The sequence below is a fragment of the Corynebacterium sp. HMSC065H09 genome (assembly GCF_001812845.1).
Taxonomy (GTDB): Bacteria; Actinomycetota; Actinomycetes; order Mycobacteriales; family Mycobacteriaceae; genus Corynebacterium; species Corynebacterium jeikeium_D.
This window is the reverse complement of the sequence record NZ_KV810602.1, coordinates 37710-95145: the sequence shown is the minus strand read 5'-3', so window position 1 is coordinate 95145 and position 57436 is coordinate 37710. Positions and strand designations below refer to the sequence as shown.

54 protein-coding genes (1 of these 54 running past the window's edge) are annotated in these 57436 nt (G+C 58.7%); 20 read left to right on the top strand and 34 right to left on the bottom strand.

The window, feature by feature from the left end; genetic code table 11:
• From HMPREF2878_RS09805 to HMPREF2878_RS09795, 3 genes are all read right to left on the bottom strand, one after another.
• On the bottom strand, nt 1-559 hold the 5' portion of the coding sequence (locus HMPREF2878_RS09805) for a 5-oxoprolinase subunit B family protein (protein ID WP_049172678.1). Its footprint begins 95 nt before the window's first position; only the first 559 of its 654 coding nucleotides appear in the window; its start codon is at nt 557-559; its stop codon lies beyond the left edge, outside the window.
• A gap of 71 nt (nt 560-630) precedes the next feature.
• Nucleotides 631-1404 (bottom strand): LamB/YcsF family protein, encoded by a 774-nt coding sequence (locus tag HMPREF2878_RS09800; protein ID WP_049193632.1) that lies wholly within the window; start codon nt 1402-1404, stop codon nt 631-633.
• Nucleotides 1405-1495: 91 nt separating this feature from the next.
• On the bottom strand, nt 1496-2707 hold the full coding sequence (locus HMPREF2878_RS09795) for an NRAMP family divalent metal transporter (protein ID WP_049193630.1): 1212 nt from the start codon (nt 2705-2707) through the stop codon (nt 1496-1498).
• 148 nt (nt 2708-2855) lie between these two features.
• On the opposite strand from HMPREF2878_RS09795, the gene HMPREF2878_RS09790 reads away from it, so the two are divergent.
• The gene (locus HMPREF2878_RS09790; protein ID WP_049189356.1) at nt 2856-3542 is read left to right on the top strand and encodes a GntR family transcriptional regulator; all 687 of its coding nucleotides are present in this window, start codon (nt 2856-2858) and stop codon (nt 3540-3542) included.
• A 30-nt stretch (nt 3543-3572) separates the two neighbouring features.
• Nucleotides 3573-4538 (top strand): NADP-dependent oxidoreductase, encoded by a 966-nt coding sequence (locus HMPREF2878_RS09785; RefSeq protein WP_224784254.1) that lies wholly within the window; start codon nt 3573-3575, stop codon nt 4536-4538.
• A gap of 13 nt (nt 4539-4551) precedes the next feature.
• Here HMPREF2878_RS09785 and HMPREF2878_RS09780 read toward each other — a convergent pair whose 3' ends face one another.
• The 7 genes from HMPREF2878_RS09780 to HMPREF2878_RS09750 form a co-directional block, all read right to left on the bottom strand.
• A complete protein-coding gene (locus HMPREF2878_RS09780; RefSeq protein ID WP_049193626.1) occupies nt 4552-5073 on the bottom strand; it encodes a hypothetical protein in 522 nt (173 codons plus the stop codon).
• Nucleotides 5070-5387 (bottom strand): hypothetical protein, encoded by a 318-nt coding sequence (locus HMPREF2878_RS09775; RefSeq protein WP_126107947.1) that lies wholly within the window; start codon nt 5385-5387, stop codon nt 5070-5072. Before HMPREF2878_RS09775 ends, HMPREF2878_RS09780 begins: the two co-directional genes overlap by 4 nt.
• Before the next feature lie 92 nt (nt 5388-5479).
• A complete protein-coding gene (locus HMPREF2878_RS09770; RefSeq protein ID WP_049172669.1) occupies nt 5480-6172 on the bottom strand; it encodes a metal-dependent transcriptional regulator in 693 nt (230 codons plus the stop codon).
• 3 nt (nt 6173-6175) lie between these two features.
• Nucleotides 6176-6994, bottom strand: a complete 819-nt coding sequence (locus tag HMPREF2878_RS09765) for a metal ABC transporter permease (protein WP_016422354.1) — start codon at nt 6992-6994, stop codon at nt 6176-6178.
• Nucleotides 6987-7817: a metal ABC transporter permease gene (locus HMPREF2878_RS09760; RefSeq protein ID WP_016422353.1), complete on the bottom strand. Its 831-nt coding sequence runs from the start codon at nt 7815-7817 to the stop codon at nt 6987-6989. Before HMPREF2878_RS09760 ends, HMPREF2878_RS09765 begins: the two co-directional genes overlap by 8 nt.
• A complete protein-coding gene (locus HMPREF2878_RS09755) occupies nt 7807-8475 on the bottom strand; it encodes a metal ABC transporter ATP-binding protein (RefSeq protein ID WP_042388536.1) in 669 nt (222 codons plus the stop codon). Before HMPREF2878_RS09755 ends, HMPREF2878_RS09760 begins: the two co-directional genes overlap by 11 nt.
• 23 nt (nt 8476-8498) lie before the next feature.
• Nucleotides 8499-9629 (bottom strand): metal ABC transporter substrate-binding protein, encoded by a 1131-nt coding sequence (locus HMPREF2878_RS09750; protein ID WP_016422351.1) that lies wholly within the window; start codon nt 9627-9629, stop codon nt 8499-8501.
• Nucleotides 9630-9903: 274 nt separating this feature from the next.
• Between HMPREF2878_RS09750 and arsC the strand changes: the two genes are divergently transcribed.
• From arsC to HMPREF2878_RS09710, 8 genes are all read left to right on the top strand, one after another.
• On the top strand, nt 9904-10248 hold the full coding sequence (gene arsC / locus HMPREF2878_RS09745; RefSeq protein ID WP_070653432.1) for an arsenate reductase (glutaredoxin): 345 nt from the start codon (nt 9904-9906) through the stop codon (nt 10246-10248).
• A gap of 197 nt (nt 10249-10445) precedes the next feature.
• Nucleotides 10446-11843, top strand: a complete 1398-nt coding sequence (locus tag HMPREF2878_RS09740) for an MFS transporter (RefSeq protein ID WP_049172657.1) — start codon at nt 10446-10448, stop codon at nt 11841-11843.
• 153 nt (nt 11844-11996) lie between these two features.
• Nucleotides 11997-12164 (top strand): antitoxin, encoded by a 168-nt coding sequence (locus HMPREF2878_RS09735; RefSeq protein WP_016422348.1) that lies wholly within the window; start codon nt 11997-11999, stop codon nt 12162-12164.
• Between the two features lie 250 nt (nt 12165-12414).
• Nucleotides 12415-13404 carry a FecCD family ABC transporter permease gene (locus HMPREF2878_RS09730; RefSeq protein ID WP_231367182.1) on the top strand — a complete coding sequence of 330 codons (990 nt, stop codon included), beginning with the start codon at nt 12415-12417 and terminating at the stop codon, nt 13402-13404.
• Nucleotides 13401-14261: an ABC transporter ATP-binding protein gene (locus HMPREF2878_RS09725; protein ID WP_016422346.1), complete on the top strand. Its 861-nt coding sequence runs from the start codon at nt 13401-13403 to the stop codon at nt 14259-14261. The genes HMPREF2878_RS09730 and HMPREF2878_RS09725 overlap by 4 nt, the downstream gene beginning before the upstream one ends.
• Before the next feature lie 111 nt (nt 14262-14372).
• A complete protein-coding gene (locus HMPREF2878_RS09720) occupies nt 14373-15398 on the top strand; it encodes an ABC transporter substrate-binding protein (RefSeq protein WP_070439421.1) in 1026 nt (341 codons plus the stop codon).
• A gap of 117 nt (nt 15399-15515) precedes the next feature.
• Nucleotides 15516-17234, top strand: coding sequence for an ATP-binding cassette domain-containing protein (locus HMPREF2878_RS09715; protein ID WP_242451373.1), 1719 nt, complete (start codon nt 15516-15518; stop codon nt 17232-17234).
• A gap of 1 nt (nt 17235) precedes the next feature.
• Nucleotides 17236-19062: an amino acid ABC transporter ATP-binding/permease protein gene (locus HMPREF2878_RS09710; protein WP_070429479.1), complete on the top strand. Its 1827-nt coding sequence runs from the start codon at nt 17236-17238 to the stop codon at nt 19060-19062.
• Between the two features lie 7 nt (nt 19063-19069).
• On the opposite strand, the gene HMPREF2878_RS09705 is transcribed toward HMPREF2878_RS09710, so the two are convergent.
• The 3 genes from HMPREF2878_RS09705 to HMPREF2878_RS09695 form a co-directional block, all read right to left on the bottom strand.
• Nucleotides 19070-19714 (bottom strand): class I SAM-dependent methyltransferase, encoded by a 645-nt coding sequence (locus tag HMPREF2878_RS09705; RefSeq protein ID WP_070653430.1) that lies wholly within the window; start codon nt 19712-19714, stop codon nt 19070-19072.
• A 104-nt stretch (nt 19715-19818) separates the two neighbouring features.
• The gene (locus HMPREF2878_RS09700; protein WP_069359607.1) at nt 19819-21114 is read right to left on the bottom strand and encodes an alpha/beta fold hydrolase; all 1296 of its coding nucleotides are present in this window, start codon (nt 21112-21114) and stop codon (nt 19819-19821) included.
• A gap of 15 nt (nt 21115-21129) precedes the next feature.
• On the bottom strand, nt 21130-22224 hold the full coding sequence (locus tag HMPREF2878_RS09695; RefSeq protein ID WP_016422340.1) for a trimeric intracellular cation channel family protein: 1095 nt from the start codon (nt 22222-22224) through the stop codon (nt 21130-21132).
• A gap of 57 nt (nt 22225-22281) precedes the next feature.
• On the opposite strand from HMPREF2878_RS09695, the gene HMPREF2878_RS09690 reads away from it, so the two are divergent.
• Together HMPREF2878_RS09690 and HMPREF2878_RS09685 are read left to right on the top strand one after the other, a co-directional pair.
• Entirely contained in the window at nt 22282-22878 is a 597-nt protein-coding gene (locus HMPREF2878_RS09690; protein WP_016422339.1) for an HD domain-containing protein, read from the top strand.
• Nucleotides 22879-22937: 59 nt separating this feature from the next.
• Nucleotides 22938-23972: an NADP-dependent oxidoreductase gene (locus tag HMPREF2878_RS09685; protein ID WP_187400067.1), complete on the top strand. Its 1035-nt coding sequence runs from the start codon at nt 22938-22940 to the stop codon at nt 23970-23972.
• A 4-nt stretch (nt 23973-23976) separates the two neighbouring features.
• On the opposite strand, the gene HMPREF2878_RS09680 is transcribed toward HMPREF2878_RS09685, so the two are convergent.
• On the bottom strand, nt 23977-25296 hold the full coding sequence (locus HMPREF2878_RS09680) for an MFS transporter (RefSeq protein WP_224784251.1): 1320 nt from the start codon (nt 25294-25296) through the stop codon (nt 23977-23979).
• A gap of 142 nt (nt 25297-25438) precedes the next feature.
• On the opposite strand from HMPREF2878_RS09680, the gene HMPREF2878_RS09675 reads away from it, so the two are divergent.
• From HMPREF2878_RS09675 to nagB, 4 genes are all read left to right on the top strand, one after another.
• Complete coding sequence (locus HMPREF2878_RS09675) at nt 25439-27193, top strand: ABC-ATPase domain-containing protein (protein ID WP_070653429.1); 1755 nt, start codon at nt 25439-25441, stop codon at nt 27191-27193.
• A 111-nt stretch (nt 27194-27304) separates the two neighbouring features.
• Nucleotides 27305-28093, top strand: coding sequence for a MerR family transcriptional regulator (locus tag HMPREF2878_RS09670; RefSeq protein WP_070653428.1), 789 nt, complete (start codon nt 27305-27307; stop codon nt 28091-28093).
• Nucleotides 28094-28194: 101 nt separating this feature from the next.
• Nucleotides 28195-28506, top strand: coding sequence for a hypothetical protein (locus HMPREF2878_RS09665; protein WP_070653427.1), 312 nt, complete (start codon nt 28195-28197; stop codon nt 28504-28506).
• Between the two features lie 161 nt (nt 28507-28667).
• Nucleotides 28668-29453 (top strand): glucosamine-6-phosphate deaminase, encoded by a 786-nt coding sequence (nagB, locus tag HMPREF2878_RS09660; protein WP_070653426.1) that lies wholly within the window; start codon nt 28668-28670, stop codon nt 29451-29453.
• A gap of 63 nt (nt 29454-29516) precedes the next feature.
• On the opposite strand, the gene HMPREF2878_RS09655 is transcribed toward nagB, so the two are convergent.
• Nucleotides 29517-30140: a cation efflux transmembrane domain-containing protein gene (locus HMPREF2878_RS09655; RefSeq protein WP_070653436.1), complete on the bottom strand. Its 624-nt coding sequence runs from the start codon at nt 30138-30140 to the stop codon at nt 29517-29519.
• Nucleotides 30141-30172: 32 nt separating this feature from the next.
• On the opposite strand from HMPREF2878_RS09655, the gene HMPREF2878_RS09650 reads away from it, so the two are divergent.
• Complete coding sequence (locus tag HMPREF2878_RS09650; protein WP_070653425.1) at nt 30173-31258, top strand: lipoate--protein ligase family protein; 1086 nt, start codon at nt 30173-30175, stop codon at nt 31256-31258.
• Nucleotides 31259-31537: 279 nt separating this feature from the next.
• Here the strand turns inward: HMPREF2878_RS09650 and HMPREF2878_RS09645 are convergent, their stop codons facing one another.
• The 4 genes from HMPREF2878_RS09645 to lepA form a co-directional block, all read right to left on the bottom strand.
• On the bottom strand, nt 31538-32110 hold the full coding sequence (locus HMPREF2878_RS09645; RefSeq protein ID WP_049172631.1) for a histidine phosphatase family protein: 573 nt from the start codon (nt 32108-32110) through the stop codon (nt 31538-31540).
• A gap of 77 nt (nt 32111-32187) precedes the next feature.
• The gene (locus tag HMPREF2878_RS09640) at nt 32188-33771 is read right to left on the bottom strand and encodes a cation:proton antiporter family protein (protein WP_070595784.1); all 1584 of its coding nucleotides are present in this window, start codon (nt 33769-33771) and stop codon (nt 32188-32190) included.
• 91 nt (nt 33772-33862) lie between these two features.
• A complete protein-coding gene (locus HMPREF2878_RS09635; RefSeq protein ID WP_070653424.1) occupies nt 33863-34879 on the bottom strand; it encodes an ankyrin repeat domain-containing protein in 1017 nt (338 codons plus the stop codon).
• Nucleotides 34880-34891: 12 nt separating this feature from the next.
• Nucleotides 34892-36739, bottom strand: a complete 1848-nt coding sequence (gene lepA, locus HMPREF2878_RS09630; protein WP_070595786.1) for a translation elongation factor 4 — start codon at nt 36737-36739, stop codon at nt 34892-34894.
• 162 nt (nt 36740-36901) lie between these two features.
• On the opposite strand from lepA, the gene HMPREF2878_RS09625 reads away from it, so the two are divergent.
• The 3 genes from HMPREF2878_RS09625 to HMPREF2878_RS09615 all read left to right on the top strand — a co-directional run bounded on the left by HMPREF2878_RS09625 (nt 36902) and on the right by HMPREF2878_RS09615 (nt 39068).
• Nucleotides 36902-37516, top strand: coding sequence for a type II toxin-antitoxin system PemK/MazF family toxin (locus HMPREF2878_RS09625; protein ID WP_069359618.1), 615 nt, complete (start codon nt 36902-36904; stop codon nt 37514-37516).
• Between the two features lie 272 nt (nt 37517-37788).
• Nucleotides 37789-38055, top strand: a complete 267-nt coding sequence (gene rpsT / locus HMPREF2878_RS09620; protein WP_016422323.1) for a 30S ribosomal protein S20 — start codon at nt 37789-37791, stop codon at nt 38053-38055.
• A gap of 578 nt (nt 38056-38633) precedes the next feature.
• Complete coding sequence (locus HMPREF2878_RS09615) at nt 38634-39068, top strand: OsmC family protein (protein ID WP_049190829.1); 435 nt, start codon at nt 38634-38636, stop codon at nt 39066-39068.
• Nucleotides 39069-39105: 37 nt separating this feature from the next.
• On the opposite strand, the gene holA is transcribed toward HMPREF2878_RS09615, so the two are convergent.
• The 15 genes from holA to HMPREF2878_RS09545 form a co-directional block, all read right to left on the bottom strand.
• Nucleotides 39106-40164: a DNA polymerase III subunit delta gene (holA, locus tag HMPREF2878_RS09610; RefSeq protein WP_005511539.1), complete on the bottom strand. Its 1059-nt coding sequence runs from the start codon at nt 40162-40164 to the stop codon at nt 39106-39108.
• Nucleotides 40161-42137, bottom strand: a complete 1977-nt coding sequence (locus HMPREF2878_RS09605) for a ComEC/Rec2 family competence protein (protein ID WP_070653423.1) — start codon at nt 42135-42137, stop codon at nt 40161-40163. The genes holA and HMPREF2878_RS09605 overlap by 4 nt, the downstream gene beginning before the upstream one ends.
• Nucleotides 42121-42891 (bottom strand): ComEA family DNA-binding protein, encoded by a 771-nt coding sequence (locus HMPREF2878_RS09600; RefSeq protein WP_241482456.1) that lies wholly within the window; start codon nt 42889-42891, stop codon nt 42121-42123. Before HMPREF2878_RS09600 ends, HMPREF2878_RS09605 begins: the two co-directional genes overlap by 17 nt.
• Before the next feature lie 126 nt (nt 42892-43017).
• Nucleotides 43018-44361 (bottom strand): DegV family protein, encoded by a 1344-nt coding sequence (locus tag HMPREF2878_RS09595; protein WP_070653422.1) that lies wholly within the window; start codon nt 44359-44361, stop codon nt 43018-43020.
• Entirely contained in the window at nt 44351-45058 is a 708-nt protein-coding gene (locus tag HMPREF2878_RS09590) for a histidine phosphatase family protein (RefSeq protein ID WP_070653421.1), read from the bottom strand. The genes HMPREF2878_RS09595 and HMPREF2878_RS09590 overlap by 11 nt, the downstream gene beginning before the upstream one ends.
• Before the next feature lie 2 nt (nt 45059-45060).
• Nucleotides 45061-45519: a ribosome silencing factor gene (gene rsfS, locus HMPREF2878_RS09585; RefSeq protein ID WP_048735108.1), complete on the bottom strand. Its 459-nt coding sequence runs from the start codon at nt 45517-45519 to the stop codon at nt 45061-45063.
• An 88-nt stretch (nt 45520-45607) separates the two neighbouring features.
• Nucleotides 45608-46378, bottom strand: coding sequence for a nicotinate-nucleotide adenylyltransferase (gene nadD, locus HMPREF2878_RS09580; RefSeq protein WP_049182052.1), 771 nt, complete (start codon nt 46376-46378; stop codon nt 45608-45610).
• 21 nt (nt 46379-46399) lie between these two features.
• Nucleotides 46400-47743 carry a glutamate-5-semialdehyde dehydrogenase gene (locus tag HMPREF2878_RS09575; RefSeq protein ID WP_246821956.1) on the bottom strand — a complete coding sequence of 448 codons (1344 nt, stop codon included), beginning with the start codon at nt 47741-47743 and terminating at the stop codon, nt 46400-46402.
• Nucleotides 47744-47757: 14 nt separating this feature from the next.
• Nucleotides 47758-47910, bottom strand: a complete 153-nt coding sequence (locus HMPREF2878_RS11345) for a hypothetical protein (protein ID WP_005511511.1) — start codon at nt 47908-47910, stop codon at nt 47758-47760.
• Entirely contained in the window at nt 47911-48624 is a 714-nt protein-coding gene (locus HMPREF2878_RS09570) for a class E sortase (RefSeq protein WP_070653419.1), read from the bottom strand. It abuts the gene before it with no gap.
• Between the two features lie 189 nt (nt 48625-48813).
• Nucleotides 48814-50163: a glutamate 5-kinase gene (gene proB / locus HMPREF2878_RS09565; RefSeq protein ID WP_070653418.1), complete on the bottom strand. Its 1350-nt coding sequence runs from the start codon at nt 50161-50163 to the stop codon at nt 48814-48816.
• 98 nt (nt 50164-50261) lie between these two features.
• Complete coding sequence (obgE, locus tag HMPREF2878_RS09560; protein ID WP_069359626.1) at nt 50262-51776, bottom strand: GTPase ObgE; 1515 nt, start codon at nt 51774-51776, stop codon at nt 50262-50264.
• A 257-nt stretch (nt 51777-52033) separates the two neighbouring features.
• On the bottom strand, nt 52034-52291 hold the full coding sequence (gene rpmA / locus HMPREF2878_RS09555) for a 50S ribosomal protein L27 (RefSeq protein ID WP_016422312.1): 258 nt from the start codon (nt 52289-52291) through the stop codon (nt 52034-52036).
• A gap of 40 nt (nt 52292-52331) precedes the next feature.
• Nucleotides 52332-52640 (bottom strand): 50S ribosomal protein L21, encoded by a 309-nt coding sequence (rplU, locus tag HMPREF2878_RS09550; protein WP_005511541.1) that lies wholly within the window; start codon nt 52638-52640, stop codon nt 52332-52334.
• 383 nt (nt 52641-53023) lie between these two features.
• A complete protein-coding gene (locus HMPREF2878_RS09545) occupies nt 53024-57070 on the bottom strand; it encodes a translation initiation factor IF-2 N-terminal domain-containing protein (protein ID WP_070653416.1) in 4047 nt (1348 codons plus the stop codon).
• Nucleotides 57071-57436 lie beyond the last annotated feature (366 nt).

The window sequence follows — 57436 nt, the reverse complement described above, 5'->3', positions numbered from 1 at the left end:
CATCTGTATGTCCCAAGAGCTGCCAGCCACCGGGCGAATCGATGGGATATACACCTGCGAATTGGCCCGCAAGTCCGACGGAGCCCTTGGGAACTCGAGTGCGCGGCGTCGTAAGGCGGGGAATATCAAGCGGCTCTGGCCACCCCTGACCGCTCCCGCGCACCATGTAATAAAAGCCCGGCGCGAATCCACCGAACGCGGCCGTCCAAGGGCGTTCGCAGTGCCAATCGATTAACGCTTGAGGGCTCATCCCAAGGCTTTGTGCCAAGGACTCAAGGTCCGCGCCGTCATAGTGAACGGGAATCGTCATTGTTTTTCGCTTGTCGACGGTCTGCCTCTGCGCATTGTTGCCCCGCAGCGCGGTTTCTACTGCGCCGAGGTAACGACGAGCCGGTCCGCGAAAGCGAAGAAGGAGCGTTTGGGCTGCAGGTACCCTGTCAACGAGTCCCTCAATCTCAGCCGCAGCAGAGTGTGCACGAAGTACCTTCGCCAACGGATTGGCCGATGATGAATAGTCGATAAGCAGCGCATTTGTTCCCATAGGGCGAATCTCGGCCATGGCGGTGCTGATCCTTTCTTTCTTGCGGGGTTGAAAAACTGCGGTTGATAAGACCGGTGTGCGAGTCCGCGCTATACGTGGGCAGCGACGGTGACTCCGGCGTCGACGAGCCCTTGGCGAATCATACGGGAGAGTTCGACCGCACCAGGGGTGTCTCCGTGCAAACAAATAGAGTCAGCCTGCACGGTCAACGGTGAACCGTCGTAGGCGACGATTGGTTCCCCGCTAGCCATTGCAATGACGCGTTTGACGACGGCATCGGGTTCTACAATGACCGACCCCTCGAGTACTCGGGACACCAGAGTTCCATCGGAGTTGTAAGCGCGATCTGCAAAAGCTTCCCTAATCACAGGGAGGTCCGCGTCGAGGCTGAGCCGTTCGATGACCGACCCCGGCTGCGCCATAATGGCAAGCTCATCTCCGCAGGTGGAGCGAGCGAGCAGGAGCGCCTCCACCACTGCAGCGGCCTGATTTTCATCCACTGCGATGCGGTTGTAGAGGGCACCGTGGGGCTTGACGTAGGAAACTTCGGTACCCACCGCCCGTGCACATGCCGAAAGTGCACCAATCTGGTAGACGGTTTCGGCTCGCAATTCTCGATGTGAGTAATCCATGCGTCGTCGTCCGAATCCGGCGAGATCGCGGTAGGCGACGTGCGCGCCGATGCGAATTCCGCGCACGGCAGCTGCCTCACAGGTCTCCATCATGACGCTAGCGTCACCCGCGTGATACCCGCAGGCAATATTGGCACTGGTCGCAATGTTCAGCAGAGCGATATCATCACCCATCTTCCACGAGCCGAACGCTTCCCCAAGGTCAGAGTTGAGATCGATAGTGGCGCCCATAAACGTCACCGCTCCTTCCAAGTAATAATGCTGGTCTTTGTACCGTTGTTATGTTGGTTCTCATCTGAGCTGTGCGAGAAACCGGGGGGGATTAGCCGAGCATTTCAAACACACCGCCGAATGAGCGCCACGCCAAGAACCAGGCGACTGCGACACCCAAGATTCCGATAGCCGCCAACCACTTCGGGTACTTGTAACCATTCATGAGATCCGCACGGAACAGCGCGATGTAAATCAGCACAGTAACGCCAATTGGAAGAACCAAACCATTGAAGGCTCCGGCGAAAACCAACAGCGTCGCTGGAGCCGTACCGATGACACCGAAGAGCAGCGTGGAGATTGCAATTAGGACAATGGTGATCGTGTTTTGAGTCTTGGCTCCAGCACCCGAGGAACGAGTCAGAAATGTTGCTGAGGTGTAGCTGGCACCCACAATCGACGAGATTCCCGCAGCCCACAGGACAACGCCAAAGAAGCGCATACCCCAATCTCCTGCCGCAGCTTGGAATGCCTCTGCAGCGGGGTTTCCATCCGTATTGAGGACCACGCCACCCGCAACCACTCCCAAGACAGCTAGGAAAAGGAGGAAACGCATGATGGCTGTGACGATGATGCTCGTAACAGATGAGCGAGTGGTCTGTGCGAGGTTCTCTACACCGCCGGCGCCAGCATCAAGCATGCGGTGAGCGCCAGCGTAAGTAATGTACCCGCCAACAGTGCCACCGACGAGCGTGATGATTGCCAACAAGTCAATCGTGTCGGGCATGACCGTGTTCTTCAGTGCTTCCCCTACTGGCGGGTTAGAACTGAACGCCACAATTCCAGTGACCAGAATCATCACGACACCGAGCACAACGAGTGCCTTGTCCAGCGCCATACCCGCCCGACGGGAGAGGAAGAAGCCAATGGCGAGGATTGCAGTAACAATGCCGCCAATCTTTGCGTCCACGCCCAACATCGCGTTCGCACCAAGTCCAGCACCGCCGACGTTGCCAATATTGAAGACCACACCACCGATGACAATGAGAATTGACATTAACCAGCCCAGCCCCGGAAGCACGGCGTTGCCGAGCTCCTGCGCGCGGCGTCCAGAGACAGCAATCACTCGCCACACGTTGAGCTGAATCGCGATATCAAGAAGCACCGAGATCACAATGGCAAAGGCGAAAGCCGCGCCAAGCTTGGCCGTAAAGGTTGCGGTCTGGGTGAGGAAGCCCGGCCCGATAGCACTGGTCGCCATCAGGAATACGGCGCCGAGGAGTGCCGTTCGCCGCGCCTTATGGGCAGATGTTGAAGCGTCCATAGCGTAAGGCCTTTCCCTACAAGTCTGACGATTCCCACGTTGAAGGATTCCCACGTTGAAGATCGCCTGCACAGAGATTGTTGAACAATGTCTCGTATGTTAATTGGTGATGGCCGCCACACAAAAGTGCTTTAGTAGTCTGTATTACATGACTACCCCCGGAAGCATCCTCGACGATCAGCCCCACACGTCCTCTGGGGAAAAACAACAAGACGTTTCAGTAGCGGATGTCACCGCAACTGTCCTGCGCCGAGAGATTCTCGCCGGAAAGCACTACAGTGGCGAGCAGCTCCGTGAAACCCAACTTGCTGCGCGACTGCAGGTCAGTCGCAACACCATCCGACAGGTCTACCGCAAGCTGGAATCTGAGGGGCTACTTACTCACATCCCTCATCACGGCGTGTTTATCGCTTCCTTCGACAAACAACGCATCCGCGAACTGTATGCCTTTCGCCATGTCGTCGAATGCGGAACACTGCGATCGCTAAGCAAGAGCCAGGCAAAGCTCCTCGGCGAAGAGATTCTTTCTATTTGTGGTTCACAGTCATCATTGAACCTTCCCGAACGGAATAATGCCTTTCACCTCGCCATCGTCAGAGCTTCCGGGTCCCCCGACCTGTTAGCCACCGCCGAATCAATTCAGGCCCAACTCCGTCTTTGCTTCCTCTCCTACCCCCAAAGCATCGAACTCCATGCCCGATACGCCGATCGCCACATCAGTATCGCCAAAGTTCTCATCGAGGACACCCCAAACCACGCCGCCGACCTCCTCAGCGCCTACCTCAATGAGTCGTTCAGTGCCGTCACCGCTGCCCTCCCGCTTGCCGACCGTTGATAATTAGCTGCTAGGACTAAAGTGATGGACATGGCAGCAAATTCAGGCAACGCATACGCAATGACCATTCCGGAGTTCGGCCCCGCTGACATTTTCACCAGGACACTTATCGATCATGCTCAGCCCGGTCCCGGCGAAATCCTGGTCAAAACCACAGCCATCGGCGCGAATCCGCTGGATTACAAGATGCGCGATGGCTCTTCCGGTCTGTGCGCAAAGTTCACCCCTCCCGCCGTCCTCGGACGCGAAGCCGCTGGCGAAGTCGTTGCCGTCGGCGAAGGTGTGGACAACTTCCACCCCGGCGACCGAGTCTTCGGCATGCGCGGCTTCGATGACTTCCGCGGCACCTACGCAACGCACAACGTCTTCCCCGCCGACGGTGTGGTTCGAACACCCGATTCGCTTGACGACGTAACCGCTGCGGGCCTTGCCCTAGTGGGAATCACGGCGACCGTGGCTGTCGATCAGCTAGCGAAGGTAAAAAGCGGTGACACCGTACTCATTCATGGTGCCGGCGGCGGCGTTGGCCAGCTGATGACGCAGCTGGCAGTTGCCCGTGGCGCAACTGTGTTGGCCAGTGCGTCGTCACGCCATCATGAAAAACTAGTGGGCTTTGGCGCGCAGCATCTTGATTACACAGCGGAAGATGTATTCGAGGTTGTGCGTCGACGGTTCCCCGAGGGCGTAGATGTTGTGCTCGATGGCGTGTACTTCGACACCTTCCTGCCCTCGCTGGATGTGTTGCCATCGGATGGTCGGATCGTGGCGCTACCTTCACTGGCCGATCTGGCACCGGCGAAGGAACGTGGCATTGAGGCGCACATTCCGGCTATTTCGAATGACACGACTATTTACGCCGACCTGGCCGACCGCGTGGTTGCCGGTGAGATTTCACTTCCTATCGGACTGACTAAGAATCTCACCGAGGTCGCGGAGGTCCACCGAGTATTGGAAGACGGGCACGCTGACGGCAAGATTGTGATGACCGTCGAGTAAACCAGGTGCGTTACTACAGCTCGCGACGAGCGTTCTGATACGTCTTCGTCAGCGAGCACCACAGCGCGTCGGCATCAGAGATGGCTTCCACCAGCTCCCGGTTGGTCATAGTTTCACGCTGCTCGCGCAGTCGGTTGTTTAGCTTCCGAGCACGAGAGAGCTCACCGCGTAGCTCGATGAGCTCCGGCGTAGCCTCACCGGAGGCAAATACATCTTTGTAGATGGTGCCGACACCCATTGTGGTGTTCACGTTGTCCCAGGCAGAGAGGATTGCGGTGAGCTGGTACTCGGTGTCCATGGCAATCTGTTGCAGCTCAGCGTGATTACGCTCGGCGAGCTCGTGCGCCTCAGCGCTGCGGCGCACACCGACCCACGCCTGGTATGCAATGAGAATCGCAAGCACCAAGCCCGCAACTGGCAATGCATATTGCAGAATCCACAGCGTGACACCGAAGAGCTGAACAATCAGGCCGAAGAAGAAAAATACGACAATGACCGTCGCGCACCCGTTGTCGGAGCCTGAGCGTTTACTCATCGCGGCGTCACCTCCGCCGCAGCATTCAAAATCGCATCGGCCCCCAGGTGGCTGGCGTAGCCAAGTCCAATGGCTGCTGCCAGAAGGAGTATTGCCAGCAGCGTATAGACGATTGCCTCTTTGACAGTGCTAGTAACCGCAATGCGCTGCTCTTCGTAGTCAACCAGGGCACGCATGTCTTTGGTCGAGGCATTCAATCGACGTTCGAGGTCAACCATGTGTTCCTGCTGCTCGGCGCGTGAGATAGCGATGGCATTCAACGGCACATCAACACTCTCGACACTGGCATATGCCTGCCGACGAGCACTCTTCACGCTGTCGAACGACACTGACGGTGCGGGTGGCACTTTCGTCGGCCCAGTGAGATTCCGCGACACCTTATAGTAAGAGCGCGCTGCGGCTCTCGTCAGTTGGTTGTTGGAGTCGCCTTGATTGCCCATAGTGCCGAGTCTGCCACATGAATTTTCTTTGGCTCGTTATCGCCCACCTCATCGATGATGGCGAAGACATGCATACCTGCATATGGTGCGGCTTCGGCTCGGAGCACGGTCCCCGGGCCTACCCCTGATGTAGCCAAATAGCGCAGCAATTCAGGATCGGAGTCGTTAATACGATCGACTACCACCATCGCGCCAGCTTCGATATCCGTCAGGTCAGTGCGCACTGCGCTGGCGATGGTACCGCTGGCGCTGGGAATTGGATCGCCATGCGGATCGCGCTCAGGGAATCCCAGCATTGCATCAATGCGACTAATGAAATCATCCGAGACCGCATGCTCAAGCTTTTCAGCTTCCTCGTGAACCTCATCCCAGGTGTATCCCAGAGTCGAGACCAAGAAGCTTTCAATAAGCCGGTGGCGACGCACCATGATCAGCGCAATATCCCGCCCACGGTCCGACAGGCTAATGCCCCGGTACGGCTCGTGGTTGACAAGTCCACGTGCAGCTAGCTTCTTCACAGCTTCGCTGGCGGTGGGCTTCTTTTCACCCATCCGCTCAGCGACGTCGCCTAGTGCCACTTTTTCACCGGTGCGCTCGTGCAAATCCCAAATGACCTTGAGGTAGTCCTGGGTCTTTGCTGGTAAATCCTCCACGTGCATTCTTTAAACTCTAGCGTTATTGCGTGTTGCCGCAATCTTGAGGGGGACATAGAAACAACCGGCGCACACGCCAATACAGCCACCAACTGACAAGTTCGCCGCCACCGCAATGAATAGCCCCACCAGGCCAATCGCGATACCCATCAATGGTGCTAACACGAATAGCAAACGGGTATCGTTCACTACCCCAACCAGCGCAGCTGCCGGGGCAGCCAACAGCGCGATGGATAAAATCGTGCCGACAGCCGGAATCAGCGCCACCAGAGTCAACACAATCAGCCCGCTGATGACCAACTGTGCTCTTCTCCTCGAATGCGCGACCCCGAAAGACTCCGGATCGAATGTGAAGTAAATCAGCTGGCGCCACCGAGCCACCAGCACCAACGCCACCAGCAGCAAGAGGCCACCGGACAGCACAATATCAATCTTGTTCACGTTAAGTACGCTGCCGACCAGGAAGCTTTCTACCTTCACCGGCAACGGGGCGAACCACTTGTTCAGGAAGTAGCCCAGTGCGAACCCAAATGTCAGCACAATTCCTGCCGCCGAGGACGTCGTTCCCACCTTTGACAGACCGAACAGTGCCCCAATCGGAATACACATCAGAAATGCTCCGATAAAGAGGAACACCGAAATCCACGAGTGGCTCAGGCCGAGCGCTGCCGCAATAACAACGCCCACAACCGCGCCGGGAAAAGTCGCATGTGTAATCGCTTCTGCGAAGAACACTTGTTTTCCCAGCACCGCGAGCACCCCAACTACTCCAGCCAGGGCTCCTACCAGTATCAGTTCGATAATGGGCAAAATCAGGATGCTAGACACGGTCTCCTCCCAGCACGACGCGCAGCCCCAGTGCCATGAAATACAGTCCCACCGAGGTCAGCGCGACGACTGCCTGAGGCGACACCGGCCCCAAAGGCACCAGTGCCAAACCAACGATTCCGCTGAGGCAGCCCACTGCAATCGCAATCGGCACCATCACATGAACTCGGCGAGTCAGCAGTCTCGCCGCCGCTCCCGGCACGACCAGATATCCGACTACCAGAAGCACGCCCACAGCGCTTGCCGACGACACCACGACCGCAGCAATCGCCGCGTTAATGGTGAGGTCGATGCCCCACACATTGACGCCTGCGGCTTTGGCACCGAAGCGATCAAAGGCAACAAACACCTGCCGGCGCCAGGTCACTGCGATAAGAACCAAGGCGATGGCACAGACAATCAGGGCGCTGGTGAGACGGGAGTCAGTGACTTCCAGCAGTCGCCCGAACATGAGCGCTTCCAGCTGTCCTGACTGGTCACCTTTCTTCAGCGAGAGAATCACACCGATGGAAAAGAAGCTGGTCAGTACAACTGCCACTCCGGCTTCCGACATGTGCGAGCGCGATACCAAGGTCAGTGCTACTGCCACTACCACCGCAAATGCTGCAGCCACCGGGATAATCATGTCGATGCCGCCGAATACGGCACCGGCCACAATTCCGGGAAAAATCGAATGCACCATGGCCTCGGCATTGAACTCGAGGCCACGCAGGTTCACGATGACACCGACCAGGCCAGAGACCGCCCCGAGGGCAATCAGCAGCACTAGTGGCCTGAACATGAAAGGCGCTACCCCAAGCTCATTCGCAAGCTCAGTCCACATAGGCTGGCACCAACTTCGAGGTCGCACCAAAAGCCGGCTGCTCCGCCACAATTAATGTGTTTTCGCAGGTCTCCTCAGCAAGAACAAGATCATGGGTGGCCGCGATAATTGCCGTGCCATTTTCCTTCAGTTCGTTGAGGAGATTCAGCAGCATCGCCCGATTTTCAGTGTCGAGGCCGTTGAACGGCTCGTCGAGAAGCACGAGTTGCGGACGTGCGACGATGGCACGCGCCAACAGAACGCGTTGCTGCTGACCACCGGAGAGGTTGCCGAAACGTTCACTGGTGCGGTCGGCAAGCCCGACTTTGGCTAGCGCTGCGTGGATGCGTTCTTTGCGGTGTCCAAGCGGTTGGAAGGGGCGCAGTTCGTGCAGCACCCCCATGGCGACGACATCGAACGCCGTGACCGGAAAAGTGCGATCGAGGTCTGCCGACTGCGGGACGTAGGACACAATCTTCGCGTTGTTGTGCATCTCACCAGCGAGAAGACGAGTCCCACCTAGGATTCCGCGCAGCACAGTCGTTTTTCCAGAGCCATTGGCGCCGATGAGTGCAAGCCCGGTACCCGGCGCGACATTGGCGGTGATGTGATTGACGATGGGTACCGCCGTGTAGCCGAATGAGGCATCGCGGAGCGTGACTATGGGGTCAGCAGACATGGGGTTAGCTAAGCGGTTACGGCTCACTTGATGCCCTCTGGCAGCGGCGCGACAGTTCCGTCCCATGCCGTCACAACCTGAGTGACGTTGTGGATGATGGAACCGATGTAGGTCTCGCCGGCACTGCCAGCCGGACCAAGGGAGTCGCCGTAGAGTGCGTCCTCACCAACGATGGCCTTGACACCTGCGGCCTTGGCGATCGCCTCAATTGATTTCGAGTTGTTCGAGTTCTCCGCAAACAGCGCGGTTGCACCCGAGTCCTTCACGGTCTTTGCCGCCTCGGCGATATGCGCGGCCGTGGCATCCTGCTGCTCGTTGAAATCAGACAGCGCTGCGCCGATGAAGTTGATATTGAACTCGTGGGAGAAGTATCCAAAGGCATCGTGGCTGGTAAACAGCACAGGGTCCGACACGGTGGCGATGGACTTATTTGCCCACTCATCCAGCTGATTCAGCTTCTCCTGGTAGGCCGCAACGTGGTCGGCGATGGTGGACTTCAGCTCATTGTCGCCACGTTCCTCAGCGACCTGTTCCAGGGCATAGCCGATATTGGCAACCTGGATCTTGGCGTTCTTCGGTGAGGTCCATACATGCGGATCGAAGCGGAATTCCGCCTCCTCACCGGGTTCTTCCGGCGGGAATGGCCATGGGGCGACATCAATCTTTTCCACCCCTCGGTCGATGGTGTAGTTACCATTCTTCGCCTTCTCTGGTGGCAGTGGCTTTGTTTTGTCCGTGTCCTTGGCTGCCTTCATGGCATCTACGTCACCTGCAGTGAGAACGCCACTGGTTACTGCCATCGTTCCGGAAAAGCCCGAGGACTCAATCGCCTGATCCAGGAAGTGCTCCAGGTCAACGCCGTTGACGAACAAGAGATCGGCGTTACCAGTCTTGGTCAGCTGCTCGTGGGTCATTTCCAGCTCATGTGCTGTTGCATTCGGCGCCAACAGGCAGGTCAAATCAACTGCATCGATGTCCAGTTGCTTCACGTAATCACAAATCTGCGTCGTGGAAGCCACGACGTTGATTGGGTTCTCGCCGCTGGCTCCCTCACTGCCATCGCCACACGCTGCAAGGCCGGCGCCCGCTAGCAAGATCGAAAGGCCCGCACACATGGACTTAGCTGATCGCGAAAGTTTTCCGGAAATTGTCATGTTGGTGTCCGCTCTTGATTATTTGTTATTGCTTTGCGACGGCTACGCTGACCGGCCGCTTCAGTAAATCTGGTCACCTTAGGGGCGGTTGGGGCGCACTTCGCCGTTCATCTATCACGTGTGAGAGTAAACCTAACGACAACTATTTTCAACCTATTGAACTTAAGTGTTTTTGGCGTTACATTTTTAAAGATAAACAGTGAACAGGATCTAACCGCAGGCGGTTTCACCACAGCGCTAACCTTCACACCACAACATCAGCCATGATGGAGGCATGGAAGCGAAGATTTATCACAACCCCCGCTGCTCAAAGTCCCGCCAGGCTCTCGCCGTACTGCGCGAAGCCGGAATCGAACCGGAAATCATCAAATACCTGGACACTCCCCCAACTAAGGCCGAGCTGCGCTCACTAATTAAGGCGGCCAGCCTGAATGTCATCGATGCTGTGCGTACGAAGGAAGCGGAGTTCAAGGAACTAGGGCTTTCCAGGGATTCCAGTGACGATGAACTCCTGGACGCAATGGTCGCGCACCCACGCCTGATTGAGCGCCCGTTTGTTGTCACTGACAAGGGGGTACGGATGGCGCGCCCCACCGAGGCTATTAACGACATTCTCTAACCAATGACATGCGTTAATCGCCTTTACACCAACCCCCTCCACAGGCCTCCAAGACCGGGAAGTTAACAACCCGTTAATAGGGGATAAAGTCGCTGTAAACTCACCGCTGAAACGATAAAGCTATCCGCCTGCCACCCTAGCCACCCACACAGGTTGCACCAGAGGCAACGGCGGCCTTCAGCGAAAGGACTCTCATCATGAGCAGTCAGAGGCTCGGCTGGCTCAGCGCCCCCGGCCCAGCAGCTCCCCTTCCCGAGGAAAAGATTGCCCCGACCTACCGGACCTGGCGGTTCAACGTCTTCATGGGCATCTTCATCGGCTACGCGGGCTTCTACCTCATCAGAAATAACATCCCCCTGGTGTCCGCTGTGCTGGAAAAGCACGACCTACTGGGTGCAGCCGGAATTGGCATCGTAGCCAATGCGGTTCTCTTCTCCTACGGCCTATCCAAGTTCTTCATGGCCATGCTCTCCGACAGGGCCAATGCCAGGTACTTCCTCCCGCTTGGCCTAGCACTGTCCGCGGTCGTAAACCTCTTTGTTGCGTTCGTCCCAGCGATCAGTGCCTCTGTTGCGATTTTCGCGACAGTCATGTTCATCAATGGCTGGTTCCAAGGCATGGGCTGGCCTCCTTCTGGACGCGTTGTCGTCCACTGGTTCTCGACATCCGAGCGCGGCACTTTGATGTCGATCTGGAACACTGCCCACAATGTCGGTGCCGCCGTCGGTGGTGCTCTGGCAGCCTGGGGCTTGCATTCGTTCGCCACTTCCGATGCCGACTGGACTCCCGCATTCTGGCTACCGGCGATTGTCGCGCTCGTGATTGCTGCCATCGCATTCCTGCTGATTCGAGACAACCCGCAATCCATGGGACTGCCTCCGGTAGAGGAATACCGTAACGACCCAGACAAGGTCGAAGGAACTAATGACGAGGCACAAGAACCCTGGTTCGCAATCGTCAAGAACCATGTTCTTACCAATCCGGTTATCGTCATGTTGGCGCTGGCCAATGTGTTCGTCTACGCACTTCGTTACGGCGTTCTCAACTGGATTCCGATTTACCTGACAAACGAATTGCACAAGACCAACGTCACGGGCGGAATCATCGGATTCATGCTCTACGAGGGCGCAGCAATTGTGGGCACCCTGCTGTGCGGATGGGTCTCCGACAAGGTCTTCAAGGGTTGGCGCTCAGGCGCCGGCATGCTCTTCCTGATCGGCACCGGCATCACCATTTTCGCATACTGGCAGCTACCCGCTACGGCACCATTGTGGATGTTCTATGTGCTCATCTCCCTGATCGGCGCACTCATTTACGGCCCAATCATGCTCATCGGACTGCAGGCCATCGACCTCTCGCCTAAGTATGTTGCGGGAACCGCAGCTGGTTTCACTGGATTGTTCGGATACCTTCTCGGCGCAACACTCGCCTCCACTGGTGTCGGTCTCTTGATCGACTTCGCAGGCTGGAATGTCACATTCGCAACCCTCATTGGAGTTGTCGCTATTGCGTTTGTCCTCATGATCTTCGTCGGCAAGTACGAGCGCGAAGTCATGCACAAGGCAGATGAAGCCCGCACCAAGACAGCTCAATAGCCACTCAATAGCCGTCAGTCACGGTGTTGCCAGTCGAATCCCGGATTCGCTCCGTGAGTCCAAAACGGTCGCAACGTCGCCAATTCATCGGTACACTCTATGCCGCAAACGAAAAAACGCGAATAGACATTAAAAATGGAAGGAGTCTTCACCATGGGACTTATGGACAAGGCCAAGGAAGCACTGAGCAACGAAGAGAACACCGACAAGGTTCTGGACAAGGCTGAGCAGCTGGGCAAGGACAAGCTCGGCGAGGACAAGGCCGACCAGATCAAGAAGGTTCGCGACATGGCAGACGAGCGCCTGGGCGACAAGAAGTAAGCTACAGAGCTTCTTCACCCCGCATTAGCACCCTGTTTTCACAAGGGAGCTGGTGCGGGGTTTTGCTGTTCTTAGGGGACCCCACAGCCCCACCGACACGCCTTTATTGACAATTATTTTCAAATTGTCCATCATTAACCAAGTGAAAACTATTGTCGATAGAGCTTCTCTTCCGCGCACTCGAAAACAAAAACTTCGAGCCCGGCTCTTCGGCTTTCTACTTTTCCTGGCCGTCCCCGCCACAATCCTCTTGGCGATCTCCATAGGCCCCGCGGGAACAGGTTTCAGCAACGGCATCGTCGCGCTGCTCACCCCGCTCATCAAGACGCTTTCCGACGACCTCCCGGCTCTCAACCACCTTCTGCCAGAGATATCCCCTGCCACGCAATCACTTGTCTGGAGCATCCGGCTGCCCCGTGTCCTCCTTGCTGGACTGGTCGGTGCCTCGCTCGCTGTCGCAGGTGCAACCATGCAGGCAGTTTTTCGCAATCCGCTGGCCGAACCCGGTGTTACCGGTGTCTCCTCCGGTGCAGCAGTGGTAGCCGTCATTCTCATCGTCACTGGCGTGGCCGCGAAAGCACCGTGGGTTCTTTCGGCTGGCGCATTCATAGGCGCGTTGCTGGCTGTCATATTTGTCCAAATCGTCGCCGGTCTCAATGGCGGCAGTGGAGCAACCCTGTTGCTCGTCGGTATTGCACTCAACGCGTTCCTCGGCGCAGTCATCTCCGCCACCATCGCGAACGCGCCACACAGCGATGACGCTCAACAGGCCATGTTCTGGCTCAACGGCGATTTAACTGCTTCGAATTGGCAGGACATTGCACTGGCAGTCGGCCCCATTACCGTCGGCACGGTTATCTTGATGATGCTCATTCCCGAACTCAACCTGTTCCTCCTCGGCGAAGAACAGGCCGCTGCCACTGGTATGCGCACAGTGTGGATCCGGCAACTGCTGCTCGCCCTGGCTGCGTTAGTCACGGCAGCGGGCGTCGCTGTCACTGGCGTTATTTCCTTTGTCGGATTGGTCGTCCCGCACCTGATTCGCCTTGCCATCGGCCCCGATCACCGCAGCCTGCTGCCCATTTCTATGTGCCTCGGCGCAGTGTTTCTCATTCTCGCCGACCTCGTCGCCCGCAGTCTCTTTTCCCCAGTTGCTCTGCAAACTGGCACAGTCACCGCGTTCCTTGGCGCACCGGCGCTACTCGCGTTGATTCTTCGGCAAGGTGGCCGCCAGTCATGAGTCAGCAGACACAAAACCTCAGCGACCACGTCACTAAGCCAGACGCCGATAGCACCGCGCTGCTGCGGGCTACCGACCTCAGTGTCGGTTACCGCAATCGGACCGTCGTAAGTGGCGTGAACCTCGCTATTCGACCTGGCGAGGTCCACGGCATCATCGGTTCCAATGGCACCGGAAAATCCTCCTTGCTCCGTGCTATGGCGGGCATTGTGACACCGAGTTCGGGGCAGGTTGAGCTCCTCGGTGCGCCGCTGACGAAGCTTCGTGCCCACGAACGCGCCACCCGGTTGGCGTACCTGCCGCAGCACACACCGGCCGATGCCGCTATTGACGTTCGAACTGTCGTGGCACTCGGCAGGTACGCGCACCACCGTCGGCGTGACCGTTTCCGCAGTTCACTGAACTCCACGGACCACGACATCGTCGCCTATGCCCTCGACCGCGTTGGTGTCACCGCACTCGCCGACCGTCCCATCACGGCTCTGTCCGGCGGGCAGCGGCAATTGGTGTTCATCGCAAAGCTATTGGCACAACAGGCCAAGGTCATGCTTTTCGACGAACCCACTGCGGCCTTGGACATCGGGTTTCAGCTGGAAATCCTCGAGCTCCTCGGCGAGCTTGCCGACGAGGGCCACGGTATCGGAGTCGTCCTTCATGACCTCAACCTCGCGGCCCGCAGCTGCCACCGGCTCAGTGTGATTCACAACGGCGGATTGGAAGTCACTGGTTCCGCCGAAGAAGTGCTGACGCCTCCCCGAATAGATGCGATTTATCGCATCTCCAGCGCTGTCGATACCGATCCACATACCGGTTCGGTGCGAGTGACGGCGTTGGCTCGGGCTCGCCCGGCTGACTGATTGCAGTTGGCTGTTTCAGACTGTCTGACTCACACTGTCTGATTCCAGCTAGCACCAACGCAACCGAAAACTCCCCAACAATCAAAACTCAACACTCAAGGAAGTACTTTCGTGTTTTCACCAACTTCTCCTATCTCTGCCTTGAAGCGAAACTCTAAAAAGGCCGTCACTCTGCCGTTGATTGCAGCACTCCCCCTCGCTGCGGTGGTCGCTTGTTCTTCCTCGGAGGAGACGGCGCAGCAGTCGTCGTCAAGCGAAACTTCGACAAACCAGCAGGCGCAGTGGCCGCGTACTGTGACCGTCGGTGACCACGACGTTACGGTGCAGAGTCAGCCGAAGCGCATCGTTGCACTGTCGACCGAGGTTGCGGATCTGGCGTTGGAACTGGTTGGGCCAGAGCGTGTCGTAGCCGTGACGAAGAATGCGCTCGATGAGAGCTCGGGTAATCAGGTTGAGCTGGCGCGTCAGGTGCCTAACGCGATTGCCAACTCCACGAAGCCGGATCCGGAGCAGATTCTGTCCTATGAGCCGGACATGGTGTTGATGACCAGCCGCCATGATCAGGAGCAGTCGGCAAGTGAGCTGCTGGGTGCCAGCGATGTTCCGACCGCGGCGTTTGCCAGCAGTGATTTCGCCTCGCCGAAGGCGCTGGCAGAGTCGGTGACCAAACTCGGCAAGTTGCTCGGAGCCGAAGATAAGGCGGCCGAGATGGTTGCCAAGATTGAATCGGAAACCGAAGAGATTCTCTCGGAAATTGACTCCACAACTAAGCCAAAGACGCTGGTCCTGTTTGCCCGCGGTGGTCAGAAGATGATTATGGGCATGCAGTCGGCGACGACGAATCTCGTTGAGCTGGCCGGTGGCGAGCCGATTTCGCCAAAGGGTAAGCGCCCGGGTGCCGTTCCCGCTGATCCGGAAACAATTGTGCAGCTGAATCCGGATGTCATTTTGATTCAGGATTTCCACGGCCAGGGCAAGGCTCCATTCCAGGAGTTGCTGGATAATCCGGCGCTTGCCGACGTCGCTGCGGTCAAGAATGATCGAGTGCAACTAATTGATGCGAAGACGACCTCTGGCACCGCCGGAATGCACATGCCCGATGGACTGCGTGAGATCGCTGACGCACTGGCTAAATAGAAAATAGGTTTTCACGTCGCTATGTGGATTCATGAAGCACTGACTTCCCCACCCCGCCGAATGCACTGGGTTTTGTTATCCAGCTGGGGGCGCAGCTTTTTCTTCGCTCTCAGCGCCGTGTCTCTTGGATACACGCTCGATGCTCTCAGCAGTTTGTACGGCGGTGTCGCAGACACCAGTGGCGGCAACTGGTTTGGGCAGTGGGGACTTCATGAATCCCTGTCCGCTGCAATTGTGGCGGTCATTCTGGGAAGCCTCTGTGCTTATGTCACCGAGGCATTGCCACCACGGCTTGCTGGCGAGCAGGAAAAGCTGTGGCGCTCACATGTGGTTGGCAGTGTGCTGAAGCCGGAGTTTTCCGCTCCTGAACAAGCCCCGAAGCACGCGCATGGAAGAGGGCACGGCGCAGGGAAAGCTGGTCACGCACACCGAAGCGCGTCCAACACAGGCGAAGGCCTACTCTTCGATGCCGCGACCACAAGCGTCGAACAGACCGCGAATTACCGAGCGACATTTCTCGCTCCCACGTTGGCCTCGTTTAGTGCTCCACTGATCATTTTGGCGGTGTGGGCTTTGTGGGTGGATACGAAAACCGCCTTGTGGCTGGCACTATTTTTCATTTTCACGCCGTTGATCATTATTGGCGCTGGAAAGATTCTGCGGAAATCCAATGCGACGTATCGCCGAAAGCAAGCGAAGGCCACGCATGCCTACTTGGAGATGCTCGAAGGGCTGGGAACATTCAAAGTTCTTGGAGCAATTGATCGAGTCATGGCACGTTTTGCCAGCCAAACTCGCACTGCGATGTCTGAGCTCACCGCCCTGCTCGCCCGCAATCAGCTGATGATCATTGTCAACGACGCGGTTTTTGGCATTGCAATGTCGACTACAGCAATCGGCCTTGTCCTGCTGCGTTTGCAGGCAGATGCAATCAGCGTTGGCACAGCCCTCGCAGGTGTTTTCCTATCCGTTCTGCTCTATGAGCCCGTTAATCGCGTCGGCCGCACTTTCTACATCGGACTCGGCGGTCGCACGCATCGAAATGGAATTGTGGAGGTATTCGGCGAGCCTGCCGCTGAAGCGTTCACAGCCGGAACAGCGCATTCCACCAAAGCCACCGCACCGCACGCACCGGAGATTTCCCTCCGCGATCTGAGCGTTGACATCGGCGAAAAGCGCATTCTCTCCGATATTAACCTGACAATTCCAGCCGGCAGCAGAGTCGGCATCGTTGGCCCCAGCGGTTCCGGAAAGAGCACACTCCTGCGTGTACTCGCAGGCCTGCAGCCGCATTCCGGGGAAGTCTGCCTCGACGGCCACGCGCTTTCGACCCCGGAGTTGCTCGCCAACTCGCTGCTCATCTCCCAGCAGCCAGCCATTTTCGGCACCACCGTCGCGGACAATCTTCGCATCGCATGCCCGGACGCAACGGCCGTCGATATGCGAAAAGCACTTCGCGACGTGCACTTACTCACCGAAATCGAGCAGCGCCCTGGTGGTCTCGATTCGGAGGTCGGCGATCAGGGCAATTGGCTCTCAGGCGGGCAACGACGTCGCCTGGCCATTGCGCGTGGTCTGCTCGGCGCCGCTCCGATTGTGCTTCTCGACGAGCCGACAGCGGACATCGATCGTCGGACGGAAGGTCTCATCAAGGAGTCCTTGACCCGCCTTGCTGAAGGACGAACGAGCATCATGGTCGCTCACCGCATGGAAGCGCTATCGGACGTTGATCTGGTCATTGTCGTCGCCGAAGGCCGGGTCGTGGCTGCGGGCAAACCCGACCAACTGAGCACAAGCAATGAGTATTACGCACGAGCGCTGACCGAGGAGAGCTGACATGAACAACATCATCTGGTTGCTGCGCTTTTCCGCACAGGCTCGCGGAGCGCTCAGTGCATCTATCCTCGCACGCGTGGCTGGGCACATTCTGGGTGCATTGATGCTGGCTGTGCCCGCCTGGGCAATTGCCACAATTGCGCTGTCGAAGTGGGACGCAACCGACTCGTCGCAAAGCTTGAGCATGCAGTGGACGTGGGCGGTCATTGGCGTGGTTGCAGGGCTGGCGCTGTTGAAAGCGATTCTGCGGTATGTCGAGCAGTACCTCGGGCATCTGGCTGCGTTTCGGCTGCTCGGCGAGCTGCGGCTGTGGATCGTCGAGCGTCTTATCCCGCAGGCGCCCGCGGTAACCGATGGGCTGGGTACTGCCAGGATTCACACAATTGCGATTCGTGATGTTGACCGAGTGGAAGTCTTCTTCGCGCACACAATTGCGCCCGCGGTGACGGCCGTACTGATTCCGCTGATGGCGGTCGTGACAGCGGCATCGACTGCCGGAGCCCTGCCTGCGATTGCTCTGACGCTGACCTTCGCGGTTGGCTTTGTGATTGCGCTCGCAGGCTCTAAGAAGGCGACGACGGAGGCTTCCGCAACGAACTCCACACGCACGGACATTGCGCAGTACATTGCCGATACGCTGCGCCTTCGGGAGGAAATCCTCATCTACGGCGCAGCCGAGCAGCGGCTGCGGGGATTGCGTGAGCTCGATGAACAGCTTGCTCAGAAAATGCGTGCAGGCGGCAAGCGGGCTGGACTGCGCTCTGGCGCGACCGGACTTCGGATTTGGGGTGGCAGCATTGCCGTCTTTTGTGCTGGTATCCCGGCGCTTTCAGCCGACTACCGTATGCTCCCTGCTGTTTTGGTGACGACGTCCCTGGTGGCGGGAACTGCTTCATCAATGGATTCGATCGAGCGCCTGGCATCTTCTCTGCCAGCGGGACTCAATGCAGTCACTCGGATCAGGGAGCTGGCCGCGCAGCCGCCGACTGTGGAAGAGCCGAAGCAGCCGGAGTCGCTGGACCTGCACCACGCGCAGACCGCGAGGGCCAACTCCGGCGACTCAGTCCCTGCCCTCGAACTGAGCGATGTCAGCTACCGCTACCCTGGCGCCGATAACCCTGCACTGACCAAGATCAATCTGCGCATTGCCTCAGGCCAGTTCATCGGTGTGGTCGGCCCAACTGGTTCGGGCAAGTCCACACTCTCCCGGCTAATCCAGCGGCATGTCGATCCGGATGTCGGCGAGGTCATCATCAATGGCCACAATGCCCGTGACCTCGGCTCAACCAATGTCTGCCGAACGGTTGTTGTCGCAGATCAGAATCCCTTTCTCATGGAGGCCACCATCGCTGAGAATCTATGTCTCGGCGCGCCTGATGGCTGCGAGGTTCCCGAATCACTGATGCACTGGGCGCTCGAACTCGCCGCCATCAACCCTGCTGAGATGCCGTTGGACAGGCCCATTGGCCGCCGCGCGCAGCGGCTCAGCGGTGGTCAGCGTCAACGTCTGGCGCTGGCCCGCACCTACTTACGCGCGGTACTAGCCGACGGCACTAAGCCCAATGACCTCGCTGCACACCTCGCCGGAAAGATTGTTATTTTCGACGAAGCCACCAGCCACCAGGATCCACTGACGCAGGCTCGTATCGTGGACAATGCCCGCGCATGTGGAGCGACCTGCATCTTTATTGCGCACCGACTTCAGACACTGGCCGAGGCCGATGACATCCTGGTCATCGAAAACGGCCAGCTCATCGAACGCGGCACGTATGACAACCTCCTGAACGCAGACGGCGCATTTGCTCGACTTGCGCGCGCCGAGGTCTAGGCTCCTTCTAGCTCTCCGCGCAGGTCTTCCGCAGCACCACCACGGTGTCGACAACGTTCTTGCCATCGATTTGCTTGACGACGTCACGCTGCGCCACCACCGCTTCGAGACTCTGCGGCTCGTGCGCAAAGAAATCAGTGACCTCATCCGCGCTGTAGAGCAGCTCGGGGTCTCCCGGGCCGTGGACTTCGTTGTCCGGATGGTGTGAGACTGAGACAAAGTAGCCACCCGGAGTGAGAGCCTCAGCGACGGCTCGCCAGAGGTTCTCCCTGTCCCTGCGCGGCAGGTGAATAAATGCGGCGACTACCAGCTCAAAGCTTCCTGCTTCCGGCTGCCAGTCTGTTAAGTCTTGCTGGACCAGGTTCGCAGAGAGCCCTTCAGCTGCCAACGCGGCTCCAGTGTGTTCGAGCCCGACGCTGGAGAAATCCATGCTGGTGACATCCCAGCCCTGGCTGGCTAACCACACCGTGTGACGGCCACGGCCACAGCCTAGGTCGAGCGCACGTGAGGGGTCGGAGAAACCTTTCCGGATTACCTCAACATGCTGCGCGATTGTCGGATTCGGTTCGCCGCCAAAGAAAGAGGGCGAACCGTCACTTGCGGCCTCGCGATCTGCGGTGAATTTCCCATCCCAGAACGCTGCTGTCGACATGCTCACCAGGATAGACGGCACCGAGAGGCAATGCTGGACTACATGAGGTTCTGCGGAGGTTTGAAGTTCTACGGGGAGAGAATCTCCACCGGCAAACTGGCATCCTAGTGATCCTCGACGAGCTCGCGGAGCCGCGCGAAGATGGCCGCGCCGTCGTGGCGAATACCGTCATGCTGGAATGCATTGGTCACATGTGGCCGCAGGTCCCGGTAGCAGTTGGCTGTCTCCATGGAGTACTCGAACGGCACGAAAATATCGTCGAGGTAAACCGCGGCTGCCGAGGTTGGGGCGTCGGCAAGCAAGCGTGCGGAATCATACGGCGAGCTTTCCCAGGTGTGCTGCGCAAATGCTTCCGCCTTTTCCTTGAAAGGAACGAGCGCGGGGTCCTCGTCGAATTGCCAGGGGAAAACGTGCTCACCGGTGAGGTAGAACGGCTCGTCTCCTGCAGGATTGGCCTTTTCTTCAAAACCTGGGATTTCCTCGCGAATACGGTGAGCTGCCCAATTAGTTGTGGGCTGGTTTCCGACGCCACCATAAATGGATTCGTGAATCGCGGCGTATAGCGGACCGTCGGCGAAACTCACGCGGGATCCTACATCGGCCAGAAAATCGGTGCGCAATTGCTTTTCGCCATTGCGAATGTGGAATGGCTCTTCCAACAAATACGCCAGATTGTGGAATCCATCTCCGCGGCCTAATTCAATTCCGATGGTGCGGAATCGGCGAGAACTCAGTCGCTCACCGGTGGGGAGAGTTTCTGCAGATTGCTCGAGGTGCGCGCAGATTTCTCGAATTCGGTTTTCGACCCACGGATACTCGCGATAAAAACGCTCGTGACGGGTGCGCAGCTTCGCATACGTCGTGCGATAAAGGTCGTCAGCACCACGGTCCAGAACAGGTAAACCGCCTGTGAGATAAGCGTGCTCCACGGATTCCGGATAGCAGCTGAGATACGAAGTAATACAAAACCCGCCAAAAGACTGGCCATACAGCGACCATTTGGCAATGCCCAAATGCTTTCGCAATGCCTCCGCGTCTTCGACGATGTATTCCTGACGCAATTGGGCAAGCCGCTCGGCCGGAACATCTGCAATATTGGCCGCATCAATTCGATGCGAGCGCCCAGTGCCGCGCTGATCCAGCAGGATGACGCGGAATTCCTTCAGCGCCTCACCGATTACTCCGCTGGCACCTACCGGACGCGGTGCCGGAAATCCCGGGCCGCCCTGCAAATAGACAATTGCCGGCGCATCCTCATTTCCTGGCGCATAGATTTCCCTGGCGAAAAGCTCAAATGTCGCGGCATTCGCAGCTTCGGTAAAAGGATCCCAGGGCACCTCAACGGTGTGTTCCTTAATAATGTACCCAAAATGCCTGCTTGCAGTACTCGTCGATGCCATGTCTCTGCCGCTCCTCTAATCCCGCTGCTCGTATTTCTTCATCAGCTTTGCGACGAGTAAATCGGTCGCCTCATCGTCCGCAAGAATTTGATCCAACATCTCCCGGTATTCCCGCTGCCGCAGTGCCGTATCTTCTCCGTAGTCATCATAGGAATCACCGGATAGGTCCACACCGAAATCGGATTCGTCGCTGTCATCCTGCACTGTCTCCTGCTGCGCCGTCGGCATGTGCAGATCCGCTGGGAAGTCCGCATTGAACTCCTCCAGGAATTCCTCCGCGTTGGCCTCGGCGTCGGAACGCGACACTCCCCTATCAACCTCAGCCTGAATGCGACGCTGCAGCGCTTTTTCCATCTGTCGGTGACGCCAGCTGCGGAGGCGTGCGGGCTCGAAACGTCGACCAACCTCGCGGCTCTTGCCCTCTGCTCGACGTGCGAGGACCGCAATCTGCGCCGCGGTGTCGTTCAGTGGCGCCCACTCCGAGTGTGCCGACACTCGCCAATTACCCCAGTACCCCAGCAGCGAAAGCAGGATGCTGACGATAGGACCAATGACCATGGACACGGCCATAAATCCCAAATGGTGGCCTCCGATGACAATGACCGCGCAAGCCACGGCCGGGATGACCGTGGGCTGGTTGCCGCCGAAAACAGCGGGTACTCGCCCGGTCACAATGTCGCGGATCATGGAACCACCAGTGGCGGTGAAAACGCCCATCATGATGCACGGCAGAATGGGCAGACCATACGTGACGCCTTTGACCGTTCCCGTAGCTGCCCAGAGTCCCGAGACCACAGCGTCACCGTGGACCTGAACGTATTCCCAGGTCTTTCCTTTGAAATAGAAAAATCGCGCAATGAGCGCACCAGTAAACGCCAGGATTAGGTACTCCGGCTGGCTCATTGCGGCGACGGTGCCCTGGTTAATCAGAACATCGCGAATCATGCCGCCCCCCAGTGCGGAGAACAGCGCAATAAAGAAGAACCCGATGATGTCGTAGCCTCGTTGCCGGGCGATGGTGCCACCGATGATGCCCATGAGCAGGACACCACTGACATCGGACCACCGGTACATCGACTCGATGAGCGGATCTACTTCTGCGACGTTCATGATGTTCAAGCTTAGACGCTGCTATTTTTCAAGCATCAACGAAAGGTCGGGATACCCATGCAAAACGCTGACACCTTTGCTTCAGCACGCCCCAGCAGCAGGCTCATGCGCGGCATCGCAACTGCTTCCCGCGCACACGATGGGCACTACCGAAAGGGCTCTGGCCTTCCCTATATCAGCCATCCGATGTCAGTGATGTTGATTGCGGCGAGCGTGACTAACGACGAAGACGTGCTGTTGGCAGCCCTCTTCCACGACATTTTGGAAGACGTGCCGGAAAACTACTCACGTGCCGAGATGGAAGATGAGTTCGGGCCTCGCGTGGTTGAGATCGTCGAGGGCGTCACCAAAGACTCTTCCCTGCCCTCGTGGCAGGAGCGTGCCGATGCCTACCTGGAGCAGCTTTCTCATGGCAGCGAGGAGTCCCTCATCGTGGCCGCTGCGGATAAGTTCCACAATCTCAGCCAGACTCTGGAGGATTTAGACCGCGATGGTCACGCTCTGTGGGACCGCTTTCGGTCTACTCCGAGCCAGCAACTGTGGTGGTACACAAGCGTCCGCAACGTGATTGCCGAACGACTGCCCGACATGCCTTTGCTAGCGGACCTGAGCGTTCTTATTGAGCGCCTCGATTCCTGGGTACAAGAGGCGTAACCTGCGAGTCAACAATTAAACCGACAATTAATCCAGGAATACACGACAGGAGAATAATAGTGACTTCGGTTAATGCTTCGTCCACAGCCGAACTGCCCACCACCACTCAGCAATGGGTTTTAGCGTCTCGTCCGTCCGGCCTGCCAACTGACGAGAATTTCCGCCTCGAGACCGTCGATTTGCCTGAGCTTAACGACGGCGACATTTTGGTAGCCAACTCGGTCGCTACCGTTGATCCCTATATGCGCGGCCGCATGAACGACACCAAGTCGTACATCCCACCATTCCAGCTCGACCAGCCAATGACTGGCGGTGCTGTAGGCACCGTCCTTGCGTCCAAGTCGGATAAGTTCCAGGTTGGCGACGCTGTCCGCCACTCTTACGGCTGGCAGACCAACGCTGTTATTGCCGATTCCGAAGCAACTCCGGTTGACCTCAACGTTGCTCCAGCTGCTGCCTACCTGGGCATCCTTGGTCTTACTGGCCTTACTGCTTACGTTGGTCTGAGTGCCGTCGGAGAGATGAAGGAAGGCGACGTCGTCTTTATCTCTGGCGCTGCTGGCGCAGTTGGCTCGGCTGCTGGTCAGTTCGCCAAGCAGATGGGCGCTTCCCGCGTCATTGGCTCCGCCGGCTCGGACGAGAAGGTTAAGCGCCTGCTCGAACTCGGCTTTGATGCCGCTTTTAACTACAACGACGGCCCGGTTGCAGAGCAGCTAGCAAAGGCGGCACCAGAGGGCATTGACTTCTACTTCGACAACGTTGGTGGAGACCACCTGGAGGCAGCCATCGGCGCGATGCGCACCTTTGGCCGTGTCGCTATGTGTGGCGCAATCTCCCAGTACAACAACACCGGAGCTCCGACCGGACCACGCAACCTAGCTCTGGCCATTGGCAAGTGCATTACGTTGCGCGGCTTCGTATTGGGCAAGTACCTGCACCTGGCAGGTGAATTCCAGGAGCGAATGGCTCCGCTGGTCGTCAGCGGTAAGGTCGCTTACGATGTCACCACTCGCCACGGTATCGAGAACATGCCAGCTGCATTCCTCGAGCTGTTTAGCGGAGGCAACACCGGCAAGATGGTCGTAGAGTTCTAACGAACTAAAGAACTGCCCTGCGCGGAGCCGAGACTTCCTTCAGCCTGCTGGACATAGCGACACCAACCAGTCCCATCAGCGCCAGGAAGATTAGAGCCGCCGCAGGGCCGAAGCTAGCGATAACACCCGACAGCGCACCGACGATGAGCAGGACAACACCCATGATGGTGTTGGCCGCTCCGACGTACTCGGTGCGCTTGTCGCCTTCTGCCATGTCAACAACATAGGTCGAACGAGCCACACGAACACCGGCGTGAACGACGGACATTGCGAAGAAACCGAGTGGGAAAATCCAGGCATTGGCGCTGGTGGAAAGCCAGTGCGCACTTGCGACCAGCAGGAAAAGCACGATCGAGCCGACGAGCGAAGAGTAGGTCAGGACCTTCTTTGAGGATTTATCCGACCAGATTCCGGCGACTTTTCCACCAATCAGAGAAGCGAAACCCGCAGCGAGCATGAAGATGCCGACGTTTGCGTTCACTCCCCCGCCGCTACCGTCTGAAGCTTCCAGATCAGCACCCACCTGCGCACTCAAGGTCACGATGAACGACGTAGATAGTGCTGTGACCAGCAACAAGCTACGGACAATCACGAAGTCACGGAAGTTCTTATCCTCCGCAAATAGCCGCCAGGTGTCCTGCCACCAGGTTTTATTCGGCTCTTCCTTGTCATCTTCATTGGTGGGCTCGACAATTCCGCGGAAAATCAAAACCGCTGCCACCCATGACAGAGCTGCAGCAAAGATGAGCCCCGCCACGATCGGTTTGGTGACGTTATCGCGGATGATCCACAACACCGCACCAACAATAATTGCGGCGACACCGCCCAACATCGCAGCTCGGCCGCTGATCTGCCCGCGCTGCCCCTTCGGAATCGTGCGTCCTTGAACATCCTTGGAGGCCATCGAGCACAGTGCTCGGGCCGTCGCAAAGCCTGCAAGTGCGAGGATTACAGCAACACCGAGCGCGGTACCTTCCAGGAACAACGCCGCCAGACCAATCAGCGCTGCAGCGACCGCTTGCCCCAACGCCCCGGCAATCCAGACGGTCGTGCGGCGCGGGCGAGATTTCACCCACGGTGTCAGCGCAGCCTGCGGCAGCATAGAGCCGGACTCACGCACTGGCACAAGCATGGCGATGAAGAAGCCCGGCGCGCCAGCCGAATGCAGCAACCATGGCAACAACGTCTTTGCCGCGACGATTTGATCGCCAATATTCTGCAGGCCGTGCGCCCAAACATAGCGCTTGGCGTTGGTGCTGGCGTGTTTTTGCACCGACTCTGGGTTGTCCCCTACAGGTTTGTCAGCTACCGAGCTATCCGTCATACCTTTCACGCTACCTGTCCGCAGCAACGGCGCTGACGCACGCGACTGTCTGCTCAGGCCAGTCGAAGCACGAAACGCGCTTGCCCCTTCTGCCATTACACTCGCGGGAAGAACATCTAACATCTTCAACGAAAGTAGAAATATGCCCGCTGACCTTTATCGACGTCTCTCCAACCTCGATGGCAAGAGCTACGGTGCATACAAATCTCTTCGTGGCTCCCACGAGCTGCCAGACCTGGACGCGACGCTATTTATCGACAAGGTTCAATCCGACCCCTACGCCCCGGCATCGCGGGCACGCGTCCACATTCCGCTGTCCGTACTGGACTATCGCGGCGCCTCCCGGTCACAGCCCGGTAGGTTCAGCACGGCGGAGCTCGATTTGTTGAACCGCCGCCTCGTGCGCGCTTTGAAGAAGTATGGTCGCGGACTATTCATTGATTCTCCAGGTCAGCAGGTCTTGCGCCGAGCAGCTGTCGCTGAGCTCCGTGCGGATGCGCACGACGTCGATAAGCATGACGATGCCCTCCAGATCAGCCTAGAAATCCAACTGCCCGCCCGCGGCCGACGCATTCTCGGGCGTGAGGCGGCGCGCTTAATCTGTGAGGATCTGTTGGACGCGCTTGACGACGCCATCGTGAACGCACCCATCGATGCGCTCGAGGAAGCCGCGGAATTAGAGTATGACCAGCTCTTTTTACGCCGTGCGGTGGCGGACGCGGACCTGATTGGGTTTGTGGCAGACGGGTCGGTGTTGCCCCGTCAGGCGGGCAATAGCCAGCTGCCGAAGCCCGGTGCGACTGCGTTTACCTCGCCCGAATCGCTGCAGCACAGTTTTCAGCTGCCATCGGGTAAAACGGTGCACGGCATGGGCATTCCGCGGGGCGTGACGTTGATTGTCGGCGGTGGCTACCACGGCAAGTCCACATTGCTGTCCTCTCTGGTCACGGGTGTTTATAACCATGTTGCTGGCGATGGCCGCGAGTTTGTCGTCGCCGACGAGACTGCGGTTGCGCTGCGTGCCGAGGACGGCCGGGCCATCACTGGTGTGGATATCTCACCGTTTATCAACGGTCTTCCCTCCGGTGATGACACGACCCGGTTTTCCACGGCGAACGCATCGGGGTCGACCTCCCAAGCTGCGGGTCTGATGGAGGCGCTGGGTTCCGGTGCTCGAGTGCTGCTCATCGATGAAGACACCTCCGCGACCAACTTCATGATTCGTGATGAGCGTATGCGCCGACTCATCCCCGATGACCGGGAGCCGATTACTCCACTGGTCGCGCGGGTCCGCGAGCTCTGGGAGGACCATGGGATTTCCACAGTCATCGTCGCTGGTGGTTCTGGTGCATTCATCGATGTCGCAGACACTGTCATCGCTATGGATGCGTACACGCCTTACGACGTCACCGAGCGCGCCCGTGAACTTCGCGAATCTGCTACTCCTGCTGAGCCTTCACCTGCGTTCGCGCAGTTCGGCGAGCGTTTATTGCGGGCTGACTTCCCTGCCGGTGAGGGCCGTGGTAGGCATGGCGGTCGCGGACATGGCGGTCACGGCGGTGGTCGCGGTGGTCGTGGCCGCGGTGCGAAACCTCCCAAGCCACCGCGGGCTCGTGGCCTGGAGTTGATTCAGGTGGGCAAGGACAATCTTGACTTGCGCGCTGTCAGCCAATTGATGGATTCCTCCCAAACAGAAGCCATTGCCCGGATTCTGGGCGCCGTCGTAAAGCAGCTCGATGGACGTACTGACCTCACCGACCTAATCCGGCGCGAATACGACAACTTTTGTCATTCGCTGTTCGACGCGACAGCTGCGTCTACCAATTCTGGTCATTTAGCGGAGCCTCGTTTCCAGGAGGTTGTAGCCGCAATCAACAGGCTTCGGCTCTTGCGGTAGCGAGCCGAAGGTTAGCGGGCTGCGGAACGGCACACCTGCGGCTGCCGCAACTAACTTCTTCGACGGATTTCGGCGTCGGGTCTTGACCTTGACGCGACGTCAAACAGAAAGATGATTCCCGTGAGCAACAACGACAACGAGTACACCATCGGTGAAACGGCCGAACTCCTGGGCGTTACCACGCGCACGCTGCGGCACTGGGATACCGTTGGGCTTCTCAGCCCGCAGTATCGCACGTGGTCCGATTACCGCCTCTACACCGATGAGGACATCGACACCGCGCTGGAGATTCTGGTCTACCGCGCCGCTGGTGTGCCGTTGAAGACTATCGGGGATTTCATCCACGGCGATTCCTCCCCGATAAGTCGGAAAGATCGTTTGCTCGCACAGCGAACTGTTCTCACCGAGAAGATCGCTGCCCTGCACCACATGGTGCAGTCTCTGGACAAACTGATTGAGGAAGGACACACGATGGAAGCAAAGACGAAGGCTGAGCTTTTGGGCCGCGACTGGCAGAATCTAGAGGCCGAGGCTGAGGAGCGCTGGGGTGACACCACCGAGTGGGAGCAGTCCCAGCAGGCTCAGGAAAATATGACGGATAACGACTGGGCTGCTCTTGAGGCAGAGGCTAAGGATTTTGCCGATGCGCTTGCCGACGCTGCCGAGCGACACGTGGAGCCAGGTTCCGAAGAGGCGGCCGAGCTAGTTGACCGTCACTTGGCCTCTATTACCCGCTTCTACGAGGCTGGCCGAGAAAAGCAGATTCTGCTGGCTCGCATGTACGTCGCTGATTCCCGGTTTGACCGGTATTATCGCGGCAATGCTGGCTACCTGCTGGAATTGATTGAAGCTCAGGCCCGTAAGGAAGGGATTGACCCGGCTACTGCCGAGTGGCGGTAGGTGGCAGGTGGCAGGTGGCGGGTGACGCTAGTCGGCGGGCGGTAGCCGTTCATCCAGGCCTTTTCCCCCCCCCCGGGCCTGAATCCGCTTAGAATTGACTCATGAAGTTCTCTCGCTCTTTCGCCGCTGTCGCCATCGGTGCCGCTACTGTGCTGGGCGCTGTTACTGCCTCTCCGGCTGTCGCACAGGCTATTGGCTGCCCTTTTGCACCAGTGCACAAGTATGAAGAACACCGTTTCTCCGGTTCTTCAACTTCGGCAGATGCTTTCAAGGTTTGGTTTAACGGTGGTGTCTACATTGAACCAATCGTCGAAACGCTGGATTTGGTTGAGCTTCAGGTTAATGACACCCAGGTCGCTCACGCTGGCGACATCATCTACAAGGACGAAGACGGCAACTTCTGGGTGAAGTAGCCTACGCAGGAAAAACAGGGCTCAATTACAGGTCTAACCCCATGGCAGATTAACCTCATCTGAATAGGGCTATAGCGCTAAGCGTTGTGGAGTCACTGGTACTCTGTCTCGCACCTTTTGCAATTTCTGCCAAGAGCCCTCGTTTTCAGGAGTGTTCCACCATGGAAATCATCATCGTCGATTCTGAGGCCGAAGTCGCAAGCATCGCTTCGGACTACCTCGCGTACTACGCCAACAAAGGTGGAAACCTCGGTGTAGCAACAGGATCGACCCCGCTTGCGACGTATCGAGAACTGATTCGTCGTCATCGGGCTGGTGAAGTCACTTTCAAGGACTGCAGTTTCTTCGCACTCGACGAGTATGTGGGCCTGCCCATCGAGCATGAGCAGAGCTACTACCACGTGATTCACAACGAGTTTTCCAATCACGTGGATGTCGACCCGGCGCGTGTCCATATCCCCGATGGCCTCGCGGACGACATCGGCGCGGCCTGTGAGGGCTACGAGCGAAAGATCATCGAGGCCGGCGGCATTGACATTCAGCTGCTGGGCATCGGTACCAATGGACATGTCGGGTTTAACGAGCCCTCCAGCTCTTTAAGTTCTCTGACCCGCATTAAGACCCTCCACCCGCAGACCGTGCTGGATAACGCCCGCTTCTTCGACTCCGCCGAAGACGTGCCGTACCACGTGGTCACCCAGGGGCTTGGCACTATTTCACGTGCGGGGCACCTCCTGCTGCTGGCCACCGGCACCGCAAAGGCTCACGCTATTGCCGCCTCCATCGAGGGCCCGCTGAGCGCGTCGATGCCCGCGTCCGTGTTACAGCTGCACCCACGGGCCACGGTTGTGATTGATCAGGCCGCAGCCAGTGAGCTGAAGAACAAGGAATACTACGAGTTCACCTACGCCCATAAGCCGCAGTGGCAGAAGGATATGTGGAAGTAGGCCCCAGCCTCTTCCCCTGCCCGACCTCACTATTCCCCAGCCCACGCACACGACTAGTCGGCACTAGTCGTCATCATTATCCATCTCCAGCTCGGGGTCTTCGGCGCGCGCCTGCTCGTAGACTTCCTTCGCGGCCGTCAGATTAATGACACCGATGACTAGTCCCACGACGATATCCGGCCATGCGCTGAACCAGAAAATGGTGACCACTCCAGCGGCGAGAATGAGCAGGTTCGCCAGGACGTCGTTACGCGCAGCCAACCACGCGCCACGCATGAGCGCACTGTCAGCCTTGCGCAGGTTCATCAGCAAAATCGCGCAGACCAGGTTGATGACCATCGCGATAATTGCCGTCACCGACAGCGTTAGTGGCTCGGGCGGCTCACCGCTAATCATCTTCCAAATGGCGGTGCCAAACGCCGCAATCGCCGGAATCAGAATCAGCCCGGCAAGGCCGAAACTTGCTTTACGACGGCTCGCCAGCGACCAACCCAATGCGGTGAGAACCAGCAGGTTGATGAGGAAATCTTCAAGAAAGTCCGCAGCGTCAGCAAACAGGGCTGCGGAGCCAATAATTGAGGCGACAATTAATTCAATGAAGAATCCGAGAAGATTCAGGCCTGCTACCCACGCCACAATTTTGCGGGCGCGGTGATCCAAAGTCGATGAGGTAAACACGGCGAGCATCGTAACGCGCAGCGCGAGTACCATCGAAATCTATGACCCTCGCACAGAAGTTCCACTCAGAAATGAAGGTTCCCGGCGGCAAGTTAGTTGTCGCCGACTGTGAGACCACCGGTGACACGATTTCGTCGATAAGCATTTCGGGCGATTTTTTCCTCGAGCCCGACGAAGCCTACGACATCATTAATGACGCTCTCCTCGATGCGCCTGCCGGGGACAACACGGAGCGCCTACAGGCTCGCCTCGATGCGGCGCTGAAGGATTTTGAGGATCAGTCTGGCCGCGAGGTGCGGCTGCACGGTTTTGATACCCACGTCATTGCGCAGGTCGTTCGACGTGCACTGACACAGGCTGTCGACTTCACGGATCTGGAGTGGGAGGTGTTGCAGCCGGGTGTCCTGCCGACGGTGATGAATGTTGCTCTCGACGAGGTCCTCCTTGACCAAGTCAATTCCGGACAGCGCGGACCAACTCTGCGTTTCTGGGATTGGGATGATCGTGCCACCGTCATCGGTTCCTACCAGTCCTATGTCAATGAACTCGAACCCGAGGGCGTAGAGAAGCACGATGTGCAAGTGGTGCGTCGTCTCTCCGGCGGTGGCGCGATGTTCATGGAGGGTGGCAACTGCGTCACCTACTCGCTCTATGTGCCGGAGAAGTTGGTAGCAGGCCTCAGCTACGTTGAATCCTATGAATTCCTGGACCGCTGGGTCATCGCTGCGCTCGCGCAGCTCGGCGTCAATGCGTGGTACGTCCCCATCAATGACATCACCTCCGATGGCGGCAAGATTGGTGGTGCCGCACAGAAGCGCCGTGGTTCGACAGTGCTCCACCACGTCACCATGAGTTATGACATCGATGCCGACAAAATGATGGAAGTCCTGCGCATTGGCAAGGCCAAGATTGCCGATAAGGGCCTGCGCAGCGCGAAGAAGCGCGTCGATCCGCTCCGTCGCCAGACCGGTGCCAGCCGCGCGGAAGTCATTGACACGATGAAGCAGACATTCATCAACCGCTACGGCGCCACCGAGGCATCGCTTTCCGACGAGGACTTCGCTGCGGCGCAGCATCTTATTGACACCAAATACGGCACGGAGGGCTGGACTCACCGAGTCCCCTAAACGTCGCACTGCTTACTTGTATACGACAGCTGGTCGGGAAAAGGAGTTAACTAAAGGAGACAAGTAAACAAAGGAGAGTCGACGTGAGCGGCGAGCGTGCAATTGGGTCCTATCCTGCGAATATGCACCAAAACCTGGTGAAGGGTTCGGCGCGCGCCGTAACAACACCGCCGTGGTGGTCTCCCCGATATCGAAGGCACCGGAATTGTGATTCACGGGCGCCCACTACAGAGCTTGAACGGTGTCGGCGAATTCACCGAGACACTGGCCACAACGCCGCTACAGCCCCCGCGAGAGGTTCCAGCGCAGAACCGCAGGCCGGTCATGGTAGCGACCAAGCACTGACAGGGACGCAGTATTCAATGGGAAGGACTGGCCAAGTTCAATGGGCAGTTCCAACCAGGCCGTAGTGAGCGCACGCAGCGAGTGACCGTGGGCGAATAGAATCGCCTTGTCTTCACCCGATTCACGAACCCTTTTGACTACACGTTCAACGCGCTTGCGGACTTCTTCCGCGGTTTCGCCATTGGGCACACCGTGAGTCCAAATCTGCCAGTCGGGAACAGTCTTCTGCACTTCCTTCGAGGTAATCCCCTCGTAGTCGCCGTAGAACCATTCCGCGAGATCCTCTTCGACTTCGAAGTCGTGGAATCCTGCCAATCGAGCGGTCTCTTGGGCACGCTGGCGGGGTGATGCCAGCACTAGCCCAAAGTCCTTCGGATCCAGCCAGCCGTTCAGGGCCTCGGCTTCTTCCCGACCGTTGTCAGTCAGAGGAAGATCAGTTACCGATGTGTGCTGGCCAGTGCGCGACCACTCAGTTTCGCCGTGCCGCACGAGATATAAATCAGTCATAGTTCCAGCTTAGGCTTATCTGAAAGTGCGGTTAGCCGCGGCAGCCCTGCTAGCCCATCACGGGGTCACGGATCCGGCTACGAACGCTGCTTAAGTGTTTCCACTGCGCGGTCGGCAAGCTCCTCGCCAGCACCGTCATAAAGGTAGACGGCCATGTCGGCACCAACGTTGAGAAGCTGATCCTTAAACCTCTGCACCTTAGTGGTGGTAGCAACCACGGCTTCGGTGTCCTGCTTACGGATGTTCTGAATCATCGCGTAGGTCTCAGCGTGCTCAGACAGCGCCAACACGTACAGCGCTGGTTTCTTCTCCAACTCGATGTGGTGCCACAGCTCTGGGTCTGTCACATCACCCGAGATAACCTGGTAGCCCTGCTCACGCAGCTCTTCGATGCGATCCTCATCGAAGTCAACGCCGAAGACGTTCATGCCGTACTCATTAACCAACCTGCCGTAGACACCGACGCCGACGCGCCCCATACCCATGATGAGGGCATCAGCGTTATCAATAATGACCGTTGCCTCTTCTGGGACCAGGCGGTCCTCTGGGGTTTCTGGGACGAACTTCTGCAGGAAGCTGACCAGCTTGTCCTCATGCGGGACCATCAGCGAGCTGGCAATGAAGCTACCCGCCACGGCGACCGCCATGATCGAGGTCCACTCATCGGGCAGAATGTCCTGTTGCGTCGCCGCAGCCATGACAATGAGACCGAACTCCGAGTAGTTACTCAGCGTCAGGCCCGCCAACGCGCTAGTGCGCAGGGACAGTCCGGTGCGCTTGAGGATCCCGATGAAGATAGTGACCTTGAACACCAGGAACAGGACCATAATCGCGGCGATAACGTAGCCGCCAGCACTTGGCAGACCACCGAGGCCAATTTGGATAAAGAACGCGACCAGCAGCAGCTCGCGGATACTAATCAGAGCTTCCGACAGACGGTCAGAAATTGGGTGCGAGGACAGCAGAATACCGGCAACCAAGGAGCCCAGCGAGCCGGACAGCCCTGCCAGCTCGAAAGCCGAGTACGCGGCCACTGCGATGCCGATACCGGTGAGAACCAGCAGCTCAGTGCGGAACATGCGGTTGGGAAGACGCGCCGCCAGCGGACGGATGAAGAACAACAGTGGTAGAGCCAGCGCCCACAGCTCCGGGGTCTTACCCGACGATGCCACCAGCACACCAACCGCAATGATGTCCTGCAGAATGAGCACACCAATCGCGATGCGTCCGATGGCCGAAGCACCGCGGTTCTGCTCCTCCAAGTGGCTCATCACGAACACCGTCGACGAGAAGGAAGTCGCAATGCCGATGTAAATCAACGCAGTCACCGACAGCCCGGTGAGCTCACGCAGCGGCAAGAAACTGGCGATACCGAATAGCGCGGCAAAAACTACCGTGTTTAAAAATGCGTGGCCCAACCCCGAAAAGACCACTCGCGGCGCCACGATATCCTTCGGATTTAGCTTCAGACCAATCGTGAACAGCAAGGTGGTAACACCGAGCTCGGCCAGCGAATCAATGAACGGGATTTCCTCGAGCCCCATTGCATGAACGGCAAAACCGGCCCCGAGGAAACCAATCAGCGGCGGCAGCCGAAGCAACGAAGCACCGAGCCCGCCGATAATCGAAAACAGTATTGCTGTTAGGTATACGGATTCCACCCATCAAAGATAACGGCTGACACAACTGATAAATGCAGAGGTTGGCCATTAACCGTTCTTTGCCACCCGACTGGGGCTAGCGTCTTGGGAGCTAGCGTCGGTACGGAACCTCGCCCAATGCAATCGGCTGCGGGTACTCCGCCACCCACGCGACCGCCGCTGCCGTCAACGCATCAATGTCCGACTCACCGGCTTTGCGCTGCTTTACGACGGCCATTGCATCCTCGGCAGCTCCTACTGTCTCCAGCCAAAAGTCGGTCATCGCGACAAAGTCTTCGTCCCAGTTGACGTAGCCCATCTCCAGGGCCTCGTACCCGAGCCGGCCCACGATGCGAATAACCTCGCCCTGCACAGTCGCGGCTGCGCCACCACCCGGCACCAGGTAGTTCCAGAGGAATCGGAACTGACCATTGGTCGACTTACCTGCAGGGACAATGATGTCGCTGTGGCCGTCGTGAGGCGTAATCACGTCCGGACGTTCCGCACCGATGCGCTCGTAGAGGCGATCCATAACTGGCTGGTACTTGTCGCGTTGCTTCTCTGACATGCGGTTGTAGCGGCGACCGAACTTGGTGAACTCTTCGCGCACTTCGTCGTCGATTTCCGAACCAGCGTCCAGAAGCACCTCGATACTCTCTAGGACTCGACTGAGGGAATCGGTATCGGCAGCAGCAACCGCCTCTTTGAACGCTGTCCGGCCGTGACCGAGGCGGTTCTCGCGGTGAAGGTCAGCACCATTTTCCAACAGCAACGCAATCGCCTTGGGCTGATGGCTCTTCGCTGCCATGAAAAGCGGAGGATACTTACCGGCTTCGATGTCGGCACCGCATTCGAGCAGGATTTTCATCTTGTCGGTATCGCCCCGGCTTGCATGCTCTGCCAGCGCGGTCTTACCGAAGCGGTTCTCGGTGTTGACGTCGATCCCCTGGTCGATTAGCCAGCGCATGAGCTCTGGCGGGGTGCCACGGAGCGCCAGTGCAGTGTCCTTGCTGTAGCCAAAGACTGCGTCGAGAGCGCAAGTGTCATAGACGGCCTTCAGTGCATCCATGTCACCGGCTTCGAGCAGCTCTTCGAAGTTCTCGACCAGTTTCTTCCGCTTCCGTGGCATGCAGTTTCCCCTTTACTTACCGCCCTCGTCGGTGGACAGCGCAGCCACGAATGCCTCCTGTGGCACCGAGACCGAACCGATGTTCTTCATGCGCTTCTTACCGGCCTTCTGCTTCTCCAGCAGCTTGCGCTTACGGGAAATGTCACCGCCGTAACACTTAGCAAGGACGTCCTTGCGCAGTGCACGGATGTTTTCGCGGGCGATAATCTTCGAACCGATTGCAGCCTGAACCGGGACCTCGAACTGCTGGCGAGGAATCAGCTCGCGCAGCTTCTTGGTCATCTTGTTGCCGTACCACTGGGCGTTGTCGCGGTGGACGATAGCGGAGAAAGCATCGACTGCTTCGCCCTGCAGGAGGATATCCACCTTGACCAGATCCGCAAGCTGCTCGCCGGCATCTTCGTAGTTCAGCGAGGCATACCCCCTGGTACGGGACTTCAGCATGTCGAAGAAGTCGAAGATAATCTCGCCCAGTGGCATCTTGTAGCGCAGCTCCACGCGGTCTTCCGACAGGTAGTCCATACCGCCCATCTCACCGCGCTTCTGCTGACACAGCTCCATGGTGGGGCCAACGAATTCACTCGGCACAACGATGGTGCACTTGACCATCGGCTCGTAAATTTCGCGGAGCTTGCCCTCCGGCCAGTCACTCGGATTGTGAACAGTGACCTCGGTGCCGTCCTCAATGACAACGCGGTAGACAACGTTCGGAGCCGTCGAAATCAAATCCAGGTCGAACTCGCGCTCGAGGCGGGCACGGGTAATCTCCATGTGCAGCAAGCCCAAGAAGCCACCGCGGAAACCAAACCCGAGGGCAACCGAAGTCTCCGGTTCGAATGTCAACGAAGCGTCGTTAAGCTGGAGCTTTTCCAACGCATCACGCAGGTCAGGATAGTCCTGCTGAGAGATTGGGAACAGACCTGAGTAGACCATCGGCTTTGGCTCTGCGTAGCCCTCCAGCGGCTCCTCCGCCGGCGTTGCGTTCAGCGTGACGGTATCACCGACCTTGGACTGACGGACGTCCTTCACACCAGTGATGAGATAACCGACCTCGCCGACGCCAAGTCCCTTACACTTCTTCGGTTGCGGCGAAACAATGCCGATTTCCAACAGCTCGTGCTTGGTGCCGGTGGACATCATTTGAATGACTTCACGCGGCTTGAGCTGCCCATCAACAACACGGATGTACGTGACCACACCACGGTAGGTGTCGTAGACCGAGTCAAAAATCAGCGCACGAGCAGGCGCCTCCGGATCGCCGACCGGTGCCGGGACGAGCTCACAGACTCGGTCGAGCATCTCCGCAACGCCCTCACCGGTCTTGCCCGAAACACGCATGACATCTTCCGGCTCGCAACCGATAATGTGCGCGATTTCCTCCGCGTACTTATCCGGATCCGCGGCCGGCAGGTCAATTTTGTTCAGAACTGGGATGATCTCCAGGTCATTTTCCATGGCCAAGTACAGATTGGCCAGCGTCTGCGCTTCGATGCCCTGAGCGGCGTCGACAAGCAGAATCGCGCCTTCACACGCCTCTAGCGCACGCGAGACCTCGTAGGTGAAGTCAACGTGACCAGGCGTATCAATCAGGTGCAGGACAATCTCTTCCCCCGCGTGCTGACCTGTGCTCGGAACCCACGGCAGGCGCACGTTCTGGGCCTTAATAGTGATGCCGCGTTCGCGCTCAATATCCATATTGTCGAGGTACTGATCGCGCATGTCGCGCGCCTCCACAACACCCGAGAGCTGCAGAATTCGGTCCGCCAGGGTGGACTTACCGTGGTCAATGTGCGCAATAATGCAGAAATTTCGAATCCGTGAGGGGTCCGTAAAAGTCTGCTCCGCAAAATTCTTGGTCACGTTGGGTCTACTCCGAAAAATAAAGACGTTATGGGCATTGGGGCGCGGCGTTGGCCGACCCATATGCGCCGGCCTCGAAAACCGACCAGCCGGGCTTAAATACAATCACGCACAATCTTACCTATCGATTCCCTCCGCACTAAACCTCTAGACTTAGATTCCATGAGCTCCACTTCGTCCACCGATAAAAATGAACGCGAAAGCTGGCCACGCCGCCTGCGCAATCGCATCAGCGCGCGTCTTTTCGCCGGTACCGAGTGGTTCCGCGGCCCCGACACCCTCGATGAGGCACTGTTTAAGCTCAACACGCAACTTGGGCTCGCTCAGGACACCTCGCTTTCCGACGAGTCCAAGGAGGCTCTACTTCGACTGCGAGATTCGGTGACCATCGCGCGCCCAACCGCGGAGTTGGCCCGCACAATCGTCTACAGCCCCGACATGGATGGTCAGGCCGACCCCGGCGAAGTGGTATGGATTCCGCTGCAGCTCGAAGGTGAAAATGCTGCCCTGCGCGAGCGCGCTGTGGTCGTGGTTGGGCGCCATGACCAGTACCTATTGGGCATGCTGATTTCCACCCGCAGCGAGCACAGTGAGCACCCGGAGTGGCTGTTTATCGGCAGCGGGTTCTGGAATGAAGACCCCAAGCCATCGTGGGTTCGCATGGACCGTATCTTGCTCATCCCAGAATCGGGTATTCGCCGCGCAGGTGCGATGATGCCCCGTAGGCGCTTTGAGCTCATCGCCGCCCGACTTCGCGGAGATTACGGCTGGAATTAGGCAGTAGCTGGAGTTAGGCAGCGGCTGGTATTAGGCAGCGCTGTTTGCTAGAATTCTGCAAGTTGTTTACCGTTGCGTTCCTTTGCGGCGAGCGCGGGCAGGACCTTGGGTTCGCGTTTTCATCGTCGTATAAGCGCAGTGGGCGGTTTTAACTCGCTGGTTAATTAGTTTGACCAGCAGAGGTTCGACCCGAAATTTGCACTGTGATCAGGACTTTTCTTGGTGGCGGGCGGTAACAATTCCAACTACTACGGATACAAGAGGTATTCACGATGGCAAACATCAAGTCCCAGATCAAGCGCAACAAGACCAACGAGAAGGCTCGCCTGCGTAACCAGGCTATCCGCTCCGCAGTCCGCACTGAGATCCGCAAGTTCCAGGCTGCTGTTGAGGCTGGCGACAAGGCTGCTGCTGAGGCTCAGCTGCGCGTTGCTTCCCGCAAGCTGGACAAGGCTGTCACCAAGGGCGTCTTCCACCGCAACACTGCGGCTAACAAGAAGTCCGGTATGGCTAAGGCTTTCAACAAGCTGGAGGGCTAATTCCCTTTTGGCGCTGTGCCGTTCTTGTGGCGCTTGTGCCGTGAAATTAACCGCTTCCTGCTATTTTCCGATTTCATTTCGGATGTGGCGGGAGGCGGTTTTTTTTATTTAACCCCAACGCGAGTTAGTGACTGCGTTTATGGCTGGCGGCGGTGGGGCGATGCGAGTTACTGACTACGTTTATGACAAAAATGGCCCGAAAAATGGCTTGAAAGTGTCATAAACTCACACAGTTTCACATTTGCAGCCCTTTGAGCAGGGCCTGGGCCCCGCCTCCCACACTGTTGGTTGTTGATTTCCATCGCTTCGGTTCCAGCACACCGACATGCAGCCACCAACACACGGCCAGCGAATGCGGTTGCGACTCCGGTGGATTGACCGGAAAACGGGTTTGAATCAGGCCCAGACACGTATTCGCAGAACCGAGCCCCTATTCAAGCGCGATTTACATAACGTGACCTGCTGGAATGTCTTGAATCTGACAGACTTCTTGTCTATTAACCCTAAAATTGCTGCGCATTATCTGAGTATCCACGAGAATCGACTACGCCAGCACAATTTCTACAGGAAGGAACGTCATGCCGAAGACAACTTTCACAACGGTCGCGCATGCCCCAACCAACCTCGAAACCACGGTGACCTCTCGAGACATGAGCTTCACTTTGGACGAGCCTACTGACCTCGGGGGAACCAACGCGGGCATGAACCCGGTCGAGGCGCTGCTCGGAGCCCTCGGCGCCTGCAAGTGCATCGTTGTCCGCTCATTCGCCGCTGCCCACGGCATCAAGCTCAACGATGTCAAGGTTGAGTGCTCCGGTGTGCTCGATCCAGACGGTTTCATGGGGAAAAACCCGGAAGCAAAGATCGGTTTCTCCGAGATTCACACCCGCTTCCACATTGATGCAGACAACACGAGGGAGGAACTGGTCGCATTCCTCGGCTTTGTTGAATCCCACTGCCCGGTTCAGGACACGCTGTCTAACCCTGCGGCCTCGTCCTTCGAACTCGCATAGCGGAAAATCGCTGGTTTTCGCCACGGCCTCTCAAGGCTTAACGCCTATGGGACGAATGGGCCAGCTCCGCGATACGAAGCACCGACTGTTCCAGCGATAGTTCCGGCGTCGATGAGGCTCCCTTGGTGTCCGCATCCAGCTGTGCCGCAACAACCACAGCGCGAGCGACCGCCGGAGTTGACCAGGCCGAAGCCAACCGCTGAGTTTTCTCCAACTTCCACGGCGGCATGCCATAGCGGTGGGCATCCCTGCGAGCATTAACGCCACGTGCGCCGTGGAGCCGAGCTACATCACCGACCATTCCCGTGATTGCAGCCGACAGCAGTGCCGGTGCCATTCCCAGCTGCAAAGCACGGCGCATCTTCGCCAACGCTTCCCCACCCCGACCGCGCAGTGCGAGCTCGGCAATCTCAAAGCCCGAGACCTCCGCCGAAGCACCGTAGTAGGTGCGCACTGCTTCCGAGGTGACCTTGCCCGCGGTGTCTGCACAGAGCTGGGAAATAGCGGTGGCTAGTTCGCGGAGGTCTGAACCGACCGCATCCAGGACGGTATCGATGACGTCGCGACGCACCTTAACCCCGTGTGAGGCGAATTCTTCGCCAACAAAACCGGGCAAGTCGTTTCGCTTAAGCGGTTGAGCTTCGAAAAAGCGGACCCCCAACTTACGCAGGTCAGCGACCATCTTTTTCTGACGCCCCTCACCGCTGTGAAGGAGAATCAACGTGATGCCCGGCGCGGGATCCTTAACCGAATCCATCAACAGCTTGGCAGGCTCTTTGCCGGCGTCTTGGCAGTCGGTAACAACCACGATCCGGTCATCCCCAAACAATGAGGGGCTGAAGAGCTCCACCGCGTCAACAGTGGTCATGTCCCCTGCACGGATGGTGGTCACAGGCACCGAGCGTCCGCCCGGATCGGACTCCGTTGCTGCCTGCGCGCGGACGGCAGCGACAATGGCGAGGCGGGCGCGGTCTTTCAGCAGTTCCTCTTTGCCCACAATCAAATTCACGGGTGCGACGGCGCTCAATCCCGACCTCTTTTCCGCGTTGATTCCTGCGACTGTTGTTTCTAGCCTACGGGACAGCCCGGATTTCACCTTCCTCGCCAGACTTCGCCATTCGAATAGAGAGCTTGCGGCCCATCTCGCTGTGGGCACACCACAGGAATGTGCTCGGGTGTCATTACGGTTTCTCGCACGCGCGGACCACACTCGCGGGCGATAAACCACTGGGGTGAGCGGTGCGATTGGAGCGGTTGGCCGCTCACGGCTTCAGCGATATACGACGGGGATTCCACCACCACGGTTTCTGTCGTGGTGTTATCTGCGGCAGTATCCAGTACCTGGGTATGCCACGTCATTTGCTCGGTGAGTCCGAGCGCAATTCGGCACTGCCGGCTGAGCGGGGTCGGTGCAGGGTAACCAACCGATGCAACATGGTTGGCGGGTTCTCCGGCAGTACCCGCGTGAATGAGAACGATCTGGTTCTTCTCAGCGCAGGCTGCAAGCTTCCACCCCTGTGGGGCACGCGCAATGTCGAGGCCGAACACCCAAATAACGGCATAACTACCGGCTGCCAAGACAGCAGCGAAGGCCCCAGCGCGGAGCGCAAGACGGGGCCACGCCCAGAGCGCCGTCAAGCATGCGAACGTGAGCGTGCAGGAGATGACCAACGTGACCGTCCCAGTGGCGGGCGCGACGATTCCCGCAGCGAGGCGTGCGACCTGATGAATCCACCATGCGCACGGCGCGGCGCACCAGAGCAGCGCACTGACCAGCCAATTGAGATGCAGTGCGGCGGCAACGGCAGCGAGCGAACCAGCGATAGTAACCGGTGCGACGGCGGGCGCGGCGAGGAGATTGGCGAGCAGTGAGACGTGACTAATTTCGCCGATGAGAAGCGCCAATACGGGCATGGTGACCACGTGTGCGGCAATCGATACGGCGACGGCGCGGACTACTGGGGCGGGCCAGGTACCCATAACGGTGGTGGCGGACAGGCGTCTGGCAAGGGGCTCGGCAAGAAGGACTAACCCAGCGGTGGCTGCGACCGACAGGGCGAAGCCCACTGATACCGATAGGTCTGGTGCCAGGAGAATCAACCCAATAATGCCAGCCGATAGCGCCGCGATGGCTTGGCCAGCTCGTCCTACGAGAATCGCCAACAGCCCAATGCAACCGGTGACCACTGCGCGTAGCACTGACGGTTCTGTGCCCACAATTGCCACGAAGCCGTACAGGGCAAGTGCGGCGACTGCGACCCGCACCCGCGGCCCAGCCCACGAGAACACGGTTACAACAGCCCCGATAACAAGCGCAACGTTCGCTCCAGAGACTGCTGATAGATGTGAAAGCCCAGAGGCAGTCATCATGTCGCCGTCGTTGAGGCTAAAGCCGCGCTCATCGCCGATGGCCATGGCGGGAATCAGGCGGTCGGGACCAACGGGAAGATTCTGCGCCGAGTCAAAGAGCTGCTGGCGCACCTGAGCTGCCAGCCCCTGCGGTGGCGCGATGACCTCAATATCGCCGCGCAGATTCAGCTGGATACCACTAATGCAGGGTTTGCTGGCCACACGTATACCGGCTGTGGATTCAACTACGGCGTCTCTCGTGACCGCCAACAGTTGCTCGTCTCCGAAAACCGACACCTGCCCCGGAAGGCCCTCGATGCGGGCCTTCGCGCTGGCCCCGAACTCGGTAGCTTTCGGCTCGGTGACGAGGCGCAATTGCACTTTCGACATCCCGCCAATGTCGTCATAGAGCTCGTGGGCTCGGGCTTGCGCTATGCGGATTCGCGTGGCCACCGCAACACTGGCCACCGCCACAGCTGGCACCACGATAGTGACGATTGCTCGCCAGCCGGAGGTCACCGCACCTCTTCCCCATCGCCACGACCAACGCTGCCACGCCCACGGCAACACCACCGCAGTCACGATTGCGGTTGGTGCCACAACTATCGCCCATTCTGGGCGCATGATCACTGCCACCGCAGTCGCCCACGCCAACACCGCTGCTGGCACTAGCCGCACGTCGAGCCCAGCACGAGCGCGCAGGTCAGACGGTGGCGGCATCGCGCAGAGCCTCTACCTTAGCCGGGCCGATTCCCGGAACCTCCTCAAGTGCGTCGATACTCGCAAAAGGCCCGTTCTTTTCACGAAAGTCGATGATTTTGGTCGCCGTTGCGGGTCCAATTCCGGGCAATTCCTCCAGCTGCGTAGCAGTGGCGGTGTTGATGTTGATCTTTCCGTCAGAGCCACCCGGGCCAGCCCCGCCTGCAGCACCGGCGCCAGAACCGCCAGAAACATCGGAACCGCCCTCCGCCGTCCCTGCTGGCAGCGCCTCTGTCCCAACCACAATCTGTTGACCATCTACCAACGGTGCCGCCAGGTTCACGCTGGCAGGATTAGCCTCCGGCAAAAGCCCACCCGCACGCTCAATTGCCTCCACCACCCGCGCACCCACTGGCACCTCCACCACGCCTGGATTCACAACCAATCCCACCACCGACACAATCAACGGCCCCATCTGTGCCTGAGCGTTAGTCTCCTTTCCCGCACCGGCTGGCGTCTCCGCTGGGGTTTCGGTCGTCTCCGGTGTCGTCCCCGCGACAGCCGCGTCCTGCACCGCAGGCATCTCCACCTGCGGCGTCGACGGCCACACCACCGCAGCGATTACTCCCAAGGCCAACACCGCAATCACAATGCACGCAGCCATCGCCACCCGCGGCGTCACCACCGCCCGGCGCGTGGAAAAGTCCACCGCCATGCGCTTGTCTTGATCAATCGGTTCCAGATAGTCCGCCAGCCGATTCCGCAAATTCGTCACGATGCGCACACTAGCGCCCCGCCCCACATGCCACCTCGACGAAAGCACTCATCGAGGCGCCATCTGTGGATAAAAATTGGCCTGTGGGGGTTATCCACAGGCCACATCATCTTCGCAGTTCAGCAACTACTTCTTCTTCTCGTCGCCGTCATCATCACGCTTGTTGCTTGACGACGACTCCCGCGATTTCTCCCCTTCGGTGCCAAATACAGCTCCCTCGGGATCGGACTTATCGCGCAGCGCCAAATCAGAGATAGCCTTCGCCAGACGCTCAGCTTTATCCAGAGCTGCTTGGCGATTCTCACTCCACGTTGGCAATTTAGAAACCGCCGTGGTGAAAAGCGGAATTCCCTGTTCATTAGTCACGACTGTGCGATGGATTCGTTTATTGCGGTTGCGACTGGCAGCCGGATTCTCAACTACTTTCACCGCAGCCTGGTCGGTGATTGGCTCACCTGGGTCCGTGGTGCCAGCGTTTTCAGCCGAACCATCCGTGTCAGCAGAGTCACCGGAATCGACTAAGTTCCCGGAATCGTGTTCCACCGTGTCCGCAGCCTCAGCATCAACAGCAGGCGCGTCACTCTCCTCCACGCTGTGGAGCAGCGCAGTTACTCCCATCTCTGCTTCAAAATCCATGGCATCCGAATCAATCGAGCCACCGGAAACCATGCCAACTGCATAGGCTCCCTGCCCGACATGAGCAGCAAGCGACTCCGGCAAATCCAGGATTCTAAACCGGGTATCGTCGGGTAGCTCTTCGGCAAGCATGGCCTGGAGCTCGTGGACGTCGTCAAGCGCGTCGGAATGATGCAGCAATACCGCAGGCGGACGGTTCGCCGATGACGCAGACCGCACCATCTTCGTGGCAAAATCCACCATCCGCTGCTTGACCTTCGCTTCTGTGCGGCACTTGGCGACGAGTGCCAGTGAGCCATCTTTGATGCCGACGATGGGCTTGATAGCGAGAGCCGTAGAGAGCATCGCTTGGCCCGCGGAGATGCGACCACCACGGCGCAGCGAATCAAGCTTTGGTACAAACAACCAGAGTCGATAGCGCTGCAGTACATCACGGGCTACATCGGCCACCTCATCACGACTGGCCCCGGCCCTCGCTGCCTTAGCTGCCGCGATGGCAGCGGCACCGACTCCAGCCCCTACGGTGTCGGTGTCGATAACGGTCACGCGGTCCAGTGCACCAGCAGCGGTGACAGCGTTAGACCAGGTCGCGGACATTCCTTTGCCAAGATGCAGGGCAACAACGCCAGCGTCAGAACCATCCTTGTTGGAGCGTTCCAGCGCACGCGCATATGCGGCGCACAGCTTCAGCGGACTGACTGCCGACGTGGTGACGGCGTCTTCATTGATGTCATGGCCGATGGGAACCACGGTGATATCGAGCTTGCGGGCAACCTCGGGCATCAGGCACGCGGTGTCATCCACAACAATGCGAACGCGACCGTCACCGGGCATGGCGGCCTCCTGCGGAATCAGAAACCTGCGCCTCCCGCTCACGGACCTTTGCGTTAAAAGCATTCAGGTACCAGGAGGTCTCACCATTGACGCGCGTGCGCTGCTCCATTTCAACCCACGCAGTGTTGCCCAGGCCGTTGAACGTGCTGAAGTAGTCGCGCGGCATCTGCAGCAGAGCTGCGGTAGCGGCAGCAATGGCACCACCGTGGGACACGAGCACAAAGGTGTCCGACTCCCAAGCGGGGGCAGCCGCGAGGTCAGCAATCACCGCGAGCATTCGGTTGGAGACCTCAAAGCGGGTCTCGCCGCCCTTGGGTGCCCAGTTGAGGTTATGACGCCAGTGGTCACGCATACCGGGAAATGCGGAGTCAATCTCGTCGTAGGTGCGCTCTTGCCACTCACCGAGGTTGGTCTCACGCAGGCGCTTATCAAAACTCAACTCTGCGCCGGTGGCCTCAGCTAGCGCGCGGGCGGTGTCAGCTGCCCGGGTCAGGTCGGAGGACACGATTTTTGTGATTCGCGGTTCAGCCTCCGCCAGGTACTGCGCCGCAGTACGGGCTTGCTCGTGGCCAACGTCGGAAAGCTGCGTGTCCAGCTGTCCCTGAATGCGGCCGGTAGCGTTATACGACGTCTGCCCGTGCCGCAGCATAATCAGGCGACGTCGAGCGGCAACATGTGCCTCGCGTGAGCCCGCCACAGTTAAAACTCGTCCGTGTCCGGGTTTTCGGCAGCCAGCGGAATCTCGTCGATGGAACGAGCATTGCGGGCGGAATCTTCGCCGTCCTCGTTACTCGGCTGCTCGACGCCTTCGACCTCGATGCGTGGGCAATCGCGCCACAGTCGATCCAGGCCGTAGAAGTCGCGTTCTTCACTGCGGAAGACATGCACGACAATGTCGCCGTAATCCAGCAGCGCCCAACGTCCCTCACGGACACCTTCGCGGCGAACCGGCTTTGCGCCGAGGTCACGCAAATCGTCCTCAATTTCGTCGACGATTGCGGCAACCAGACGCTCATTGTCAGCACTGACCAGGACGAATGCGTCCGTAATCACCACTGGGCCAGAGACATCGAGAACAACGACGTCCTCACCCTTTTTGCTATCGGCGGCCTTAGCCGCGGCAGTTGCCAGCTCAATGGCGCGTGGTTGTGCAGTCACGAAAGACTTCAGCTCCTTGTGATTAAAAAATCGTGAAAAACAGCGTTTGTACTTGTAACTTACCGCCTCAGCGGGATTTTGCTAACTTTCAGTCGTCGGTATCGGACTTCGCATCCACCGATGCCGCATCCACCGGCGCCGTGTCCTCGGAGGTCGAGTTCACCGATGCGGGGCCCACAGAACCAACTGTGCCCTCAGCAGACTGGTACAGACCACGCTTAGCGATGTACTGGACCACGCCATCCGGCACCAAGTACCACACAGGGCGTCCTGCCTCCGCCCGCTTTCGACAGTCGGTGGAAGAAATAGCCATCGCGGGAATCTCGATGAGGTGTAACCGCGAGGCGTCGATTCCCTCCAGGTCCTCTGCACGCAGGTGAACTCCTGGGCGAGTGACGCCGACGAACGTTGCTGCGTCAAACATCTCCTCCCAGTCTCGCCACGTCATAATCTTCTGCAGCGCATCGGCACCGGTAATGAAGAACAAATCCGCGTCGGGATAGATGACCTTCAAATCTCGCAGCGTATCGACGGTATAGGTCGCACCCGGCCGGTCAATATCAACCCGCGAGACCGAAAACTGCGGGTTTGACGCAGTGGCAATGACCGTCATCAGGTAGCGATCTTCGCTGTGAGAGACCTTTCGGCCGCGCTTTTGCCACGGTTCACCCGTGGGCACGAAAAGCACAAAGTCCAGGTCAAAACGATCTGCCACCTCGCTGGCGGCAACCAAGTGACCATTGTGGATGGGATCAAAAGTGCCACCCATCACACCAATGCGCTGCCGCGGCGCTTCCGCCGACTTTGCTGTCAACGCGGCATGTACTCGCGACCGCACACTTTTCTTGCGCTTAATCATGACTGGCACTTTACCTGGGCACTACGGACGAGTCTGTCCACGACCAGACAGAACCCACTTGCTGCTGGTCAACTCCGGCAGCCCCATCGGGCCACGGGCGTGCAGCTTCTGAGTGGAAATACCAATCTCTGCGCCGAAACCGTACTGCTCACCATCGGTGAACGCAGTGGAGGCATTGACGCTGACGGCGGCAGCATCAACACGGTCGACGAACTCCTGGCACACGCCCCAGTCACGTGCAGAGATAGCCTCCGTGTGCCCCGAGGAGTACTCGGTGATGTGATCAGTTGCGGCCACCACACCGTCGACAATGCGCGCGGCAATGTCTAGCGAGAGGTACTCATCCGACCAGTCTTCCGCCGTCGCAGGAATAACCTCACCGGTCCACCCAGAGGCCGCCAGATTATCGACATCGCCGTGGACCGCAACGCCCGCGTCGGCAAGCGCGTCCAAAATGCGGACCTGATCCTGCGCGGACAGCGCCGAGTCAATGAGCACCGTTTCGGTGGCGTTACAGACGCTCGGACGGCGGGTCTTGCCGTTAATCATCAGCGCAATCGCCTCGTCAATGTCGGCGGAGGCATCGATGTAGATATGGCAGTTACCGGTACCGGTCTCGATGGTCGGCACCGTTGCCTTCGTCACAACGGCCTCAATCAAACCAGCACCGCCGCGCGGAATCACAACGTCAACCAGGCCGCGAGCAGTGATGAGGTCCTGCACTGAATCGTGGGTCTCACACGGCAGCAGCTGAACAAGGTCCTCCGGTGCATCGTGGTTGGCCAGCACCTCACGCAAAACCGCAACCAGCTGCGTGTTGGAGTGGACGGCGGACTTGGAGCCACGCAGCAAGGCCACGTTGCCCGACTTCAGCGCCAGACCAAAGGCATCGACAGTAACGTTCGGGCGAGCCTCGTAGACCATGCCCATCACGCCCAGCGGGACGCTGACCTGGGAGAGCTTAATGCCGTTGGGAAGAGTGCTTCCACGCAGCACCTCGCCTACCGGATCCGGCAGGGCCGCAACCTGACGAAGCCCACCGGCAATACCCTCAACACGATCGGCGTCAAGACGCAGGCGATCCAGCAGAGAATCACTAAAACCACGGGCCTTACCGGCCTCGATGTCCTTGGCATTGGCCGCCAGAATGTCTTCAGTACGGGCAACCAGCGCGTCGGCTGCGGCCAGCAGGAGCTCGTTCTTGCGTGCCGACGTAAAGCGCGACAGCTCTCCCGCGACAGCCTTGGCACGCTGTGCCTTTTCTAAAACCTCGGCGCGCTCAGCAGCACGCTCCGGGCTAAGAGCCGAATCCTCGGCAATGCCCTGTTGATTGGTGTTAGCAGTTTCGTTCGTTTGAGCAGTCATGCCTACCAGCATAACTAGAGTGAGACATCATTTGAGGGAATTAGCTCAGCAACCCAAGGAAAGATGTAATTCATCAACAGCAGGAACACGATGACGGCAATCACGATGGTGATAATCGCTTTCACCCACCACGGCCCCGGCAGGGATCGCCAATATGCTGCGTACATCTAGTTGACCTCCTTGGTCTCAACACCGGCGAGAACCGCGTGAATAATGAGCCGATGAGTGTTGTCCCACTGCGGATGGCAGGTAGTCAGCGTAAGTAGAGTGGCGTCATCGACCGGATTGAGGACATCGGCGCGGTCCGGAGTGACAATGTGCTGGCCGGGAATCTCGGGGACATTAGTTCCCTCTGGCACGCAGTCGAAGCTTTCCCCTGCGCCAGCCATACCGTCGACCGGCAATACCTTGTAGCGGTAAATAGCATCACGCGTTTCTACAGTGATGTCATCGCACGTCTGCAGACGGTCAATGTTGTCAAAGGGAGCTCCGTGGCCGTCACGGTGAGCGGCGTAAGAGCTGTTGCCCACCTGCCCCGGCAGGGCCGTGCTCGGATAATGGCCGGGGCCACCGCGCAAAACTTCCTGGGAGACACCTTCGAATACGACCAAATCGCTAAAACCCGCTTTAGGAGCGGAAATCAGCGCCACCGCGGCCCCAGGCATCCAGGAGCCCTCAACAGCTGGCTCCGTGCCTTCTGGCGCCGGAGCTGGGGTCGACGCCGGTGCGGACCATGCCTGCTGCAGCTCATCACGAGCCTGCTGCTGAGCTTTCCCGGTCTCAAGACCAGACCAGTACAGCAGATAAAAGGCGAAGAGCGCCACCAGCACTCCAGCTGTCAAGAGCAACTCGCCGATGACGCCAATAATCTTCGATAACACACTTAGGATTATGCCCGAAAGTTCCTCATCCAGGCAGTCTGCACTCAGCCAGTCCTCCCCCAGCCAGTCCTCCCCCAGCCAGTCCGCACTCGGCCAGTCCGCACTCGGCCAGTCTTTGCCGAGGCACCTCTATCCGGGCGCGCCCAGGTGTGCGTCTTTAAGCGCTGCAGCTCTCAGCGCAACACCCTCCTAAGCGCGGGAAGCGAAATCCGACAGGTAGTCGGCATGAACGACAGGTTTCTGCATGTCATTCGGCAATTCCTCGGTGTGGTAGCCGATCATGCCCAGCAGCTCCTCAGAGTCATAGTTGACCTCGCCGCGTCCGATGACCTCACCGCTCGGGCCAATCAGGTCAACGATGTCACCAGCGGAGAACTCACCGTCAACCGAGGTAATACCGACCGGGAGCAGCGACTTACGCATGCGTGTTACGGCGTCAACCGCACCGGCATCCAGGCGAAGCAGGCCCGAGCTATCCGCTGCGTAGAGCATCCAGAACTTCCAGGCGCTCAAGCGGTTGTCCTTCGCGGCGAAAGCGGTTCCCACGTCTGCCTGGTCAAGTGCTCGCTCAATGTTGGACGCCGAAGTCAGCAGCACCGGCACCCCAGCACGCGAAGCCAGGCGTGCGGCAGACACCTTCGAGGCCATTCCACCGGTGCCCAGTGCTCCACCGTCACCGGCGATAACACCACGCAAGTCGTTACCGCTGCGCACCTCTGGCACAAAGGTTGCACCTGGATCGGCCGGGTTACGGTCGTAGAGGCCGTCGACGTCGGAAAGCAGAATCAGTGCATCGCAGTACGCCAGGTGACTGACCAGGGCGGCCAGGCGGTCGTTGTCGCCGAAGCGGAACTCCGAGGTCGCGACCGTGTCATTTTCGTTGACAATTGGCACTGCACCCAGCTGGCGCAGGCGGTCGATAGTGCGCTGAGCGTTGCGGGCACGCGAACGCACACCTGCATCGTCCGAGGTCAAAAGCACCTGCGCAGAAGTGCGACCATACCGCAGGAAGGAGCGTCCCCACTCCTGTGCCAGGCGCACCTGCCCCACAGCTGCAGCCGCCTGCTTGGTCGCCAAATCAGTGGGACGCGAAGTCAGCCCCAGCGGCCCCATTCCGGATGCCACCGCGCCGGAGGACACGACAATGACATCGCTAAAGCCCATACGCTTTTCCAGGGCATCGGCAATGAAGTCGATGCGTTCGGGATCGGTACGACCGTCAGATCCGGTCAACGAGGAAGAACCAATCTTCACCACGACACGCTTCGCGGTCCGAATTGCCTCACGAGTCTCGGAATCGAAACCGCCTTTGGTTCCCGGAGATAAATTCTCAGTCGCCTTTTCAATCTCAGCGACGGTGGACTCAGGATTGTTGTGAAGCAGCTCGTCGACCTCCTCACGGGAAATCGGCGCGTCCGATTCAGACTTCGGCGCGGTAGCTACCGGGGCTTCTAATGCATCTGCTCCAGTGACGTCAACATCGTTGGCAACGGTGTCGGAAGGGATAACTGACTCACTCATTTCACTAATGGAAAACATGACGGTCTAACGTAATTCTGACTATATAATTGTTTAAACAATCAATGGCAAAATGCAAGTTTGAAGTCTTCGCTTGCCGACGACGCTGTCGCCCGCGACTATGAGTACCGGTCGCGAATAGCCTCTTCGCCATCCCCGAAATCGTACTCGTCAATCAGACCACGGCGGGCCTGCGATGCACGCTTACGCTGCTCGGCGCTAGTGCGCTCGTTGACGTAGAGACGATCGTCGGTACCACGGCCACTCGGCACGAAGTCATCGGTGCCCGCGACCTGCTGCGGGTACCACTCGAAGGTGAGATAGGAAATCGTCACCGGGCAGCCAACCGTTGCCCCAGCCTTTGCCAGGGCATCTTCGACACCAAGCTTGGCCAGGCGGTCAGCCAAGTAGCCGACTGCCTCGTCGTTTTCGAAGTCCGTCTGGTTAATCCAGCGCTCCGGCTTACGGCCACGCACAATGAACCCATCTGGGGTATTCGGATCGCGCTCGATAGTGAAGTCCGCACCTTCGCGCTTCTTGCCACGCACACCTTCCAGACGGATGACCGCACGGGGCTCCTGCTCTGTTGGCAACGGATGCGCCTTGCGATAGGCGGCAATCTGATCCTTCAGACCGTAGGTCAGCTCCTTGAGCCCCTCGTGCGTCACCGTAGAGATCTCATAAATCGGCCAGCCGAACTTCTCCAGCTCCTCGCGCTGCATGTCAATCATCTCGCGAGCATCGGGCAGGTCAATCTTGTTCAGCACGATGACGCGCGGACGCTCTGCGAGATCCCCAAGCCCCACGTCGGCCTTCAGCACCGACTGGTAGTTGGCGAGTTCCGTCTCCAACGCCCTGATGTCAGAGACCGGATCGCGGTCGCCCTCCAGCGCAGCAGCGTCAACCACATGAACCAGCACAGCGCAGCGCTCAATGTGACGCAGGAAGTCCAACCCAAGACCACGGCCTTCAGATGCCCCCGGGATAAGACCCGGCACATCTGCGATGGTGAAGGACTCGTAGCCAACGTTGACTACACCCAGGTTCGGCTGCAGCGTGGTAAATGGGTAGTCACCAATCTTCGGCTTAGCAGCGCTCATGGTGCTGACCAGCGAGGACTTTCCGGCTGACGGGAAGCCCACCAGTCCAACGTCTGCCATGGATTTGAGCTCCAAGACAAGGTCCTTGGCCTCACCCGGCTCACCGAGGAGAGCGAAGCCCGGCGCACGGCGGTTCTTGTTCGCCAGCGCTGCGTTGCCCAGGCCACCGTAACCGCCCTCAGCGGCAATGAAGCGGGCACCCTTACCTGTCATGTCCGCGAGCACTTCCCCATCCTCGGTCATGACAACCGTGCCCTCCGGCACTCCGAGAACCAGGTCCTCACCACGAGCACCGTTGCGGTGATCGCCCGCGCCCGGCTTACCGTTGGCAGCCTTGATATGGGGGTGGAAGTGGAAGTCCATCAGAGTGTGAATCTGCGGGTCGACGACCAGCACAATGTCGCCACCGTGGCCGCCGTTACCGCCATCGGGACCGCCGAGTGGCTTGAACTTTTCACGCAGCACCGAGTTACAGCCGTGACCACCGTCGCCGGCCTGCAAATGCAGTACGACACGATCTACAAAACGAGACATAAAATCACACACACTTCCGAGCGGAGAGCCATCATCTAGTGCCTGGAGTAATGCCCTAATTTAAGCGAGCCGACGGGCAGAAGTCTAGGCGGTAACAAAACGCTGCCTCGCAACCTAAAAGCGCGAAACAGTACATAAACAACAAAAGAGCCGATTACCTTTCGCAGTGGGAAAGGAATCGGCTCTTCTGCAAGGCAGTTAAACCTGCCTCAAATTCAACGTTGCAGTAATCCTATGTGGACAACCGAGGGTTGTTCTTAGGAGTTATTCTCAACGATGCTGACAATGCGGCGGTTACGGCGGGTACCGAACTCGACTGCGCCTGCCTTCAGAGCGAAGAGAGTGTCGTCGCCGCCACGGCCAACGTTCTCACCCGGGTGGAACGAGGTACCGCGCTGACGAACGAGAATCTCGCCTGCCTTAACCTGCTGGCCGCCGAAGCGCTTCACGCCGAGGCGCTTAGCTTCGGAGTCGCGGCCGTTGCTGGTGCTGGATGCACCCTTCTTAGTAGCCATGATTTTCTCCTAGGGAAAAGCTAATTGGAATTTCGGCGGTTTACTTGGAGACGCCGGTAATCTTCAGAACAGTGAGCGGCTGACGGTGGCCGTAGCGGCGCTTGTAGCCAGTCTTGTTCTTGTAGTGCATGCCGCGGATCTTCGGGCCCTTAGCGGCCTCGACGATCTCTGCGTTAACGGTAACGTTGGCAAGCTTGTCGGCATCCGCAATGACATCTGCGCCATCGACGAGCAGAACCGGGGTGAGAGCCACGGACGAACCCGGCTCACCCTCGATCTTCTCGACCTTGACGAGGTCACCTTCGGCAACCTTGTACTGCTTGCCGCCGGTCTTGACGATCGCGTACATAGGAGGGCTACCCCTTTATCTGAGAAACTCGACTCAAGGAATCTTTGTAATTCCTTGACTGGACAATGGAATTGCGATTAGTTGCGTGTGCAGAACACTTCAGGGACATACCCGAAAGCCAAATCCGAGTAGATTTCCCCGCTCTGGCCGTTTCCTTACCACCAGCACCTCAAGCACCAGTGGGCATGACCAGATACGCCTACTAATCAGCGACTGGTCAAGAGTAGCGAAAAATCCCCCTAAATTACAAACTGCCCGAGTAAGACCCTGTCCCCCATCGGTTTTCACGGTCTTCCCGGGCAGTTTCCGAAGCCACTTTCCACCCCCTGCTTTAGGGAACGGAAAACAACCTTCTATCTGGCCTTATTTCAGATTTCCAATCTCTAGTTCTGGCCACTTCGGCGCACCGCACGACGCACGCGGCGACGACGATTGGCCGGTTTCGTCTCCGGCGCCGCAGCACCGCAATTAGCCTGCTTCTGCTCTGGCTTAGTAGCGCGGTTTGAAGCGCCCTGTCGCTGCTTCGGCGCAGTCGCTTCGGCATCGCTTTGCGACGAGACCCTGCGCACCGCCCGACGGCGATTACGGCGAGCTCCCGTGCCCTGGACTGCTACGACCTCAACCCGTGACTTGCCCGAGCGGCGTCCACCGCCACTGCGGTTGGCGCTGCGGTTGCTGTCATCGCGGTTGTCTTTCGCACGATCTCCACCCTTGCTGCCTTCAGCGTCCGCCTTTGGCTTAGTGGACTCGAAGTCCTCGCGACGCGGTGCGCGATCCGAGCGGGAGTTACCGCGCGTCGGACGACGACGGCGTGGAGAACGCTCGAACGCCTCCTTCGCCTCCTCATAGGTCTGGGACTCCTCGGCCACAGCCTTACCGGTCTTGTTAGCGTTGCCGCTCTTGCCATCCTTGGCTGGCTCCCTCACATCTGTGGTGGAAGCTGCCTGAGACTCAGCCTGAGGCGCAGTGGTTTCATCCACAGCACTACGACGCACAGCGCGACGACGGCGACGTCGAGCGCTAGCGCTGCTGGAGCGTTCAGCCTCGCCACGGCCTCCACCGGAGCCACCGTTATCGGTGCGCTCGGCACGCTCAGCACGGGTCGGGCGCTCCGAACGCTTGCGACGATCACCATATTCTTCGTCGCGGTCATCAGCGTCGCGTGCAGCCGAATCAACGGCAACATGCTCCGCTACCCTGCGACGCGTAGCCCGACGGCGGCGGCGCTGCCCCTCCTGCGGCATGTAACGGTCATCCGACGGCTCCTCTGGGTCCTTCTCACGGGCTTCCGCAACAGCTGCGGCAGCCAGAGCAGCTAGGTCATTGGAGTTCTCCGATTGCTCAGTACGCTCGCGGCGCTCCTGACGGCCACGGCCGTTCTGTCGCTGCTCATCGTTTCGGCCCTGGCTCTTACGAACCCGGCGACGACGCGGCGGCTTCGGCTCATCGTTCTCAGAAGAGACAATGACAGCTTCGACAGCAGCTGCGACACGCTTGTCGGCTGCGTCTTTGTCGCGCTGGTTGGTCTCCGCGTCGTCGTCACGCGTTGCCTTGGAAGAGCCTGCCTGGTCGCCCTGATCGCGGTGCATGGCCAGCGCGGCCGGGTGGTTGGCCGGATTGTGCTCCGAGCGCGACTTGTTGCGGCGCTTGGACTTGTCCTGCTCGTCGTTGCGACGGCCATTCTTGTGGCCACGGCCCTGATTGTCCTGCTCAACCGGATCGATGTGGATAATCAGACCGCGGCCATTGCAGCAGCTACACGGCGTGGAGAAGGTCTCCAGCAGGCCTGTGCCCAGACGCTTGCGAGTCATCTGGACGAGGCCGAGCGAGGTGACCTCGGAGACCTCGTGACGCGAGCGGTCGCGGCCCAGGGCCTCCTTCAGACGGCGCAGCACCAAGTCCTGGTTTTCCGGCAGCACCATGTCGATAAAATCGACGACAATCATGCCGCCCAGATCGCGCAGACGCATCTGGCGGACGATTTCCTCAGCGGCCTCCAGGTTGTTGCGAGTGACCGTCTCTTCCAGGTTTCCGCCAGCGCCGGTGAACTTACCGGTGTTGACGTCGATGACCGTCATGGCCTCGGTGCGGTCGATGACCAGCGTGCCGCCCGAAGGCAGCCAGACCTTGCGGTCGAGTGCCTTGGCCAGCTGCTCATCGATGCGGAAGTGCTCGAAGACATCAGCGCCGCCGTGCTCCTTGGCGAAGTAGCGCTGCAGTCGCGGCTCCAGCTCTGGTGCCAGGTCGCCGATGTAGTCCGTCACTGTGTTCCACGGGCGATCGCCCTCCACCACGAGACGCGAGAAGTCCTCGTTGAAGACGTCGCGGACGACCTTGACCAGCATGTCTGGCTCTTCGTACAGCGCAATCGGCTTTGCTCCACGCTTCGCCTTCGCTGCCTCGGAGGCTTCCCAGATCTCCTGCCACTGCGACTCCAAGCGCTTGATGTCGGCCTCGATGGCCTCCTTGGACACACCCTCGGCTGCGGTACGGATAATCGTGCCCGAGCCCTCCGGCGTAACCTCGCTCAGAATCGACTTCAGGCGCTTGCGCTCCGGCTCCGGCAGCTTGCGGGAAATACCCGCGCTCCGGCCGCCCGGCACGTACACCAGGAATCGACCAGCCATCGAAATGTGGGTGGTCAGACGCGCACCCTTGTGACCAATCGGGTCCTTGGACACCTGGACCAAAATCTGGTCGCCGGCCTTCAGCGCATGTTCAATCTTGCGCGAACGCGACTTCGTGCCCAGCAGCTTCCAGTTCAGGTCACCTACGTAAATGACACCGTTGCGGTCGGTTCCGATATCGATGAACGCCGCTTCCATGCTGGGCAGGACGTTCTGCACGCGACCGAGGTAGATATTGCCGATCTGCGTGGTCTGCGTGTCAGAGGTAACGAAGTGCTCGACCAGCAGGTCATCTTCCAGCACACCCACCTCAGTGACAATGCCCGCGTGGTCATGGCGCTTGCGCTCACGCACCACCATCGTGCGCTCCACCGACTCACGACGAGCCAGGAATTCCGCCTCCGAGATTACATGGCGCTTGCGCGATTCCTCACGACGCTCGATACGGCGACGTCGCTGCGCCTCCAGGCGAGTCGATCCCTTAATCGCCTGCGGTTCCTCGACCTCTTCGCGGGTTTCCTCTTCCTCGCGCTCTGTGTTTTCGGTGGTCTTCTCCGCCTGTTGCGCGTCATCATTACGACGCCCACGTCCACGACGGCGACGACGCGGGCGCGGCTGACGCTCCGTTTCGCTTGACGACGAGCCGTCCTGCCCCTCCCCCGCGTTGTCATCGGTGCCCTGGTTGGAGGCCCCGCTGTCAGCTGAAGCTGCATCCTCGGTGGCCGAATTCTTGGCCGTAGCCGGGACAGCCTGCGGCGCCAGGAAGATAGGCGCAAACGCGGTCTGCTCTTCCGCAACCGGCGGCTCCGGGACTACCGGCGGCTCGATGTCTTGCAGGGCTTCGCTCTGAGTTGCCTGCGTATCCTGCGGCTCTTGCGTTTTCTGCGGCTCTTGCGCTTCCTGAGCTTCCTCTGCCACTGGAGCGCTGGTCGTGCGGACCGCACGGCGAACTCGGCGGCCACGACGTGTGGTCACTGCAGCGCTCTTTGCAGCAGGTGCTTCGGCGGAAGCTTCCTCAGCGGAGGTTTTCTCAGCGGTCTCGGCTACGGTGTCGGCAGCCTTCTTATCGGAAGCATTCTTGTCTGCAGCCTTCTTCGACGACGACTGAACGACAGCCTCAACAGCTTCCTCGACGACCGAGTTCGAGTCCTTCTGCTCGTCCTTCGCAGCGGTTTCTTCCGGAGCGCCAGCGGTCTTCTTCACAGCCCGCTTACGCGTTGCTCGCTTCTTAGTCGTGCTCTGCTTCTCTGCGCTCTGCTTCTCTGCGCTCTGCTTTGCCGAGGATTTTCTAGCCGAGGCCTTCTTGGTGTCCTTCTTCTCGGTCACTTCCTCGGCAGGCGCTGCGTCCGACTCCGCTTCGCTCTTGGCTGCCTTCGGCGCAGCCTTCTTTGTGGCCTTCTTCGCAGCCGACTTCTTGCCGCTCTTCTTCGCAGCTGGCTTCTTCTCGGACTTAGCTGCAGTTTGCTCGTCCGACTTCTCATCTGCCGCGTTCGGCTTACCTGCCGACTGTTTTTCCTTCGCGGCTGGCTTTTCGCCGGTTGGCTTGGTCGCAGCGGATCCGTCGTCAAGCGAGGCATCCTCTGGATGATCACCGATGAAATTCAGCACTGCGTCGAGCTGATTTTGATTAATGGTGGACGCAGCGGACTTTACGACGATCCCCGCGTGCCCCAGTGCTTCGATGGTTTCCTTCGAGGTCAACCCCAAGCTCTTGGCCAGGTGGTGGACTCGGGTTTTCAGAGCCGCTGACTCACGATCAAATTCGCGTGCCTTAGCGACAACATCCTGGCTGAAATTTGCCACTGTATTTGTTTCTCCTTGACACCCCACCACGCAAAACCCGACAACAGGAAGCACACTCTTTGTCATTCCATGTGCGCCTACATCCGTTGTGGCCTTGGAAACCAGGCGGAGCAACATGTTGCGACAGCCACTTCATTTGCGCCAAATGCGCAGATAGAGGGCCGAAAACGATGAACAATTATGAAAGTCTTATTGGCAGGCCTACCGGCTGACTCGGGGATTCAGCGATCACATGCGGCATATTTCATCCGCCGGAGCGAACTCCCGGGCACTACTGCTGCTGTCCATTGTCGCACATATCGAGCAGGTGGCGCGCACCGACATTGGTGGCGGCGGGCCAATCCGAGTTACTGACTGCGTTTATGA

Bases quoted from the DNA above. Each gene is read 5' to 3' on its own strand.
- HMPREF2878_RS09790 (WP_049189356.1), top strand. From the start codon at position 2,856: ATGACTACCCCCGGAAGCATCCTCGACGATCAGCCCCACACGTCCTCT.
- HMPREF2878_RS09595 (WP_070653422.1), bottom strand. From the start codon at position 44,361: ATGCCCGGTGACGGTCGCGTTCGCATTGTTGTGGATGACACCGCGTGC.
- nadD (WP_049182052.1), bottom strand. From the start codon at position 46,378: ATGATTAAGCGCAAGAAAAGTGTGCGGTCGCGAGTACATGCCGCGTTG.
- HMPREF2878_RS09665 (WP_070653427.1), top strand. From the start codon at position 28,195: ATGAAGTTCTCTCGCTCTTTCGCCGCTGTCGCCATCGGTGCCGCTACT.
- HMPREF2878_RS09625 (WP_069359618.1), top strand. From the start codon at position 36,902: ATGAGCTCCACTTCGTCCACCGATAAAAATGAACGCGAAAGCTGGCCA.
- HMPREF2878_RS09675 (WP_070653429.1), top strand. From the start codon at position 25,439: ATGCCCGCTGACCTTTATCGACGTCTCTCCAACCTCGATGGCAAGAGC.
- HMPREF2878_RS09650 (WP_070653425.1), top strand. From the start codon at position 30,173: ATGACCCTCGCACAGAAGTTCCACTCAGAAATGAAGGTTCCCGGCGGC.
- HMPREF2878_RS09705 (WP_070653430.1), bottom strand. From the start codon at position 19,714: ATGTCGACAGCAGCGTTCTGGGATGGGAAATTCACCGCAGATCGCGAG.
- obgE (WP_069359626.1), bottom strand. From the start codon at position 51,776: ATGTCTCGTTTTGTAGATCGTGTCGTACTGCATTTGCAGGCCGGCGAC.
- HMPREF2878_RS11345 (WP_005511511.1), bottom strand. From the start codon at position 47,910: ATGTACGCAGCATATTGGCGATCCCTGCCGGGGCCGTGGTGGGTGAAA.
- HMPREF2878_RS09725 (WP_016422346.1), top strand. From the start codon at position 13,401: ATGAGTCAGCAGACACAAAACCTCAGCGACCACGTCACTAAGCCAGAC.
- HMPREF2878_RS09615 (WP_049190829.1), top strand. From the start codon at position 38,634: ATGCCGAAGACAACTTTCACAACGGTCGCGCATGCCCCAACCAACCTC.
- rpmA (WP_016422312.1), bottom strand. From the start codon at position 52,291: ATGGCTACTAAGAAGGGTGCATCCAGCACCAGCAACGGCCGCGACTCC.
- HMPREF2878_RS09760 (WP_016422353.1), bottom strand. From the start codon at position 7,817: ATGTGGACTGAGCTTGCGAATGAGCTTGGGGTAGCGCCTTTCATGTTC.
- HMPREF2878_RS09800 (WP_049193632.1), bottom strand. From the start codon at position 1,404: ATGGGCGCCACTATCGATCTCAACTCTGACCTTGGGGAAGCGTTCGGC.
- rplU (WP_005511541.1), bottom strand. From the start codon at position 52,640: ATGTACGCGATCGTCAAGACCGGCGGCAAGCAGTACAAGGTTGCCGAA.
- HMPREF2878_RS09785 (WP_224784254.1), top strand. From the start codon at position 3,573: ATGGCAGCAAATTCAGGCAACGCATACGCAATGACCATTCCGGAGTTC.
- HMPREF2878_RS09605 (WP_070653423.1), bottom strand. From the start codon at position 42,137: ATGCCGCCACCGTCTGACCTGCGCGCTCGTGCTGGGCTCGACGTGCGG.
- HMPREF2878_RS09735 (WP_016422348.1), top strand. From the start codon at position 11,997: ATGGGACTTATGGACAAGGCCAAGGAAGCACTGAGCAACGAAGAGAAC.
- HMPREF2878_RS09695 (WP_016422340.1), bottom strand. From the start codon at position 22,224: ATGAACGTCGCAGAAGTAGATCCGCTCATCGAGTCGATGTACCGGTGG.
- rpsT (WP_016422323.1), top strand. From the start codon at position 37,789: ATGGCAAACATCAAGTCCCAGATCAAGCGCAACAAGACCAACGAGAAG.
- HMPREF2878_RS09740 (WP_049172657.1), top strand. From the start codon at position 10,446: ATGAGCAGTCAGAGGCTCGGCTGGCTCAGCGCCCCCGGCCCAGCAGCT.
- HMPREF2878_RS09655 (WP_070653436.1), bottom strand. From the start codon at position 30,140: ATGCTCGCCGTGTTTACCTCATCGACTTTGGATCACCGCGCCCGCAAA.
- HMPREF2878_RS09575 (WP_246821956.1), bottom strand. From the start codon at position 47,743: ATGACTGCTCAAACGAACGAAACTGCTAACACCAATCAACAGGGCATT.
- HMPREF2878_RS09755 (WP_042388536.1), bottom strand. From the start codon at position 8,475: ATGTCTGCTGACCCCATAGTCACGCTCCGCGATGCCTCATTCGGCTAC.
- HMPREF2878_RS09680 (WP_224784251.1), bottom strand. From the start codon at position 25,296: ATGACGGATAGCTCGGTAGCTGACAAACCTGTAGGGGACAACCCAGAG.
- HMPREF2878_RS09710 (WP_070429479.1), top strand. From the start codon at position 17,236: ATGAACAACATCATCTGGTTGCTGCGCTTTTCCGCACAGGCTCGCGGA.
- HMPREF2878_RS09670 (WP_070653428.1), top strand. From the start codon at position 27,305: ATGATTCCCGTGAGCAACAACGACAACGAGTACACCATCGGTGAAACG.
- HMPREF2878_RS09795 (WP_049193630.1), bottom strand. From the start codon at position 2,707: ATGGACGCTTCAACATCTGCCCATAAGGCGCGGCGAACGGCACTCCTC.
- nagB (WP_070653426.1), top strand. From the start codon at position 28,668: ATGGAAATCATCATCGTCGATTCTGAGGCCGAAGTCGCAAGCATCGCT.
- proB (WP_070653418.1), bottom strand. From the start codon at position 50,163: ATGTTTTCCATTAGTGAAATGAGTGAGTCAGTTATCCCTTCCGACACC.
- HMPREF2878_RS09770 (WP_049172669.1), bottom strand. From the start codon at position 6,172: ATGCACGTGGAGGATTTACCAGCAAAGACCCAGGACTACCTCAAGGTC.
- HMPREF2878_RS09700 (WP_069359607.1), bottom strand. From the start codon at position 21,114: ATGGCATCGACGAGTACTGCAAGCAGGCATTTTGGGTACATTATTAAG.
- HMPREF2878_RS09690 (WP_016422339.1), top strand. From the start codon at position 22,282: ATGCAAAACGCTGACACCTTTGCTTCAGCACGCCCCAGCAGCAGGCTC.
- HMPREF2878_RS09635 (WP_070653424.1), bottom strand. From the start codon at position 34,879: ATGCCACGGAAGCGGAAGAAACTGGTCGAGAACTTCGAAGAGCTGCTC.
- arsC (WP_070653432.1), top strand. From the start codon at position 9,904: ATGGAAGCGAAGATTTATCACAACCCCCGCTGCTCAAAGTCCCGCCAG.
- HMPREF2878_RS09780 (WP_049193626.1), bottom strand. From the start codon at position 5,073: ATGAGTAAACGCTCAGGCTCCGACAACGGGTGCGCGACGGTCATTGTC.
- HMPREF2878_RS09645 (WP_049172631.1), bottom strand. From the start codon at position 32,110: ATGACTGATTTATATCTCGTGCGGCACGGCGAAACTGAGTGGTCGCGC.
- HMPREF2878_RS09750 (WP_016422351.1), bottom strand. From the start codon at position 9,629: ATGACAATTTCCGGAAAACTTTCGCGATCAGCTAAGTCCATGTGTGCG.